Origin of the sequence: Empedobacter sp. UBA5924 (genome assembly GCF_002431085.1) — a bacterium.
Classification (GTDB): Bacteria; Bacteroidota; Bacteroidia; order Flavobacteriales; family Weeksellaceae; genus Empedobacter; species Empedobacter falsenii_B.
Map to the genome: position 1 here is coordinate 1 of NZ_DJDM01000015.1, position 57,671 is coordinate 57,671.

The 57,671-nt window shown below is 31.7% G+C and carries 61 protein-coding genes, 1 tRNA gene, 2 pseudogenes and 1 riboswitch (1 of these 65 running past the window's edge); of the genes and pseudogenes, 29 read left to right on the forward strand and 35 right to left on the reverse strand.

Features of this window, described 5'->3' with window-relative positions:
- Positions 1 to 52: 52 nt before the first annotated feature.
- Positions 53 to 2,455: a TonB-dependent receptor gene (locus B3792_RS03450; protein WP_291068874.1), complete on the reverse strand. Its 2,403-nt coding sequence runs from the start codon at positions 2,453 to 2,455 to the stop codon at positions 53 to 55.
- Positions 2,456 to 2,754: 299 nt separating this feature from the next.
- Between B3792_RS03450 and B3792_RS03455 the strand changes: the two genes are divergently transcribed.
- The 6 genes from B3792_RS03455 (at position 2,755) to B3792_RS03480 (ending at position 6,103) form a co-directional block, all read left to right on the forward strand.
- On the forward strand, positions 2,755 to 3,519 hold the full coding sequence (locus tag B3792_RS03455) for a Rossmann-like and DUF2520 domain-containing protein (RefSeq protein WP_280035387.1): 765 nt from the start codon (positions 2,755 to 2,757) through the stop codon (positions 3,517 to 3,519).
- Complete coding sequence (locus tag B3792_RS03460) at positions 3,516 to 4,040, forward strand: KdsC family phosphatase (protein ID WP_286479257.1); 525 nt, start codon at positions 3,516 to 3,518, stop codon at positions 4,038 to 4,040. Before B3792_RS03455 ends, B3792_RS03460 begins: the two co-directional genes overlap by 4 nt.
- Before the next feature lie 11 nt (positions 4,041 to 4,051).
- Positions 4,052 to 4,636, forward strand: coding sequence for a Maf family nucleotide pyrophosphatase (locus tag B3792_RS03465; RefSeq protein WP_291068877.1), 585 nt, complete (start codon positions 4,052 to 4,054; stop codon positions 4,634 to 4,636).
- A gap of 75 nt (positions 4,637 to 4,711) precedes the next feature.
- Complete coding sequence (gene nadD, locus B3792_RS03470; protein WP_291068879.1) at positions 4,712 to 5,278, forward strand: nicotinate (nicotinamide) nucleotide adenylyltransferase; 567 nt, start codon at positions 4,712 to 4,714, stop codon at positions 5,276 to 5,278.
- Positions 5,279 to 5,309: 31 nt separating this feature from the next.
- Complete coding sequence (locus tag B3792_RS03475) at positions 5,310 to 5,666, forward strand: hypothetical protein (RefSeq protein WP_280035389.1); 357 nt, start codon at positions 5,310 to 5,312, stop codon at positions 5,664 to 5,666.
- Positions 5,663 to 6,103 carry a GNAT family N-acetyltransferase gene (locus B3792_RS03480; protein ID WP_280035390.1) on the forward strand — a complete coding sequence of 147 codons (441 nt, stop codon included), beginning with the start codon at positions 5,663 to 5,665 and terminating at the stop codon, positions 6,101 to 6,103. The genes B3792_RS03475 and B3792_RS03480 overlap by 4 nt, the downstream gene beginning before the upstream one ends.
- Here the strand turns inward: B3792_RS03480 and B3792_RS03485 are convergent.
- The 3 genes from B3792_RS03485 to pth are packed head-to-tail and all read right to left on the reverse strand — an operon-like array spanning position 6,100 to position 7,299.
- Complete coding sequence (locus B3792_RS03485; protein ID WP_280035391.1) at positions 6,100 to 6,330, reverse strand: DUF3820 family protein; 231 nt, start codon at positions 6,328 to 6,330, stop codon at positions 6,100 to 6,102. The genes B3792_RS03480 and B3792_RS03485 overlap by 4 nt on opposite strands.
- Positions 6,330 to 6,743 (reverse strand): rhodanese-like domain-containing protein, encoded by a 414-nt coding sequence (locus tag B3792_RS03490; RefSeq protein ID WP_280035392.1) that lies wholly within the window; start codon positions 6,741 to 6,743, stop codon positions 6,330 to 6,332. Before B3792_RS03490 ends, B3792_RS03485 begins: the two co-directional genes overlap by 1 nt.
- On the reverse strand, positions 6,733 to 7,299 hold the full coding sequence (gene pth / locus B3792_RS03495) for an aminoacyl-tRNA hydrolase (RefSeq protein ID WP_291068883.1): 567 nt from the start codon (positions 7,297 to 7,299) through the stop codon (positions 6,733 to 6,735). The genes B3792_RS03490 and pth overlap by 11 nt, the downstream gene beginning before the upstream one ends.
- A gap of 114 nt (positions 7,300 to 7,413) precedes the next feature.
- Between pth and B3792_RS03500 the strand changes: the two genes are divergently transcribed.
- The 3 genes from B3792_RS03500 (at position 7,414) to B3792_RS03510 (ending at position 11,097) form a co-directional block, all read left to right on the forward strand.
- Positions 7,414 to 7,929 carry a TlpA family protein disulfide reductase gene (locus tag B3792_RS03500; protein ID WP_291068885.1) on the forward strand — a complete coding sequence of 172 codons (516 nt, stop codon included), beginning with the start codon at positions 7,414 to 7,416 and terminating at the stop codon, positions 7,927 to 7,929.
- 184 nt (positions 7,930 to 8,113) lie between these two features.
- A complete protein-coding gene (gshB, locus tag B3792_RS03505; protein ID WP_291068887.1) occupies positions 8,114 to 9,094 on the forward strand; it encodes a glutathione synthase in 981 nt (326 codons plus the stop codon).
- Positions 9,091 to 11,097, forward strand: a complete 2,007-nt coding sequence (locus B3792_RS03510) for a flavohemoglobin expression-modulating QEGLA motif protein (RefSeq protein WP_291068889.1) — start codon at positions 9,091 to 9,093, stop codon at positions 11,095 to 11,097. Before gshB ends, B3792_RS03510 begins: the two co-directional genes overlap by 4 nt.
- Before the next feature lie 38 nt (positions 11,098 to 11,135).
- Here the strand turns inward: B3792_RS03510 and B3792_RS03515 are convergent, their stop codons facing one another.
- From B3792_RS03515 to B3792_RS03535, 5 genes are all read right to left on the reverse strand, one after another.
- The gene (locus tag B3792_RS03515; RefSeq protein WP_221855630.1) at positions 11,136 to 12,422 is read right to left on the reverse strand and encodes an APC family permease; all 1,287 of its coding nucleotides are present in this window, start codon (positions 12,420 to 12,422) and stop codon (positions 11,136 to 11,138) included.
- Between the two features lie 69 nt (positions 12,423 to 12,491).
- Positions 12,492 to 14,879, reverse strand: coding sequence for a TonB-dependent receptor plug domain-containing protein (locus B3792_RS03520; protein WP_291067034.1), 2,388 nt, complete (start codon positions 14,877 to 14,879; stop codon positions 12,492 to 12,494).
- 53 nt (positions 14,880 to 14,932) lie between these two features.
- Positions 14,933 to 15,036, reverse strand: a riboswitch (SAM riboswitch).
- 58 nt (positions 15,037 to 15,094) lie between these two features.
- On the reverse strand, positions 15,095 to 15,694 hold the full coding sequence (locus B3792_RS03525; RefSeq protein WP_291068892.1) for an aminotransferase class IV: 600 nt from the start codon (positions 15,692 to 15,694) through the stop codon (positions 15,095 to 15,097).
- Entirely contained in the window at positions 15,678 to 16,637 is a 960-nt protein-coding gene (locus tag B3792_RS03530) for an aminodeoxychorismate synthase component I (RefSeq protein WP_291068894.1), read from the reverse strand. Before B3792_RS03530 ends, B3792_RS03525 begins: the two co-directional genes overlap by 17 nt.
- A 15-nt stretch (positions 16,638 to 16,652) precedes the next feature.
- On the reverse strand, positions 16,653 to 17,414 hold the full coding sequence (locus tag B3792_RS03535; RefSeq protein ID WP_291068897.1) for a hypothetical protein: 762 nt from the start codon (positions 17,412 to 17,414) through the stop codon (positions 16,653 to 16,655).
- 72 nt (positions 17,415 to 17,486) lie between these two features.
- On the opposite strand from B3792_RS03535, the gene B3792_RS03540 reads away from it, so the two are divergent.
- Positions 17,487 to 18,059: a nitroreductase family protein gene (locus B3792_RS03540; protein WP_291068899.1), complete on the forward strand. Its 573-nt coding sequence runs from the start codon at positions 17,487 to 17,489 to the stop codon at positions 18,057 to 18,059.
- A 215-nt stretch (positions 18,060 to 18,274) separates the two neighbouring features.
- Here the strand turns inward: B3792_RS03540 and B3792_RS14175 are convergent.
- Together B3792_RS14175 and B3792_RS14180 are read right to left on the reverse strand one after the other, a co-directional pair.
- Positions 18,275 to 18,491 (reverse strand): annotated as a pseudogene (locus B3792_RS14175) (IS982 family transposase); the annotation flags it as partial.
- A gap of 435 nt (positions 18,492 to 18,926) precedes the next feature.
- A pseudogene (locus B3792_RS14180) lies at positions 18,927 to 19,230 on the reverse strand (IS982 family transposase); the annotation flags it as partial.
- Positions 19,231 to 19,331: 101 nt separating this feature from the next.
- On the opposite strand from B3792_RS14180, the gene B3792_RS03545 reads away from it, so the two are divergent.
- A complete protein-coding gene (locus B3792_RS03545) occupies positions 19,332 to 20,156 on the forward strand; it encodes an alpha/beta hydrolase (protein WP_291068901.1) in 825 nt (274 codons plus the stop codon).
- Positions 20,157 to 20,348: 192 nt separating this feature from the next.
- Here B3792_RS03545 and B3792_RS03550 read toward each other — a convergent pair whose 3' ends face one another.
- The 4 genes from B3792_RS03550 to B3792_RS03565 form a co-directional block, all read right to left on the reverse strand.
- Entirely contained in the window at positions 20,349 to 21,050 is a 702-nt protein-coding gene (locus tag B3792_RS03550) for an IS3 family transposase (protein ID WP_291068903.1), read from the reverse strand.
- Between the two features lie 23 nt (positions 21,051 to 21,073).
- Positions 21,074 to 21,502 carry a transposase gene (locus B3792_RS03555; RefSeq protein ID WP_291068905.1) on the reverse strand — a complete coding sequence of 143 codons (429 nt, stop codon included), beginning with the start codon at positions 21,500 to 21,502 and terminating at the stop codon, positions 21,074 to 21,076.
- Positions 21,503 to 21,589: 87 nt separating this feature from the next.
- A complete protein-coding gene (locus B3792_RS03560) occupies positions 21,590 to 22,087 on the reverse strand; it encodes a GNAT family N-acetyltransferase (RefSeq protein WP_260509600.1) in 498 nt (165 codons plus the stop codon).
- Between the two features lie 32 nt (positions 22,088 to 22,119).
- Entirely contained in the window at positions 22,120 to 22,581 is a 462-nt protein-coding gene (locus tag B3792_RS03565; protein WP_038336414.1) for a DinB family protein, read from the reverse strand.
- A 134-nt stretch (positions 22,582 to 22,715) separates the two neighbouring features.
- Between B3792_RS03565 and B3792_RS03570 the strand changes: the two genes are divergently transcribed.
- The 3 genes from B3792_RS03570 to B3792_RS03580 all read left to right on the forward strand — a co-directional run bounded on the left by B3792_RS03570 (position 22,716) and on the right by B3792_RS03580 (position 25,002).
- Entirely contained in the window at positions 22,716 to 23,816 is a 1,101-nt protein-coding gene (locus tag B3792_RS03570) for an Mrp/NBP35 family ATP-binding protein (RefSeq protein WP_114998705.1), read from the forward strand.
- A 15-nt stretch (positions 23,817 to 23,831) separates the two neighbouring features.
- A complete protein-coding gene (locus tag B3792_RS03575) occupies positions 23,832 to 24,122 on the forward strand; it encodes a NifU family protein (RefSeq protein WP_114998704.1) in 291 nt (96 codons plus the stop codon).
- 109 nt (positions 24,123 to 24,231) lie between these two features.
- Positions 24,232 to 25,002 (forward strand): DUF3108 domain-containing protein, encoded by a 771-nt coding sequence (locus B3792_RS03580; protein ID WP_291068908.1) that lies wholly within the window; start codon positions 24,232 to 24,234, stop codon positions 25,000 to 25,002.
- Between the two features lie 40 nt (positions 25,003 to 25,042).
- Here the strand turns inward: B3792_RS03580 and aat are convergent, their stop codons facing one another.
- Together aat and B3792_RS03590 are read right to left on the reverse strand one after the other, a co-directional pair.
- A complete protein-coding gene (aat, locus tag B3792_RS03585) occupies positions 25,043 to 25,675 on the reverse strand; it encodes a leucyl/phenylalanyl-tRNA--protein transferase (protein WP_180905391.1) in 633 nt (210 codons plus the stop codon).
- Between the two features lie 84 nt (positions 25,676 to 25,759).
- Positions 25,760 to 26,131 carry a DUF3127 domain-containing protein gene (locus B3792_RS03590; protein ID WP_180905392.1) on the reverse strand — a complete coding sequence of 124 codons (372 nt, stop codon included), beginning with the start codon at positions 26,129 to 26,131 and terminating at the stop codon, positions 25,760 to 25,762.
- Between the two features lie 117 nt (positions 26,132 to 26,248).
- On the opposite strand from B3792_RS03590, the gene B3792_RS03595 reads away from it, so the two are divergent.
- Together B3792_RS03595 and B3792_RS03600 are read left to right on the forward strand one after the other, a co-directional pair.
- Positions 26,249 to 26,330, forward strand: a tRNA-Leu gene (locus B3792_RS03595).
- Positions 26,331 to 26,676: 346 nt separating this feature from the next.
- The gene (locus tag B3792_RS03600) at positions 26,677 to 26,880 is read left to right on the forward strand and encodes a CsbD family protein (protein WP_038336421.1); all 204 of its coding nucleotides are present in this window, start codon (positions 26,677 to 26,679) and stop codon (positions 26,878 to 26,880) included.
- A 45-nt stretch (positions 26,881 to 26,925) separates the two neighbouring features.
- Here B3792_RS03600 and B3792_RS03605 read toward each other — a convergent pair whose 3' ends face one another.
- The 14 genes from B3792_RS03605 to B3792_RS03670 all read right to left on the reverse strand — a co-directional run bounded on the left by B3792_RS03605 (position 26,926) and on the right by B3792_RS03670 (position 41,112).
- Positions 26,926 to 28,050, reverse strand: coding sequence for a GNAT family N-acetyltransferase (locus B3792_RS03605; protein WP_291068912.1), 1,125 nt, complete (start codon positions 28,048 to 28,050; stop codon positions 26,926 to 26,928).
- 46 nt (positions 28,051 to 28,096) lie between these two features.
- Positions 28,097 to 28,618, reverse strand: a complete 522-nt coding sequence (locus B3792_RS03610) for a DUF4833 domain-containing protein (RefSeq protein ID WP_286474850.1) — start codon at positions 28,616 to 28,618, stop codon at positions 28,097 to 28,099.
- Between the two features lie 47 nt (positions 28,619 to 28,665).
- On the reverse strand, positions 28,666 to 29,268 hold the full coding sequence (locus B3792_RS03615; RefSeq protein WP_291068915.1) for a hypothetical protein: 603 nt from the start codon (positions 29,266 to 29,268) through the stop codon (positions 28,666 to 28,668).
- A gap of 3 nt (positions 29,269 to 29,271) precedes the next feature.
- Positions 29,272 to 29,910 (reverse strand): VTT domain-containing protein, encoded by a 639-nt coding sequence (locus B3792_RS03620; protein ID WP_114998694.1) that lies wholly within the window; start codon positions 29,908 to 29,910, stop codon positions 29,272 to 29,274.
- Positions 29,911 to 29,960: 50 nt separating this feature from the next.
- Entirely contained in the window at positions 29,961 to 30,632 is a 672-nt protein-coding gene (locus B3792_RS03625) for a DedA family protein (RefSeq protein ID WP_180905395.1), read from the reverse strand.
- 9 nt (positions 30,633 to 30,641) lie between these two features.
- Positions 30,642 to 31,007, reverse strand: coding sequence for a YraN family protein (locus B3792_RS03630; RefSeq protein ID WP_114998692.1), 366 nt, complete (start codon positions 31,005 to 31,007; stop codon positions 30,642 to 30,644).
- 9 nt (positions 31,008 to 31,016) lie between these two features.
- On the reverse strand, positions 31,017 to 31,652 hold the full coding sequence (gene upp / locus B3792_RS03635; protein ID WP_180905396.1) for a uracil phosphoribosyltransferase: 636 nt from the start codon (positions 31,650 to 31,652) through the stop codon (positions 31,017 to 31,019).
- On the reverse strand, positions 31,639 to 32,595 hold the full coding sequence (locus B3792_RS03640; protein ID WP_291047815.1) for a S66 peptidase family protein: 957 nt from the start codon (positions 32,593 to 32,595) through the stop codon (positions 31,639 to 31,641). Before B3792_RS03640 ends, upp begins: the two co-directional genes overlap by 14 nt.
- Before the next feature lie 81 nt (positions 32,596 to 32,676).
- Positions 32,677 to 35,193, reverse strand: coding sequence for a TonB-dependent receptor (locus B3792_RS03645; RefSeq protein WP_291047817.1), 2,517 nt, complete (start codon positions 35,191 to 35,193; stop codon positions 32,677 to 32,679).
- Between the two features lie 465 nt (positions 35,194 to 35,658).
- Positions 35,659 to 36,522, reverse strand: a complete 864-nt coding sequence (gene nadC, locus B3792_RS03650) for a carboxylating nicotinate-nucleotide diphosphorylase (protein WP_291047819.1) — start codon at positions 36,520 to 36,522, stop codon at positions 35,659 to 35,661.
- Positions 36,522 to 37,412 carry a hypothetical protein gene (locus B3792_RS03655; protein WP_291053071.1) on the reverse strand — a complete coding sequence of 297 codons (891 nt, stop codon included), beginning with the start codon at positions 37,410 to 37,412 and terminating at the stop codon, positions 36,522 to 36,524. The genes nadC and B3792_RS03655 overlap by 1 nt, the downstream gene beginning before the upstream one ends.
- The gene (nadB, locus tag B3792_RS03660) at positions 37,412 to 38,977 is read right to left on the reverse strand and encodes an L-aspartate oxidase (protein ID WP_291068917.1); all 1,566 of its coding nucleotides are present in this window, start codon (positions 38,975 to 38,977) and stop codon (positions 37,412 to 37,414) included. Before nadB ends, B3792_RS03655 begins: the two co-directional genes overlap by 1 nt.
- Complete coding sequence (gene nadA, locus B3792_RS03665) at positions 38,977 to 39,981, reverse strand: quinolinate synthase NadA (protein ID WP_291068919.1); 1,005 nt, start codon at positions 39,979 to 39,981, stop codon at positions 38,977 to 38,979. Before nadA ends, nadB begins: the two co-directional genes overlap by 1 nt.
- A gap of 12 nt (positions 39,982 to 39,993) precedes the next feature.
- Entirely contained in the window at positions 39,994 to 41,112 is a 1,119-nt protein-coding gene (locus B3792_RS03670) for a C1 family peptidase (protein WP_291068921.1), read from the reverse strand.
- Positions 41,113 to 41,238: 126 nt separating this feature from the next.
- Here B3792_RS03670 and B3792_RS03675 point away from each other — a divergent pair, with 126 nt between their 5' ends.
- On the forward strand, positions 41,239 to 41,703 hold the full coding sequence (locus B3792_RS03675) for a hypothetical protein (protein WP_286495705.1): 465 nt from the start codon (positions 41,239 to 41,241) through the stop codon (positions 41,701 to 41,703).
- 159 nt (positions 41,704 to 41,862) lie between these two features.
- Positions 41,863 to 43,218 carry an orotate phosphoribosyltransferase gene (locus tag B3792_RS03680; protein WP_286495706.1) on the forward strand — a complete coding sequence of 452 codons (1,356 nt, stop codon included), beginning with the start codon at positions 41,863 to 41,865 and terminating at the stop codon, positions 43,216 to 43,218.
- 73 nt (positions 43,219 to 43,291) lie between these two features.
- Here B3792_RS03680 and B3792_RS03685 read toward each other — a convergent pair whose 3' ends face one another.
- Complete coding sequence (locus B3792_RS03685; RefSeq protein WP_291068923.1) at positions 43,292 to 44,743, reverse strand: M20/M25/M40 family metallo-hydrolase; 1,452 nt, start codon at positions 44,741 to 44,743, stop codon at positions 43,292 to 43,294.
- A 94-nt stretch (positions 44,744 to 44,837) separates the two neighbouring features.
- A complete protein-coding gene (trmB, locus tag B3792_RS03690; protein WP_219033815.1) occupies positions 44,838 to 45,515 on the reverse strand; it encodes a tRNA (guanosine(46)-N7)-methyltransferase TrmB in 678 nt (225 codons plus the stop codon).
- A gap of 135 nt (positions 45,516 to 45,650) precedes the next feature.
- Between trmB and B3792_RS03695 the strand changes: the two genes are divergently transcribed.
- Together B3792_RS03695 and B3792_RS03700 are read left to right on the forward strand one after the other, a co-directional pair.
- Positions 45,651 to 46,064 carry a hypothetical protein gene (locus tag B3792_RS03695; protein ID WP_125349592.1) on the forward strand — a complete coding sequence of 138 codons (414 nt, stop codon included), beginning with the start codon at positions 45,651 to 45,653 and terminating at the stop codon, positions 46,062 to 46,064.
- Between the two features lie 180 nt (positions 46,065 to 46,244).
- Positions 46,245 to 46,718 (forward strand): DUF6702 family protein, encoded by a 474-nt coding sequence (locus B3792_RS03700; RefSeq protein WP_291053057.1) that lies wholly within the window; start codon positions 46,245 to 46,247, stop codon positions 46,716 to 46,718.
- A gap of 48 nt (positions 46,719 to 46,766) precedes the next feature.
- Here B3792_RS03700 and B3792_RS03705 read toward each other — a convergent pair whose 3' ends face one another.
- Positions 46,767 to 48,023 carry a D-alanyl-D-alanine carboxypeptidase/D-alanyl-D-alanine-endopeptidase gene (locus B3792_RS03705; RefSeq protein WP_291068925.1) on the reverse strand — a complete coding sequence of 419 codons (1,257 nt, stop codon included), beginning with the start codon at positions 48,021 to 48,023 and terminating at the stop codon, positions 46,767 to 46,769.
- Complete coding sequence (locus B3792_RS03710; protein WP_291053048.1) at positions 48,023 to 48,925, reverse strand: mechanosensitive ion channel family protein; 903 nt, start codon at positions 48,923 to 48,925, stop codon at positions 48,023 to 48,025. Before B3792_RS03710 ends, B3792_RS03705 begins: the two co-directional genes overlap by 1 nt.
- Before the next feature lie 178 nt (positions 48,926 to 49,103).
- Here B3792_RS03710 and B3792_RS03715 point away from each other — a divergent pair, with 178 nt between their 5' ends.
- The 9 genes from B3792_RS03715 to B3792_RS03755 form a co-directional block, all read left to right on the forward strand.
- The gene (locus B3792_RS03715) at positions 49,104 to 50,405 is read left to right on the forward strand and encodes an OmpA family protein (RefSeq protein WP_291053045.1); all 1,302 of its coding nucleotides are present in this window, start codon (positions 49,104 to 49,106) and stop codon (positions 50,403 to 50,405) included.
- 111 nt (positions 50,406 to 50,516) lie between these two features.
- Complete coding sequence (gene tgt, locus B3792_RS03720; RefSeq protein WP_291068927.1) at positions 50,517 to 51,647, forward strand: tRNA guanosine(34) transglycosylase Tgt; 1,131 nt, start codon at positions 50,517 to 50,519, stop codon at positions 51,645 to 51,647.
- A gap of 1 nt (position 51,648) precedes the next feature.
- Positions 51,649 to 52,743 (forward strand): LptF/LptG family permease, encoded by a 1,095-nt coding sequence (locus tag B3792_RS03725; protein ID WP_114998662.1) that lies wholly within the window; start codon positions 51,649 to 51,651, stop codon positions 52,741 to 52,743.
- A gap of 179 nt (positions 52,744 to 52,922) precedes the next feature.
- The gene (locus B3792_RS03730; RefSeq protein WP_038337129.1) at positions 52,923 to 54,173 is read left to right on the forward strand and encodes a T9SS type A sorting domain-containing protein; all 1,251 of its coding nucleotides are present in this window, start codon (positions 52,923 to 52,925) and stop codon (positions 54,171 to 54,173) included.
- Positions 54,174 to 54,327: 154 nt separating this feature from the next.
- Positions 54,328 to 56,250, forward strand: coding sequence for a threonine--tRNA ligase (thrS, locus tag B3792_RS03735; RefSeq protein ID WP_038337131.1), 1,923 nt, complete (start codon positions 54,328 to 54,330; stop codon positions 56,248 to 56,250).
- Positions 56,251 to 56,309: 59 nt separating this feature from the next.
- A complete protein-coding gene (infC, locus tag B3792_RS03740; RefSeq protein ID WP_236688239.1) occupies positions 56,310 to 56,819 on the forward strand; it encodes a translation initiation factor IF-3 in 510 nt (169 codons plus the stop codon).
- A gap of 59 nt (positions 56,820 to 56,878) precedes the next feature.
- Complete coding sequence (gene rpmI, locus B3792_RS03745; protein WP_038337133.1) at positions 56,879 to 57,076, forward strand: 50S ribosomal protein L35; 198 nt, start codon at positions 56,879 to 56,881, stop codon at positions 57,074 to 57,076.
- Positions 57,077 to 57,171: 95 nt separating this feature from the next.
- Positions 57,172 to 57,516, forward strand: a complete 345-nt coding sequence (rplT, locus tag B3792_RS03750) for a 50S ribosomal protein L20 (RefSeq protein WP_038337134.1) — start codon at positions 57,172 to 57,174, stop codon at positions 57,514 to 57,516.
- A 131-nt stretch (positions 57,517 to 57,647) separates the two neighbouring features.
- On the forward strand, positions 57,648 to 57,671 hold the beginning of the coding sequence (locus tag B3792_RS03755; RefSeq protein ID WP_291063538.1) for a phosphatase PAP2 family protein. It continues 642 nt past the right edge of the window; only the first 24 of its 666 coding nucleotides appear in the window; its start codon is at positions 57,648 to 57,650; its stop codon lies off the right edge, out of view.

Consider the following 57,671-nt stretch of genomic DNA (forward strand, 5'->3'; position numbering starts at 1 on the left):
CACAGTTAGTAAGATACTACCTAAGAATATTTAAATGAAGAATGTTTTTAATTTATTGTAATCCTATTCCACCACCATTTTGCTCAGTTTTATTCTGTTGAGCTTCGGCTCTTGATTTTACCTTACCACCGAAGTTGTAATTAAATCCTAAATAAAATGTTCTTGATTCCCATTTGAATTTTGCAAAACCTTCGTATGGATTATCCATATTAACACGTGCTTTCATTGTATTGAAAATATCATTTACACGAGCTGAAAATGATGCTTTTCCTTGCATAAAACTATATTTTATTCCTAAGTCCATACGCCACATATCTAACATTTCTCCTTGTAAAAATTTATTTTTACCTCTGAAGAATCCAAATTGTTGTAAACTTAATTGTTTTGTTAATGTATAAGTATTATTCATTCTCAATGACAATGTATTCGCTGTAATTTTCTTAACAACAGGATTATTATTTTCATCCTCTATAACACTTTGCATTTCTGATGAAGTAAAATCTCCGGCAAGATAAGTACTCATCCATTTAGTTAATTTATAGTTCCAACTTGCTTCAACTCCATAACTATTCACTTTATCATAATTCATATTATATTGTATAAAAGCTGATTCTACTTCTGGATCTTTTTTGAAAGTCTGAATAATATTATCAGTTACATGACGGTAAAATAAATTTCCTGAAATTGATCCTTTTTTCAATTGTTTCAAATACCCTAATTCAATTGAGTTTGTATATTCTGGATTAAGTTCTGGATTACCTTTACTTGACATTAAAGCTGTCGTAAACTGAGGTACAGGTGTTAACTGATACATTCCTGGACGATCAATTCTTCTACTATAGTTAAATGATAATTGATCCTTTTCTGTCAAATCATATGTTAAGAAAGCAGATGGAAATAAATCTGTATAATCTTTTTTCAAAGTTCCAGAGTTATTAGGCGCAAATAACCAATTTCCATCATCCTCTACACGTTCTAATCTCAATCCTATTTGAGCTCCGAATTTGTTGAATTTTTGTTTATAATTCGCGTAACCCGAATAGAATTTACGCTCAAATTCAAAATCAACATTTGGATTAAAGTTTACAGCATTTTCAGTAATTATATCTGTAGATCTTAAAATATTATCATTCGTTTCTCTTCTGAATTGTAAACCTGTTTCTAATTTTCCAGCATCTTTTATTTGATTCGTATAATCTAAATTGATTCGAGTATTCGTTGTTTTATCATTTCGATATTCTTGATAGAACTTACTTTTTGGGTATGTGTTGGTGTAATCTCTATCATCATCTTCTTTACTTGTCGAATAAAATGCATCCAAAATAATATTATGATCTTCTTTTTTGAAATCATGTTTGAAGTTTAAACTATAATCCGAACTTTTTGAATCTGACCAAATATCATTTCTATTCAAATCATTTTTTACACCTTGTAAAATATTTGTATTAATTAACGCATTATGATCTCCATTCCATTGATTTGTATAAACTGTCAATGCATTTTGATCATTAATAAACCAGTCAAAACCTGCTTTATAAGATAAATTTCTATTTTTATTATTCTGAATATCAAACAACTGATCTATATTATCAGAATAATTCTGACCAATACCATTTTGTTTAGATGGACGATCTGCATAATTTACATTACCAAATAAATTGAACTTTCCTACATTTACGTTTGCATTAACAGATGAATTGAAACGTGATTTTTTACCTTGCTCGTATCCAGCAATCAAACCAACATTATACCCTTTTTTCTGTCCTTTTACCAATACGATATTAATGATTCCAGATTTTCCATCAGCTTCATATTTAGCAGACGGATTTGTGATAATTTCTATACGTTGAATTTGATTAGAAGGAATTTGTTTCAGTAATTGAGCTGCAGATTGAGACGACGGCTTACCATCTACATAAACTTTTACATTTTCATTTCCTCTCAACGATAAAGCACCTGATTGTTGGTCAACATTAACTGAAGGAATATTATTCAGAACCGATGCAGCATCTGTACCAGCAGAAACTAAATCGTTCCCCACTTCTACAACACGTTTATCTATTTCATTACGATATTGTGAAGTTTGCGCACGAACAAATGCTCCTTTCAGTTCTACGGTTTCCGCTTTTTCTACTTGTAAAATGATGTTACCTAAATTTAATTCACCTCCTTTTACCTCTGCAGTTGTTACAGATTGTTGATAACCAAATTCTGTAATCACCAAACGATAATTTCCGTCTTCTAAATCTGGAATTTCAAATGTTCCGTCTGCGTTCGCATACACTTCATCGAATAATTCTTTTGAATCTGCTTTATAAATCTGAATCGCAGCCATACCAACCGCTTCATTTTTTGCATTTTCAATCTTTCCTTTCACAGGATGTTGTTCCTGCGAGAATCCGTAAATAGAGCAAACGGAGAAAAGAATAGCTAAAGTAAATTTGTTTAATTTCATAGTTAATATTTTTTAACAGTACTATGTTTTACATAATACATAATAAGAGTTGTCCGTACTTTTTCCTAATTAGACGTTTTAAAAAATGTTTTGTTACAAAATTTTTAAACTTTTTTTAAATTTTAAAGTACTATGTTTTACATAATACGTAAACCCAATTGTTGGATGATTTTACTAATAAGACGCAACAACTTCAAAAATGTTACAAGAATTTTTAATTTTTTTTTAAAATTTTTTTCCTCGGTTGAAAAACTTACATTTATCATTCAATTAATATTAATCAAAAAATTGCTAAAACATTGAGTTCAATTGTCATATTAGGTGCAGGAAATGTTGCGTTTCACTTAACTCGTGCATTAATCGAAAACACTTGCAATGTTCGACAAATTTTCAATAGAACATTAGAACATGCTAGAGAAATCGGAGAAGCAAATAGAATTTCGTATACTGATAAAATTTCTGAAATAGAAAAAGCAGACATTTATATTATTGCAAGTGCCGATTCTGGAATCGAAGAATTCTCTCATTATATTCCGTATGATGATGTTTTGGTTGTTCATACTTCTGGATCCTCTCCAATGTCTGTTCTGAAAGGCGATTACCGAAAAGGCGTTTTTTATCCATTGCAAACTTTTTCGAAAGAAAGAACAATGCGTTATGATAATATTCCATTTTTCATCGAAGCAGAAAATCCTGAAGATTTGAAAAAATTGAATGAATTAGGAAATCGTATTTCAAACGAAGTTCACGAACTAAATTTTGCAAGTAGAATGCAAGTACATATGACAGGTGTTTGGGCAAATAATTTTGTCAATCATTTATATTATATCGCTGGAAATATTTGTGAACAAAACAATGTTCCGTTCGATGTTTTGTTGCCTCTTATACAAGAAACAGCAAATAAAGTAATCGAAATGAGTCCTAAAGATGCGCAAACTGGTCCAGCAAAACGTGGAGATCAAGTCATTGTTGATCGTCATTTAGAGGCCTTACAAGATGATTCGAGATTATTACAGATTTACCAAATATTGACAGATTCAATCAAACGAGTTTACGAAAAATGATAAGTTATAAAGAAAAACTAAATAACATTAAAACCGTTATTTTAGATGTGGATGGAGTTTTGACAGATGGAAATTTAATTTTATTACCAACTGGCGAAATGGTGAGAACAATGAATACGCGCGATGGTTATGCGATGCAATTAGCCATCAAACAAGGAATACGAATTGCAGTGATTACTGGAGGAAGAGATGAAGCTGTTGTAAATCGTTTAAAATATTTAGGCTTAACTGATATCTACGTGAATAAACGTGATAAAGTAGAAGCTTTCGAAGATTTACTTTTTTCTTATGGATTAGATCCTGATGAAATAGCGTATATGGGCGATGATTATCCAGATTTAGCTGTGATGAATTTAGTTGGATTATCAGCTTGTCCTAACGATGCTTGTATGGATGTACGCAAAGCTTCAGAATATATTTCACCAGAAAACGGAGGGAAAGGTTGCGTTCGCGATCTATTAGAACAAATTTTGAAAGTTCAAAACAAATGGTATAATGCAGAAGAAGTAGCTTCTGTATAAAAGAATTTGAAATGTTATTAACAGAAAAATTAAAAGATACCAATATCATTTTGGCATCACAATCGCCAAGAAGAAAAGAACTTTTAGCTGGATTAGGATTGAAATTTTCGACAATTTCATTGGATATTGACGAAACATTTGATCGCAACGAATTCAAGAAAGAACAAATCACCGAATATCTTTCTGCTAAAAAAGCAAAAGCTTATACGGATATTCAACCAAATGATTTGATTATTACATCGGATACAACTGTTTGGGTAGATGATGAATCGTTAGAAAAAGCTTCGAATAGAGAGGAAGCGTACGAAATGATTAAAAAATTGAGTGGAAAAACACATTCTGTTTATACATCAGTTACGATTCGTTCTGTAGAGAAAGAAGTTACCTTTTCAGACGAAACACAAGTGACTATCGCAGATTTAACAGACGAAGAAATTTATTTCTACATTGACAATTACAAACCTTTCGATAAAGCGGGTGCTTACGGCGTTCAGGAATGGATTGGTTATATTGGTGTGGACAATATGAATGGAAGTTATTTCAATGTAATGGGACTTCCTACACACAAGCTATATAAAGAATTGGTAAAATTCTAAACATATCATCCAGCTTCGGCTGGATTTTTTTATTCTACAATTATCGTATTTTTGTTTTTCTAAAAAATCAATTTTATGAAAGTCGGTTTATATTTTGGATCATTCAATCCTATTCATGTCGGACATTTAATTATTGCCAATCATTTTCAACAATTCACCGATTTGGATCAGGTTTGGTTTGTGGTTTCGCCTCAAAATCCGTTGAAGAAAAAAAGTTCTTTGGCAAATGAATATGATCGATTAGAAATGGTAGAATTAGCGATAAAAGATTATCCTAATCTGCGTGCATCTAACATCGAATTTACCTTACCAAAACCGTCGTACACAATTGATACGTTAATTCATCTAAACGAAAAATTTCCTGAGCATGACTTTGCACTGATTATGGGTTCTGATAATTTGGATGGAATCTCGAAATGGAAAAATGCCGATATTTTAATGCGCGATTATCAATTTTATGTTTATCCGCGTCCTGGTTATTCGCAAGAAGAAAATTACGATAATGTCGAAATAGTTGAAGCCCCTTTGATGGAAATATCTTCTACATTTATCAGAAATGCAATCAAAGATGGAAAAAATATAAAGCCAATGTTACCTCCAAAAGTTTGGGAATATTTGGATGGAAGTAATTTGTATGGATAATTTAATTTGAAAATGATAGAATTTGAAGATTATGGATTGGGAAAATTTTATAGAATATGAATCATTAATAATTCAAAAACAATTTGCTGGAGAAATTCGATTTGGTCCAACTTTTTTCTCGCTTAATTCTAATCCAGAAATTAAAGAATTGAATAATAAAATCTTTGGAGATTGGTTTTATAAACACAATTCGATGATATATTTACAACAATGGAATTCTACTAAAAATCCAGATATAAATCTTATTTCAATAAATATATTTACACTTGAATATAAAATTGTATTAGAAAATATAAAATCTGTTTTTGGGGAAATGAGATGCAGAAATAATCAATTATATTTTGTAGATAAATACAATAAAAAAGAATATTTAATCACAGAATCATGACAAAACAAGCTACTATAAATAATTTAGACGAATTGGTTCCTTTATTTGATGCATATCGTCAATTTTATGATAAGAAATCTGATGTAAAAGCAGCAGAAGAATTTCTAAGAGCCAGAATTGTAAATGATGAATCGGTTATCTTTTTAGCCTATAATAAAGACGAAAAAGCCGTTGGTTTTGTACAATTGTTTCCTTCATTTTCATCTACTCGAATGAAACGTTTTTGGATTTTGAATGATTTATTTGTTTCGCCAGAATTTCGCGGACAAGGTTTTGCAAGAGAATTGATTGAAGAAGCAAAAAGTTTATGCCGTAAAACTGATGCTTGCGCGATGCTGTTAGAAACCAGTGTTACGAATGATATTGGAAATTCATTATATCCAAGTGCTGGATTTCAATTGCGCGATGATGCAAATTTTTATGAATGGGAAGTTTAACCAAATTGACGTTTTAATTCGTAGATAATATCTTCTAAACCATTTAGTTTTATTTCGTAAACGGTGGATAATAAAACGCCTAATTTTCCTTTCGGAAAACCACCTTTACCAACAAACCATTCCAAATAAGAAACAGGTAAATCGCACAACAATCGCCCTTCGTATTTACCGAAAGACATTTTTGTTGTGACAATTTCTTTTAATATTTCGGGACGAAATCCTTCCATTATTTTACTACAGTTCCTTTGTACGTCGACATTCCATCTTTGAAATTCTTCGCATTTTTGAAACCTTTTTCTTGCATTTTTTCTGTTGCTAATTTTGCTCTAACACCAGATTTGCAATAAATGAAATAATTCTTTTTTGTATCTAATTTCTGAATCTCTTCTTCGAAATTTGGATTTTTTACATCAATGTTTACCGCTCCAGGAACATGACCTTCAGCAAATTCTTCAGGTGTACGAACGTCTAACAAAACATTCTTTTTGTTCTTGAAATTGATTTCATTTACATTATCTAATGTCGAAGTTACTTCTTCTATTCTCGCTTCTTTTCCTTCTGAACTTGACGAATTGCTTGCACAAGAACCTAAAAAAAGTGTTCCCGCAATCATTGCAACTCCTAAAATTTTATTTACCATTATATTGATTCATTGTATTCTCTAATCCTTGAAAAACAAACGACAAAACTGCATCAGCAGCCAAATTTAATCGTTCATTCATTTTTTCATTTTCTTCTGCCGACCAATCGCCTAACACATAATCCACTTGTTTACCTTCCGAAAACTCATTTCCTACACCAAAGCGTAATCGCGCATAATTTTGTCCGCCAACTTTATTTTGAATATCCTTCAAACCATTATGTCCACCATCGCTACCTTTTCCACGCATACGAATTGTTCCGAAAGGCAAGTTCAAATCATCCGTAATGACAAAAATATTCTCTAAAGAAATATTTTCTTTTTTCATCCAAAAACGAACCGCATCTCCACTCAAATTCATGTATGTATTTGGTTTTAATAACGTAACTGGACGCGCTTTGTATTTGAATTGTGCCACTTCACCAAAATTTGATGGCGAAAATTTAGCATCAACTTTTTTAGCAACTTCTTCAACAACCTTGAAGCCAATATTATGACGAGTATTTTCGTATTGAGCACCAATATTACCAAGCCCAATAATCAGATATTTTTGCATGAAACAAAATTACATCTTTTTGCAATGATTCGAAATAAATATTTAACTTCGCTTTAAAATCTACTAAATTGGTATAGATTTTGAAAATACAAGAAATCGATAAAAAAATTTATCATGAACAAAATAATTAGCGTTTTTATATTATTTATTGGAATGAATGTGTTTGCGCAAAATATTCCGTCGGTGATGAAAACTGAGTTTCCCGCTGCTGCTTTGCAAGATAGTGTAGTTAATTTGGATGGAAATTCGGCAACCTTAGAAAAAGTTTTTTCGAATTATAAAGGAAAAATTGTTCTATTAGATTTATGGGCAACTTGGTGTGGAGATTGTATCAAAAACATGCCAGCTTTGAAATCGTTGCACGAAAAAAATCCTGATGTAACCTTTGTTTACCTTTCAATGGACAAGAATGAGGAAGCTTGGAAAAATGGTATTGAAAAATATCAAATTGAAGGTCAACACTTTTACTTAGGGAACAACTGGAAAGGCAATTTTGGCACAGGGATTGATTTAAATTGGATACCGAGATATTTGGTTCTTGATCAAAATGGAAAAATTGCAGATTACTACAGCGTAAAAGCTGATGATCCTAAAGTTCAAGAAACAATTGATCGTTTAAGAAATAAATAGTTTATAGTTTACCAACCAAATGGTGATTGAAATTGAAAAATCAATCACCATTTTCTTTTATTAATCATTAGAAATCAATATCTTTCATAGAATAAAAATAAATATTCTATAATTTTTTATAGATCATTTTTTGTATCAAACTTTTAGTTATTATTGCATTGATTTTAATACCCTTTTTATTTATATGAAAATATGCTTCGTAATGTATCCTTGGGACAAGGTTGAACCAAGTAAAGACACCACTATGCGAATTATTAAAGAATGCGTAGATCGTGGATTTGAAGTATCCTATTTAACAAAAAAAGATATCTCTATTGCCAAGGGCAAAGTTGTGGGAAACTGCAAAAAGATGATTACTACAGAAACAAATGATTGTGTTGAGTTTTATCACACGATGAAATTTGAAAGTAGTATAAAAGATTTGACCGAATTTGATATAATTTTTATGAGAGCCGATCCACCAATTGATCCGCTTTTGTTGAATATGTTAGAATTAATCGAAGATAAAGTTTTCTTCGTGAATAAAATTTCGGGATTACGTAAAGCAAATAATAAAATATACGCCGCATCTTTTGATGATGGTCTAGAAACAATTGTTCCTCAAACACTTATTACAAAAGATATTGATTTGATAAAATCGTTTGTAGAAGAAAATAATTTCGAGAAATTTATCATCAAACCTTTAGACGGAATGGGTGGTAAAGGTGTTATACTTTTCGAACGAAAAAATATTGGTAACTTAAGCTCGATTTGCGATTTTTATATCAATCATACCGGATATTCTCAGCCTATTATTTGTCAAAATTATATAGAAGGTGCAGAAAAAGGTGATGTTCGCGCTATTGTGATTAATGGTGAACCGATTGGTGCAATTATGCGTGTTCCTGCAGAAGGTGACCACCGTTCTAATATTTCGGCTGGTGGTTCTGCGATTAGACACGAAATGAGTGAACATGAGTTAGATTTATGCCGTAAAATAGGAAAACAATTAAATGAAGATGGAATTTATTTTTGTGGTATCGATTTGATTAACGGAAAAATGGTTGAGCTAAATGTAGTAAGTCCTGGAGGAATTGTTCCTCACAATAATGTAAACAATAACAACGAAATTCAGAAACAAATCGTGTCGATGTTATTGGAGAAATATAAAGAATTTAAAGCATGAAATCCATAAGTATACAGCAAATTTTAGAGAATATTGAGAACGAAATTGTATTTGAAGCTTATGCAGAAGACGAATCATTCAAAATAAAAATCGACGAATACATTCCTTACGTTTGTGCTGCCATTCATGATGGTGGACAAATGCGCGAAGATATTCGCGAAAAATGTTTATTAAGCAATTATGAACGTTGGTACGAGGAAGATCCGCATACTGCTGAGTTTGTAGAAACTTTTCCAATCTTAATTCAAGGTTGTGATTCTCGATTTGAATACGATCTAAATCGTGGTCCAGAAACTGCTGTGTACGAAGAAGCTTGGGGAAAACAGGTTTGGAAAGAGCCTTTGTCGGTTTCTCAAAAACAAAAAAGTATTGCAAAACATCACGCTTTTTATGAAGTTTTAGAAGCTTTAATCAACAAGCTTGAAACTAAATTTAAGTCATGCTTGGTTTATGATATTCATTCGTACAATTGGAAACGCTGGGATCGTCCGGTTCCTGTGTTCAACATTGGTGCGGAACGAGTTGATAACGAACGTTACGGAAATTATGTAGAAAGTTGGCGCGATGAATTGGCAAATATTGAGTTAGAAAATATTCACAATTATTCGGCGATTAACGATGTATTTTATGGACGAGGATATTTGTTAGAATTTGTTACAAATCGATTCAAAAATACGTTGGTTTTAGCGACAGAAGTTTCGAAAATTTATTGTGATGAATTAACTGGAGAATCTTTTCCGGAGATTATTAACCAAATAAAAGAAGGTTTCAAATCGGCAATTCTTAACCATGCTTATGAGTTTGTAAAAACAGAAACGACGTACAAAGTAGGTTCTAAGCAAGTAAATATTTTGCACAATGAATTAGAATCTGACTTGGTTAAAATTGATAAACAATTGTATCAATTGGTTCAGAATTTTGAATTGTTAAGTGTTATCAATCCGATCAATTTAGAATTTGAAAAGAAGAAATTTTTAGCTTCAAAATATACATACGAACCACAATTTAAATACAATCCGCTTAACATTGATCCATTCGAATTTAAACGAAAATTATCGAATATTAAAGTCGAAAAAATCAATGATATTAGTATTCAAAATATGTATGTTAATACGATTAACGCTTATTTTGATAAGGTCGATTTATTAGCCAATCTTGGTACGGATAAATTCTTATACAATTCGTTGCGTTACTTTGGCGAACCATCCAAAAAAGATATCGAAAATGCGAACTTTATCCTTTATTGTCCTGAATTTAGAATGGATAAACAAGGAAATTATACAGAGGAAGAAGTGGTTAATCTTTTTAGAAATGCTACAAATGATTATGGTTTCAAATTTGACATCGAAGTTTCGGATGATATCGCATCAAAAGCACTTGTAATCAATAGCAAGAGAAAAGTTGTGATTAAACGTGGCGTTAAGTTTGACAAACGTTTTACAAATGGTTTAATTGAGCACGAAATTGGAGTTCACATGGTGACAACCATGAATGCGTTGGATCAACCATTAAAAATCTTTAGTATTGGTTTACCTGTAAATACATTAACTCAAGAAGGTTTAGCAATTTTAAGTGAATATTATTCTGATTCTATTAATCATAGCCGATTAAGAGAACTTGGTTTACGCGTTATGGCAGTTCATATGTTAACAAGCGGAAAATCGTTCAATGAAACGTTTATGGTTTTGATGGAAGAATACAAAATGCAACCAGAAGACGCATTTTATCTGACAACTCGCGTTTATCGTGGTGGTGGTTTTACAAAAGATGCACTTTACTTGAAAGGTTTGAAAACGATTTTGAATTATGTCGATCAAGGACGTTCTTTGGATAATTTATTGATTGGAAAAACTTCAGTTGAATACATTGATACAATTGACGAATTAGTTGAACGTAAAATGATTAATAAACCAAAATATCATACCAAAATTTTCAAAAAACATCTTGAAAATCCAGAAATCAACCCTATTTTACAATATATTTTTAACGGAATAAAAGATTAAAAAATAAAAACCCACTCAAATTTGAGTGGGTTTTGTGATTAATTCTCTTTCTCAATTCTTTTATCAAAATAGAATAATACAATTCCTAATGCAATAATACCTAAACCAAATAAACTTTCTTTTGGTTTTTGCATCAAAACGAAATAACAGATATATAAACTAAATGCTAAAAATATAGCAGGCAAGATATAAAAGAATTTACTTTTGATAATAGTTAATTGATCTTGTTTGATAAAGAAAGCTGTACAAACTGCTAATGTTGCTAATATTTGTAAAACAAACGATGTATAGGTAAAAATCACTTCAAAATCTCCTGAAAAAATTAGCAAAATACTAATTGCTGTATGCACCCAAATTGCACGAACTGGAATTCTATTTTTGTTCTCTTTCGCCATAAAATTCCACAATTTATTTTCGCGCGCTGTGGCTTGCGTCAAACGAGAACCAATCCACAAATAACCGCTAATCGTCGCAATCAATTGTAAAGCAATAAAGCAACTCACCCATTTTACATTATTTCCAAGCAGATTACCGAACGAAATATTTGCAACATTTTCTTGTCCAGCCAAAGTTGCTGCTGATGCATGTTTCAAGAAAACATAATTTAGCAAAACATAAGAAATCGTGACAAAAATAACGCCTATAAATAGTGCTTTTGGTAAGTTTTGTTTTGGTTGCTCAATTTCTTCTACGATGTATGAAGCCGAATTCCAACCTGTATAAGCAAAAGTAACATAAACCAAAGACGTCGCAAATGCAGGAAGTAACAATTCATTTTTCCAAGTCGAATCAAAAACTACCGCATTTGGCTCAACTGCTGGAGCAAAATAAAAACCTAAAGCAATTAAAACAACAATAAATACAACTTTTAGAATAGTAAAAATATTCTGAAAGTTACTACTCAAATTTAGACTGAATGATTGAAAAACGGCAACAATCAAAATCATGGCTATTGCAAATTCTTTTCCTAAATCAAACCCGAAAACATTCAAGTATTTTCCCATTGCCAAAGCCGCTAAAGAAATTGGCGCTGAGAAACCAACGAATAAAGAAATCCAACTTGATAAATAACCAAAAACGGGATGAAATGTCCGAGATAAATAAATATAATCTCCTCCTGATTGTTTAAATTTTGAAGCTAATTCCGAATAAATAAATGCGCCAATCAACGCTAACAATCCTCCTATTGACCACAATAATAAGATAGAAGTTGTATTTTTTAAATCAGAAATTTGATAACCCAAACTGGTAAAAACACCTGTTCCGATCATATTCGAAATCACTAAAGCTGCTGCGGTTTTCCAACCAATTTTTGAATGCGCCATACACAAAAAAATGCCAATTGAATGTTTGAATTTACATTAAAATTGACACTTAGAATATTTTATTATTGATTAAAATTTAAAACTTGCACGCGCAAAATAATACGCTCCTGTCATCCCCATTTGAACCGGTGCATACGGAAAAACTCCATAATAAGAATTTTCGTAAACTTGTTTGTCTGGGAAAACATCAAACAAATTATTTGCACCAATTGTAAAGTTGAAATTCTTTGTGATATCATAACCAATCGATGCATCTGTCACCACTTTTCCCGTGTGTTCTTGGATACTTCCCCAAGGATATCCATCTTTTGTCACTTTTCCGAAATACGTGTTACGCACCATAAAATTGAATCCAGAAATTGCATAATTCAATCCTAAAGTTGCTTTTGTTTTTGGACTTAATGATTCGATAATATTGACTTGATCAGGACCAAAAAATTCATCTGTTGGAATTGTCAAAGCGGTTGGAAAATGATAACCGACAATCTTTGTTTCATTGATATTTCCTGATAAACTTGCATTCAATTTTCCTCGACCTAAACGAGTATCATAGGAAATTACTAAATCCAAACCTTTGGTTTCAGTATCAATTGCATTCGTAAAAATACGTGCTGTCGCAACATTATATTTTTCTAAAGCAGGATCTGTGATATCAGAAGTCAAGACAATTCGGTCATCAACTTTTATAAAATATCCATCCAATGTGATAAATAATTTTGAAGTCGGACGAAATGTTAAACCTAAACTTGCATTGATTGATTTTTCTTCTTTTAATTTATCCAAACCAATTTCTTTCGACAATTCAGACTCATTTCGAATAATTCCTTTTGTTACCAAAACTTGATCACCATTATCATTCAAGAATAAATCGGTATACGAATTACTGAAATATTTTTGTTGTAAAGAAGGTGCTCTAAATCCTGTCGAAATCGCTCCACGAACCGAATATCCTTTTGCGTATTCATATCGCATCGCTAATTTTCCGTTGATTGTACTTCCAAAATCTGAGTAATTTTCAAATCGTCCAGCTAAATCAGCCGTAAAATCTCCAAATTTCAATTCTCCATCTACATAAGCCGCAACTGAGTGACGATCACCTTTTACAACATTCAATGGAGAAAACCCTACAAAAGATTCAGATCCAGAACCTGAATAAGACGCTTCATCTCCAGCTTCAATTTTATATTGTTCAAAACGATATTCTCCTCCAAACGCTAAACTAACATTTTGATTGATTCGTTTCGAAAAATCTAAATTGACTGTATTTTGTAAAAATTGATGTTTCCCAGCGTAAAAATCGGTTGGAGAATTTAAGCCTAATGATTGATTAATTGAATTTTCTAAATCATACTTGAATGAATTTAATCCAAAAGTATTGCTCAAGTCAACTCTCCATCCATCATATGAATAACGTAATCCTGTAGAATTTGAATAATCATTTACATTAGATTTTAACGTTGCTTGAAAACCATTTGGATAAATTTTTAACGCATCTTCAGACAATTCACTTGGCAATCTTCTAAAACCAAATCCATTACCTTGGCGCAACGAAACTCCTCCAAATGAATAAAAATCTAATCGATCATTAATCGCCGTTTCAGCATTTACAAAAAATTGTTGATTCTTGATTGCCGCATCTCCAATTTGAAATCTAAAATCTTTTCTCGAAAGCCCTAAAGCAGCAATTTTAGCGTCATCCACAGCTCTTGCTACATCTGGATCATCTGCAAAATCGTACGCGAAATTATCTCCAAAAATATCTAAATTATGATCTTTCGAGCGATTTGTTTTTTTACGTTCACTTACAACAGCCGAAAAAACAATTGAACCTGATTGTCCTAATTTCGTTCCATAACTTCCGTTAAAATTATACGTTTCACCATCATTTCGAGAAGTCTGACCATACGTCAAAGATGCATCACCACCTGGTTTAGATTTCAAAACAATATTTACAACTCCCGCAATTGCATCAGAACCATATTGCGCAGCCGCACCATCACGTAAAACTTCAATTTTATCAATTGCTGAAATCGGAATTGCGCCTAAATCTGTTCCTACAGAACCATTTCCAACTGTATTTTGGTAATTCACCAACGAAGTTGTGTGACGTCGTTTTCCATTAATCAAAACCAAAACCTGATCTGGTCCCATTCCACGCAATGTCACAGGATCGATATGCTCCGTTCCATCGGCAGATGATTGACGAACAGAATTAAAAGAAGGAATAACCACATTCAAAATATCATTCACACTCAATTGAGGAGAAGACGTTTTCAATTTCTCAACATCGATAATATCGACAGGAACTGACGAATTAACCACCGTTCTTTCTGATGTACGACCACCGATTAAAATAACTTCGTTAAGATTTGTTTCCTCCTTTTCAACTTCTTGAGCAAAAAGTGTAGATGCGCAAATAAATGCGAATGAAGCAAGTAAAAATTTGTTTCTTTTCATTTTTAATTATCATAAAACTTTCAAGAAACCAACAGATAAAAGTGAAATACTTTTACTCATCTTTCCCTCTAATAGGTTGGATTTAGCACCTTAGATTATAAGTCATCTGGTTGCTAAGGTTTCACAGGGCCAATCCCTCCACCTTTCTTGATAAGTTATGCAAAGGTAATGTTAAAAAATGAAAACGCAAACAATACTCTATCAATTTAATAGAGTTATTGAATTAACAACGAAATATCCAATTCTTGGCTTTCGTCTAAATTCATCATCGCATTGATTCGTTTGAATGATTTAAAATTAACTAAATCTGAAACTTTTATATTTTTCTGAATGATTTCGCCTGATTGCAACAAAGCTTCTCTCATTGTTCCTTTCAACAAAAAACTTCGCGGCGTGATCCATTGAGAACCGTCAAAAAAAACAATATTCGAATAAATACAATCGGTAATATAATTTGATTTCACCAAGACCAAATCATCTGTTTTTGATTCTTTTAAATACTCATCAAAAAACCAACGATCTAAATATTTGTAGGAATAATCAATTTTATTTTCGATTTCAAAAAGTTGAATACTTTCAATTGGTTTGATTTGATACGATTGAAATTCTACCGATTGAATTTCGCGATCATAAACAATTCTAGCTTTATATTTTTCGTCTGTTAAGTCTGACGGAAACTTAATAATTTCATCTAATAAAATCGGATTGATTTCGGTAAAATTATCATTTCTTGTTCGATCAAATCTCGCTTGATGAAATTCTAAATTTCGAAGTTGTTTATTCACACAACAAATCGATTCAATAAATTGGAACATATACTTTTTGTATTAATTCTTCGTATTCTGCTTTCGCTTTGCTTTTTGCCGTTATTCCTCCTCCACTCTTGAAAAACAATCCGCCTTGATTATTTTCAATGAAACGAATCATCACAGCACTATCAAGATTTTCGCCATCAAAAACACCGAAAACACCTGTATAAAAATTTCGATTATACTTTTCTGCTTCTAAAATAATTTCGATGGTTTTCTTTTTTGGCGCACCACAAATAGAACCAGCAGGTAGAAGTTGATCGAAAATCGTTCCTAAATTTTGATAATAATCATCATTCAAATCACCTTTAATTTCGGAACTCACCTGTAACAATGTTGTATCATTTGTCTTCACCTCATCCATGTAGCGATAATTTATCACCTCAACATTTTCGGAAACAAGACTCAAATCATTTCTGATTAAATCGACAATTGTAGCATGTTCGGCAGCTTCTTTTTTATCATTTAAAATCAGTTGTTTTGCATTTGAAATAGAAGCATCAATAGTTCCTTTCATAGGATTTGAAAAGATTTTTTGATCTTCAATTTTCACAAAACGTTCAGGAGAAAAACAAACAAATTCGTCTTTATATTTCAATTTATATTTTGCTTCAGAAAACTGAAAAATATCATTCAAAGACAAATCTGTTTCAATTTTTGTTGGAAGCGTTAAATTCGTTAAATATGAATTTCCAAACAAAAGATTCTCATGAACATAATTGAATTTTGGCAAATATTCGTCAAAGGAAATCGGAAATTTATTGAATTTAAAATCTTTCTGAAAAGATTCTTTTTTTGGCGAATCTATTTCAAATTTTATCTCATCAGGTAATTCATTTAACGGAATTACTTCTCCATTTTCTTTTAAAAAATCGATCATAAAAAAAAAGGGAACTTTTGCAGCTCCCAATTCATTCATTTTCGTAAAAATCGAATGCTTTGCTAACATTCGATAAAATTAATATTATTCTTGATTTGTACCAAGTAGATCAATTTCTGTTTTTTCATCATCTGTCAAAATCATATCTTTTAACATAAAGTATACCATCATATAGCCAATTGGATAGGTTGCAAGAGCACCAACATAACAAGCAATAGCACCAATTGAAGCAACCAGACTAACCACAATCGCCATTAAAACCATCCACCAAAAATTCTTTTTTACAATTGCATAAGAAGTTTTCATTGCGTCAATAGCGCTCATGTTTCCGTAATGAATAAGATACGGAGCCAGATAAATGCACGCTTGTAGGAATAATAAAAATATCGTCGCCACTAAGATATATAACATACCGAAAAGTGATGAACCAATCATTAATGCTGGATTTACATTTTCGGGATCATTAAACATAAGTGGTAAAAAAGAAAAAATAATATAAGGCGACAAAACGACAAGCGAAACTCCCATAACGATAAGCGTTAAAAGGAAATAGCTTCCTATATTTTTGAAACCTCCAAAAAATTCACCCAATTCTAATGACATTTTGTTTTCTGCACGTTCTGCACCAATCATAAATCCCATTATAAGTGGATACATCACAAAAAGAAATCCGATTACAGTGAACGAAGTAAACATATAAATAATGGCTGCGACAAGAGCATAAATAACAAATGGCTGCCAATTATTTTGGAAAAGTTCTAAGGATTGATTGAAATATTTCCCGATATCAAATTGGAATTTATTGTTTTTGTAATATTCAATTTTGTTGTAGTCTAATGTTTTCATCTTAACGTTGGTTTAATTGAAATTAATGTAAATTTGCTTGATTAGTAGAATAAAATTAATATTTGTTACAACATGAATGCAAACGATTTATTATCAATCATAAAAAATAGACGCTCTATATTTCCTCCGCAATACAATCAAGAAGAAATTACGCGCGAAGAATTGAATCAAATTTTTGAGGCAGCAAATTGGGCACCATCTCATAAAAAAACAGAACCTTGGCGTTTTGTCGTTTTAGAAGGTCCTGCAAAAGACCGTTTCCGCGAATACGTAAAGCGTGTTTATGTGCAAGGAACGCCAACAGATCAATTGAGCGACAGAAAAATAAATGCATTAATTGAGAAATGTGATAAGTCGAATAAAATTGTATTAATCAATTTTATCAACACAGAAAAAAATCCTGAATGGGAAGAATTAGCTGCAACTTCTATGGCTGTTCAAAATATGTGGTTAATGGCAAGTACGCTAAACATTGGTGCATATTGGTCTTCTCCAGCAAATATTATCGCCAATGTTGATGAGTTTACAACTATGGAAGAAGGCGAAAAATGTGTTGGTGTTTTCTATATGGGAAAAATTGAAGGAGATTCTCCAGAAGCTGTTCGTCAACCAATCGAAGATAAAGTGAGATTTTTAGAGTATTAAAAACTCTTTAGAAAATAATTTGAGAAAGACTAATATTTTTAAGTGGTCTTTTTTATTTAATATTAAAATACACGTTGTGCATTTTAAATAATTTGAGTTTTTAGATTATTAATATTTCGATTTAATTATATTTTAATAATGTACTGATTCACTGTTAGTGCAGTAATTTTAGCTAGAATACTATTAATTTTCGCTGATAATCTCCCTTAAGTGCTACGATTGTAAATACTTCGCTCAATTTTACACTTAGCACTATAGGAAGATTTCGAAATAAATGATTTTCACTATCAATACCCATAAATTCAGCTGTTAAAACATGATTTATAAATCAAAAAGTTTAGGTCTTCTACGTTGATAAATTAAAAGTGTATCTGTGGATATTTTTAGTAGAACTTCTAATATTCTTTCGCAATTCGAAAGTAAGTTGTTCATTGTAAATATTTTGTATTCAAATTAATTTACTTATTTTTAATTAAATGGACAACTTTATTATTTATTAATCAAATGTATAACAGGTATAAAGCTTTAGTTAAAATACGATCTTTGAGTTTAATAATAATTTACAATTTTTAAAATATGTAGCTTTATTTATACTGGAAAATTCAGGGGGATATCCAACCCTCTCAATACTAATATTTAGAAACATAATGTTTACATTTCGATACACGAACACCGAACAAACCATACGGAACGGATATACAATGGATACAGAATGGATACAGCGCGGATACACAACCGATACAGAAAAGTGTCATTTTCGATATACACCGATACAGGAATTTAACACTTTTTAACACACTATTTATCTAAACACAATAGAAATATATGAGTTTTTAGATTTTTAATATTTCAATTAAAGTATATTTTATTAATGTACTGATTCAATGTTAGTGCAGTAATTTTAGTTAGAATACTATTAATTTGCTCTGATAATCTACGTTTTCTACGATTGTAAATACTTCGCTGAATTTTACAACTTAGCACTTAAGGGAGATTTCAAAATTAATAATTTTCACTATCAATACCCATAAATTCAGCTGTTAAGACAAGACTTATGAATCCTAAAAAAAAGAAGTTTAGGTCATCTAAATTTATAAATTAAAAGTGTATCTGTGGATAATTTTCGTAGAACTTACAATATTTTTTCGTAATTTGCAAGTAAGTTGATCATTGTAAATATTTTGAAGTTAAATGAATTTACTCTTTTTGAATCAAATGAACAACTTTATTATTTATCAATCAAAATGCACAACGGGTATAATTTAATACACTATGAAATCGATTTTTAACTATTTATTAATTATTATCTCTATTAGTTTTTTGACATCTTGCAAAAACTCTAATCCCGTTGTTTACGACGATCCAATTCCGAAACACGAAACATTTACAATTGATTCTAAAATTTTGAATGAAAAGCGAATTATTAATGTTTGGGTTCCAAAAGAATATTCGACTTCTCAAGATTCATTATACGTTTTGTATATGCCAGATGGCGGAACAAAAGAAGATTTTCCACATATTGCAAACACATTGGACAGTTTGATTATTTCGAAAAAAATTAAACCAGTTATTTTAGTTGGTATAGAAAATATACAACGTCGCAAAGATTTGAGTCCCCCAACCGAAAATGAAGAAGACAAAAAAATAGCCAATTTTGTGGGAGGTTCGAATGAATTTAGAAGTTTTATCAAGGATGAATTATTTCCTGAAATCACGAAAAAGTATCGCACTCAATCCCAAAAAGGGATTATTGGCGAATCGTTGGCTGGATTATTTATCATGGAAACTTTTCTGAAACAACCCGAAATGTTTGATTATTATATTGCAATTGATCCTTCACTTTGGTGGAACGATCAAAAAATGTTATTGAATTCAAAAAATGATTTAGCTAAATTTCCTTCAACTCCAAAAAAGTTATGGTTTGCAGGATCTGGAGCAAGTGATATTTTGCCTTATACAGATGATTTGAAGAATATTTTAACGCAAGAAAAACTTCCAAATCTACAATGGAATTATTCTCCAGAACCGAAAGAAGAACATGCTACAATTTACAGAGCAACTAAAGAAAAAGCACTGATTTGGAGTATTGGTAAATAAAATTTATCTTGTAACGTCCTGAAAAAATGATACAGGATTAGACCAATAAAATTTTATTTTAAACAGTACATATATTCGTATTTGTACTGTTTTTCTTTTTGTACGATTTTGGTATTAATTCTTGTTGTTGGTGCATTTGCATCGGCGTTAAATAATAGTTTGACAAATGCGGTCTTAACTCATTATAAATCTCTACGGTTTTTTGACCAAAATCTTTCTTGTATTCAAATCTACATTAAATTTATCAATATCATATTCCTGTTTTAAAATTCCCTTGATTCTTTCGGCTATGGCATTCTCATAAGGATCTGATTCTTGTGTCATACTACAACGGATTTTATGCTTTTTCAATAGCTTTTGATAATCATCGGAACAATATTGTAAGCCTCTGTCTGAGTGATGAATAAGACTCTTCGGGTTTTCTTTTTTCAATGCCATTTTTAGAGCATTTAAACAAGATGCTGTAGCCAAAGAATCCGACACATCAAAGCCTACGATTTTCTTAGAATAAGCATCGGTTATCAAGCTTAAATAGGCTGGGTTTTCTCTGTTCCCCAAGTAAGTTATGTCTGATACCCAAACATTATTAGGCTTTTTGTATTGATAATCTTTAATCAAATTTTTATGTTTTTTAAAACGATGATACGAATTGGTAGTTTTGTGATAACTTCTTTTAGGAATGATTAACAAATGGTTAGCCCTTAAGAAGTCAAAGAATTTGTCTCTGCCAATTCTTAAATTTTCAAGTTTCTCTTTCAAAAGAAAATACAGTTTCTTTCCACCCATTTTTGGATGAATCATTCGCAGCTCTGCTACCCAATCCACAACCTGCTGTGCATTTTGTTGCTGCTTTGCTCTTCGCTTTAAATGACGATAATAAACCTGTCGGTCCACCCCGAACAATTCACAGGAGAAACTTATGGTTTCTTTTTGTTCCCTTCGGAAAGATTCGATAGTTCGGGTGGTGAGTTTTTTCGTATATCAATTTGATATTCCTCTTCGGCAAGGTTAATCATCATATCGAAAATAATGGCTTTTTTATCAGCCACATAAGCTTGTTTCTCAAGTAAAGCCTTCTGCTTTTGCAAAAGCTTTACTTGGGCTTCAAGCTCCATGATCTTTTGTTCTGGTGACTTTGGCATATTCGAGGGTGTTTGGTTCTCCCAATCAAAGCTACCAAATTTTCTGAGCCAACTCATAACTGTACTTCGGGCTTGGATGCCATACATACGGCAAGCGCCCACAGTAGATAATTTCCCAGACTCAATTTCTTTTACAACATTCAACTTAAAAGACATACTGTAATCTCGCTGAGTACGTTTGACATAATTGCTTCTTTCTTCCATAATAACGATTTCTTTTTTGTATCGCTATTTCAGGACGGGACATAATAAACAAAAAAAACCCTCACTTCAAATGAAGTGAGGGTTTTTTTATGCGATTCGTTTTCCTAAAATAGTTAAACTTCTTTCTATTCCGTCTAAAATTGCAATATTGGGATAATTTCCCCATTCTTCGAAACCAAAATGTTTGAATAATTTCAAGCTCGGTTCATTATGCGAAAAAATAAAACCTAAAATCGTTTTGATTCCAAATTCTGCTGCTTTCGTAATGCTATATTCCAACACTTGTTTTCCTAAACCTTTTCCACGTTGCATAGCATCTAAATAAATGCTAATTTCTACAGTTGCATCATAAGCTGGTCTTCCATAAAAAGATTGAAAACTTACCCAACCTACAATGTCTTTCAATTCATTTTCTACAACCCAAAGTGGTCTTTTTTCAGGTGAATGTTCTTCGAACCATTTTGCTTTACTTTCAACTGAAACTGGTTCTGTATCGGCAGTTACTAATCGCGAAGCTATTGTCGAATTATAAATTTCTGTTATTTTTTCTAAATCGCTTCGTTTAGCATCTCTGTATGTTAACATCTAAATTTTTAAATTTTATTCTGCGTTTGATTTTAAAAAGGAATATTCTTTTTCATCGCCATCATATAGCCCAAATGCATTGCTTCGTGAATATTGTTGTACAAAATTGCATCTTCAATCGATTCTAATGTCATACCAAAACTTGTTTTATATGATCGATAATACGATAGTTTTTCCGAACGATAATCCTTGAACATCTGCATTGGTGTACTTTCCAACATTTCCTTCAATTCTGTCACATCTTCTTCCGTTACTTCCGTATTTCCAATTGTTCCTTTTTTATACTTCTGAATAAACTGAATATCGACCAACATCCTATTATCGGTTAAATAATAATGGATCAATTGTTGTGTTGCCAAAACATGAGCCGCATTCCAAAACAAATTGTTTTTATAGCCAACAGGTATATAAAGTAGTTGTTTCAGAGAGTGTTGTTCAAGCTCATCAATAATCTGTTTTCTTATATTCGTCAGATAAATAATATGCTCTTCCATAGTCAGATTTAAAGTTTAAATATACATCAAATTAAGTCTATTTATCAAATTATAAAGCAAAACAATTAAAATCACGTTTTTAGATTATTTAAAGTCTTTGATTCTTCGTAATTTTGTCGCATTAAATTTAAAAGATGGCTTACACAAGAGATCAAATATATCAAGTATTAGAAGAATTGGGTATTCGCAATTGGATGCGTAACGCTCAAGTGATGGGAAATGATATTATTTTGGATATTGTTTCTCCTTCGCCTGCAATGCACGAACGCAAGCGTTTGGAAATTGCGTTGAAAAATGCATTTAAAGAAAATTTACCTGAGTCAAATCTTAAACTTAACATTTCTGTTGAAGTTGAAGAAAAAAATCCGAACGAAATCAAAGGTTCAGAATTACCAGGTGTTAAAAATATTATCGCTGTAGCATCAGGAAAAGGTGGTGTTGGTAAATCTACTGTTTCATCAAACTTAGCAATTAGTTTAGCAAACATGGGATTCAAAGTTGGTTTATTAGATGCTGATATCTACGGACCTTCTATGCCAATTATGTTCGATTGTCAAGATGCTCGTCCATATTCTGTAGAAGTTAATGGAAAAACGAAAATAAAACCAGTAGAAGCTTACGGAATCAAGTTATTATCAATTGGATTTTTTGCTGATACAGATCAAGCAATTGTTTGGAGAGGACCGATGGCTGCAAAAGCATTGAATCAAATGATTCGTGATGCACATTGGGGAGAATTAGATTTCTTATTAATCGATTTACCTCCAGGAACAGGTGACATTCATTTATCTATCGTACAACAAGTTCCAATTACAGGAGCAGTTGTGGTTTCTACGCCTCAAAATATTGCATTAGCAGATGCTAAAAAAGGAGTTGGAATGTTCCAAATGGAAGCGATTAATGTTCCAGTTTTAGGAATTGTAGAAAATATGGCGTATTTTACACCAGAAGAATTACCTAACAACAAATATTATATCTTTGGACAAAATGGTGCAAAGAACTTAGCAGAACAAATTGGTGTTCCTTTCTTAGGCGAAATTCCAATTGTACAATCTATTCGCGAAGCTGCTGACGTTGGTCGTCCAGCTGCAATGCAAGAAGATACTGTTGTAGCTAATGTTTACAAAGAAATTGCACGTAACGCAGTACAAAGTTTAGTAGAACGTAACAATACTTTGCCTCCAACAGAAGCCGTTCGTATTACAACGATGGCAGGTTGTTCGGCAAAAAATTAAAAAAAGTAAAAGATCATGACTCCAGAAGAAAAATATTCAGAAGTTGAAAAGGCCTTAACTGAAATTAGACCATTCTTAAATTCAGATGGAGGCGATATCGAATTAGTATCTGTAGAAGATAATATTGTAAAAGTTCGCCTTACAGGTGCATGTATAGCATGTTCTGTCAACCAAATGACCTTAAAGTCTGGTGTTGAAATGACCATCAAAAAATATGTTCCAGAAATAGTTTCGGTTATCAATGTTTCAGATTTTGAAACTTCAACTGAAGCAGATCAAATATCTTCCTTAAAAGAAGAAAATTAGATTCTCATTAGATTCTCATAAATTAAAACGCCTTTATATCAATTTATAAAGGCGTTTTATTATTTTTGGCAAACAATTTGAATCTTAACCTCAAAACCAAAAATTCAAAATGAAAAAATATATTTTATTTTTTACTTTTATTGTCCTTTCATTTGCATTGCCTTTAAATGCTCAAAACAACTACAAAGTTGGCGAAAATCTAAAATTTAGAGTTCATTATTCTGGATTGAATGCAGGTTTTGCTTCCATTGATGTAAGAGAAGCTACATTGAATGGAAAAAGCCATTATCACATCATAGGAAAAGGAACTTCAACAGGTGCTGTGCGTGCTTTTTTTAAGGTAGATGATAATTACGAATCGTATATTGACAAAACAGATTTGAAACCTACAAAATTTGTTCGAAATATTGTAGAAGGAAGTTACAAACGTCATCAAATCTATTATTTTGATCATGCCAATAGAAAAGCAAAAGTTGAAAATAAACGAGATGGAAAAGTAACGACAGAAACAATTCCGTACGATGCGCAAGATTTACTTTCTGCTTTTTACAGTTTACGTAATACCAATCATGCCACTCTTAAAACAGGAGATTATTTGAACGAAAATATTTTTCTTGGTGACGAAACGCTAAAATTTCGATTGAAAGTTTTGGGACGTGAAACCTTAAAAACAAAATTCGGAAAAATTGCGGCAATCAAAATTCGTCCATACGTACAATCTGGTCGTGTTTTCAAAGAATCAGAATCGGTTACGATGTGGATTTCTGACGATGATAACTTAGTTCCGCTAAAAATAAAGGCTGGATTATTAGTTGGGTCGTTAAATGCAGATCTTAACGAGTATAGCAATCTAAAATATCCTATTACTTTTACGAAGTAAATTGAAAAAGCGAAGTTCGAAATCCGAATTTCGCTTTTTTTTATTTCTCCAAATATTCCAAAAAAACATCACTCGGAATTTCCATTGCACCCAAACTCGCTAAATGTTCGGTATAAACTTGACAATCGATCAATTTATATTTCTTGTGGTATTTTGCAACAAATTGTATAAAACCAGCTTTGGAAGCATTGCTCACTTTCGCAAACATACTTTCTCCACAAAAAACGTCGCCCATATCAATTCCATAAAAACCACCTACCAATTCGTCGTTTAGCCAAACTTCGATACTTTTTGCAATTCCCATTTCATGTAACGTACAATATGCCTCGATCATATCATTTGTAATCCAAGTTCCGTCTTGATCTTTTCTATACGCTTGCGAACAATTTGTAATCACTTCTCGAAACGCTTTATTCTCTGAATAGGTAAATGTTTGATCTCGAAAAACTTTCTTCATCGATTTCGAAACATGTAAATTTTCTGGAAATAAGACAAATCGATCTTGAGGAAACCACCAAATAATTGGATCTTCTTCATTAAACCAAGGGAAAATTCCTTTCTGATAAGCCAAAATTAAGCGTTCTGGTGAAAGATCTCCTCCAACAGCTATAATTCCCTCACTATTCACTTCATCGTAATCAGGAAAGATTAAATCAGAACTTAACCAATACATATCGTTTTGTGTATAATTTATATAAAATTAAAAAAACGTGTCCAATAAAGAACACGTTTAGTATTAATTGATGTTTTGTTTTCCTTAGAATGGTAAATCATCATCATCTCCGTTAGAAAAAGTATCTACTGGAGGCGCTGGTGCAAAATTATCGTAACCTTGAGGTGCTTGTGCAGCTGCATTTGCCATATTTTCAATTCTCCACGCTTGGATTGTATTGAAATATCTTGCTACACCTTCTGGGTTCACCCACTCGCGACCACGAATGTTGATAGAAACTTTCACTTCATCACCAGGTTTGTAAGCATTCAACACATCTGTCTTATCTTGTGTAAGCTCAATTAAAATATCTTGTGGATATTGTTCTTGCGTTGTAACAACGAATTCTCTTTTCTTGAAACTTGCAGTAATATTTTGAGTTTCAAATATTTTTTTAATTCTTCCTGTAATTTCCATTTTTGTAAAAGCTTTGTACAAATTTAGAATGTAAAAAAAGATTAAAAAAATTTTATTTCGAAATTTTGTTAGAAAGAAAACTTGTGTATATTTGCAATCCAAATCGGTGAGATTTTAGCGGGCGTGGTGGAATTGGTAGACACGCTAGACTTAGGATCTAGTGCCGCAAGGTGTGGGAGTTCGAGTCTCCCCGCCCGTACAACAAAAAAGACTTTGAAAATATTTTTCAAAGTCTTTTTTTATGATTTATTGTTTTCTAACGATTTATAATATTTTTCATAAATTTAGGTCATTATTTGGTTATAAGTTGGTTTGGTATGTATTCGAAAAGAAAAAGAAATTTGAAATCTGGAGGGAGAACTATCCCCATTTTTGAATTTATAGTGGTTGTTATTATCATCATTATTTTGATTTACTTCGCAGTATTCTAAACCAATATTCCTATATTTTATTTAACATTTTTTTATAAGTCTTTCGAAATCTATGGTTTAATATTTGTTCAACATATAGTATAAATCTATTTACAACTTATAAAACAAAAAATTATGGACAAATTAGAATTAGAAGGAAAATGGAATCGAATCAAAGGTGCTGTAAAACAAAAATATGGTGATTGGTTTGATGATGACAAAGTTTATGCTGAAGGAAAATACGATGAAGTTGTAGGTAAAATTCAGGAAAAAACAGGAAAATCTAGAGAAGAAATTGAAAGTACAATCAAAGATTGGAAAGAAGACAATCAAGATTAATTATTATTTCAATTAAAAAGGTTAGGACAAAATCCTAACCTTTTTTTATGCTTCTATATTTTTATAAAATGTTTTTCGTCGCTTGTGAACAACAGGATCAAAGTTTTTCCATAATTGTTGCACTTTTGTATTTTCCTCAAGCAAAGGGTTCGTTTCTAAAGTTTTAATCCCTCTTGCTATAAATCGATCATAAAGTTCTTTAAAAATCAAGGCATTTACACCTTTATTTTGATAATGAGGATCAATTCCTATCAAATAAAATTCGACATGATCGTTCTTTTTTTGCGCTTGCATCAAATGCCACCAACCAAATGGAAACAATTTTCCTTTCGTTTTCTGAAATGCTTTCGAAAATGAAGGCATTGTAATCGCAAAAGCAATCATTTTGTTGTTTTTATCTTTTACACACGAAATAAAATCAGGATGAATAAATTTTAGATATTTCTTTTTGTAATGTTCAACCTGAAATTTTTCTATCGGAACAAAACTTTGCAATTCTGCATACGTCACATTCAACAAATCGAACATCTCATCAACATAAGGTAACATTTCGTCAATTGTTTCAAATTTATACGTATCAATTTCGTAACGTTTTTTGAGCATTTCGCACAATTTATCCATTTGTTTTACCTTACCCAAATTAGCAATATCAATAGAATATTCTAACCATTCGGCTTTTGGTTGATAACCTAATTCTTGCAAATATGTTTGATAATATTCGTAATTATACAAACCGATTAAAGTTGCAACTTTATCAAATCCTTCTGTTAATAACCCCGCTTTATCCATATTCGAAAATCCCATCGGACCTTCTATATAACTCAGTTTATTTTTTTTAGCAATGTTTTCAACAGTTGTTAATAAAGCTTTCAGAATGTTAATATCATCTTTAAAAACTAACCAACCAAACCGAATTTTAGTCTTTCCAAGTTCTTTTACTTCGGTCCAATTAATAATCGAAACAATTCGTCCAACCACTTCTTCGCCTTTGTAAGCCAAAAAGTATTTTGCTTCTACTGTTTTAAAAATAGGATTGTTTTTATCAAAACTTGCGAGTTCATCTTTCTTTAAAGAAGGCACCCAATACGGATTATCTTTATACACTTCAAAAGGTAAATCGACAAATTTCTTCATTTCACTTGGCGTGTTCACCTCCCTTACTTCGATCATATGCTATTAAATTGCGTCTTACAAATTCTAATTTAGGAAGATTTTTTTAGAGAACAATTTTCTCTTCTACAGATTTTCCGTTTTTATCTTTTCCGTAAAATAAAATATAATCAAGCTTTACGGAGATTCCAGCCGTTCCTTTCTTCTGTTTTAAGAAAACACGATTCAATGTTATCAACTTGTTATTAACAGTTGTTTGAACAATTGGATTTTTTTGAGAATCAAGCTTAAGCGTTAATTTTTGAGTTGGATAAGATACTAATGTCAACTGAAAAACATTCCTTTCAATTTTCTTAATATCTAAACCATATGCCAATTTCTTTTGTATAGAAGTCAAGGGCTTTTTCGAACCATCTTCAGCATAAAGAATGCGATAAATATCAACTGGATTATCATCATCTAAAATCCCTTTGCTCGAAAAAAGTGCATCGTAAACAAACGTATTTTTATTGTCGTTGTGCTGAATATAGAATAGTCTATTTTCTGATTTTGGAGGAACGGGATAGCTTTGTTGTGCATTTACAACAAAAGAAAAAAGGATAGAGCAAATAATTAATAGGTTTTTCATTGATTGATATTTTTAAAAATAGAAGATAGGAATTATTTGAATGATATCTAAATCCAAATAAAAAGTTTCGAAACTTTAACTTGTACAATATTATTTCGATCAAGAAAATCTTGTGGAAAATTGATTAAATCTGAAATTGAAACGACGTTTTCATTCTGAATAAAATTATATTTACCATGACCTGTTTGATATTTAGAACTTTTATTTGAAACTTCGTGATTGATTTCAATCATTTCATCTTCTAAATCAATAGTAATTTCTGATTCTTTTTCTACAACTAACAAAACCTTTTTATTCCTGAAAAAATAAATTTCGCGCTTAGATTCCTGTAAGAGATGATTGTAAGTATTGGCAACTGGAATGGTAAAAACAAAGAATAGTATCAAAAAAATAATTCCAATAATTATGTTAGGTAAGATGAAATCTGTTACAAACAATAATTGATAAGCTATAAATAAAAAAGTAAGACTAAGAATTGCAAAAAGAATCATATTAAAAACTGAAATATAGCTTAAAAAACCAATTTTGACGCGAATAACTTCATCATTTTCGTGTTTATATTCTTTTTGAGACTCAATGATAAATAAAATAATTGGTAAAAAGATTATCCACAAAAGTAAGATGATGAAAATCGAATTTTCTGTACTCATTTTTTATTTTTTTATTTTCTCTTTGACGAATTCTACAATAATTGGAACCAAAGAAAACACAATAATTGCCATTACGACAATTTCGAAATTGTTTTTGATAAATGGAATTGTTCCAAGGAAATAGCCAGCCAATGTAATCCCGAAAACCCAAATTGTTCCTCCGATAAAATTATATTTGATAAATGTGCCATAATGCATTTTAGAAATCCCTGCAACGAAAGGTGCAAGCGTTCTTACAATCGGAACAAAACGTGCAATTACAATGGTTTTTGAACCATATTTTGTAAAGAAATCTTCGGTCTTTAGTATCGCAGAATCTTTAATAATTCGTTTACCGAAAATTTTAGTTGTAACTAATTTCGTTCCTAAGGTTTTCCCAATCGTATAATTGACTGTGTCGCCTGCAATTGCCGCGATCCAAAGTAAACCTAATACAATATAAATATTGAGTTGAGCTGGAAAAGCCGCAGCTAACATCCCTGCTGCAAATAAAAGCGAATCGCCAGGTAAAAAAGGCATGACAACCAAACCTGTTTCGATAAAGATTAAGAGAAATAAAATCAAGTAAAACCAATGTTGATAATCATTCAAAATGGTTTCTAAATATTTATCGATATGTAGAATATAATCTAAAATTTCCATGATTTAAAGGTATAAAAAAACTCGACCGAAGTCGAGTTAAGTTTTTATAGTTATTCTTGTTCAGCTACCTTTTTTTTGCCGAACTTTTCTTTGATAATTTCCACTAAAATTGGAAGTACAGAAGCGATTGTTATTCCTAAAATTACTTTAGAAAAATTATTTTGAACCCATTCTATATTTCCTAAAAAGTATCCAATAAGTGTTAAACCAACAACCCATAACACGGCTCCAATCACATTATATGTAATGAAAATAGAGTATCCCATTCTCCCAATTCCTGCAACGAAAGGCGCTAAAGTTCTTACAATTGGTACAAAACGTGCAATTACAATGGTTTTTGAACCGTATTTTTCGTAGAATTCGTGCGTTTTATTGATATGTTCTTCTTGGATGAAATTTTTACCAAAAATCTTAACTTTAGTTGCTTTGTAACCAACTTTCTTTCCGATGGTATAATTCAATGTATCACCGAGTATCGCGGCCACCAAAAGAATTGCAATCATAATCCACACATTCATATCATTTGTTTCTTGTGCAGCTAACATCCCTGCCGCAAACAACAATGAATCTCCAGGTAAAAAAGGCATCACAACTACACCTGTTTCCACGAAAATGATTAAAAATAAAATTGCATACAACCACAAACCATATTCATTTGCAAACTCTGCTAAATGTTGGTCGATATGCATAATAAAGTCAAAAAGACTCATAAATACTTCCATAAAAGTTGATTAAATTTCCGAAGCATTAAATGCATTTTTGATATGATTTACGCTCCAAGATTGTTGTTTTTTTAAAAGTGCTAAAATATCAAATCTTACCTCAGAAATAAAATTATTTTTCTGAATAAAATCATCTGCGGCAAGAATTAACAATTTCTTCTTCTTTGTGTTAATAGAACTTTCTGGCTCCGCAACATAATTTGAAGTACGACTCTTAACCTCTATAATAACAATCTCATTTTCAAATTGAGCAATAATATCGATTTCGGCTTTTCTGTAAAAATAATTTCGAGCCAATATTTTGTATCCATTTTGGATTAAATAATTAACGGCAAAATCTTCTGCTTCTTTTCCGAAATCGTAACTAATACTCATTCAAAAAAATTATTTTGTTCCGTACAAACGATCTCCAGCATCACCTAAACCTGGAACGATGTATCCATTTTCATTCAATTTTTCATCCAAAGCAGCCAAGAAAATTGGAACTTCTGGATAAACATTTTGTACTGCCTCCACTCCTTCTGGACAACCAACTAAACAAGCCAAACGAACAGATTTCGCTCCTTTCTCTTTTAGAATTTCGATTGCTTTGATTGCAGAACCTCCTGTTGCTAACATTGGATCAACCAAAATCACATCGCGAGAATCTAAATCTGTTGGGAGTTTACACAAGTATTCAACTGGTTGTAATGTATCATGATCGCGGTAAAGCCCAATATGACCAACTTTAGCGGTAGGAATTAATTGATGAATTCCTTTTACCATTCCCAATCCTGCACGTAAAATTGGAACGATAACCATATCATTTCCTTTTAATTTGTAACCGATTGTTTTGGTAATTGGCGTTTCAACTTCTACTTCTTCAAGCTCGATGTTACGTGTAATTTCGTAACACATCAAACCTGAAATTTCGTCTACTAATTCACCAAATTCTTTCGTTGTTGTGTTTTTATCACGCATTTGCGTAATTTTTGCTTTTACCAACGGGTGAGAAATGACTGTTAAATTATCTTGTTTCATATATGTTTGTATAATGATGCAAAGTTACATTATTTGAAGTAACATTTAACTGAACTTTTGCACCCATTTTTAGCGCAACATTGTGTCCTGTATGTCCTGCAGGAAATCCGAAAGCGATTGGAATATTTATTTTTTTTGTAAAACTATGAATGACTTCATACGTTTTTGGATCGAATGGATGATTGTAGTTTTCAGCATTTTCTTCTTCCGTATCCATGTGCGTAAAGTTCCCTAAAATAATTGCGTTTACATGAGTAAGAATTCCGTTTCGTTTAAGATTCATCAACATTCGATCAACAGCATACCAACTCTCAAACCAATCTTCTAAAAATAAAATCTTATCCGTAGGATTTGTAATCGCAGATTCGCTCCCTAAAAGTGAATAAACAATCGAAAGATTTCCTCCTATTAATTCTCCATTTGCTTCGCCTAAATTATTGTAAGCATGTGATTGAATTTCGTAATTAATTTCATGTCCAAATAGTACTTCATAAATACTTTGATAGGATGTTGGATGATATTCGGTATTTGCTAATTTTTTTGCTGTAACCGCGTGTAAAGTTTGATATCCTAATCGATTAAAATGATTGTGAAAAACAGTGATATCAGAATAACCAATGATCCATTTTGGATTTTTAGTAAACTTCGTTAAATCAAGTTCATCAATAATTTTCACAGAACCATAACCTCCTCTAGCACACCAAATCGCTTTTATCTCATGGTCATCTAATGCCCACTGAAAATCTTCTGTTCTCATTTCATCTGTGCCTGCATATCGATAACCAAAATCATATTCGGCATAAATATTTTTCCCTAAAACTGGAACTAATTTCCAAGATTTTATGAGCTCAATTGTTTCTTCTAATTCTCCTTTGAGCATTCGCTTTGCAGGAGCTACTATTGCTATTTTATCCCCTTCTTTTAAAAAATCAGGCTGAATCATTTTACAAATTTTCATCAAAGGTAAACACAAAAAAAAGACGAACTATAAAAGTTCGTCTTTTTATTATTTATAAAATTTATCTTAGAAATTATATGTAACACCTGCATTCCAAGTTCTACCTAATCCCCAGAAGTAACCATAACCATCTTTACGAGATAAGTATTGATCATTGAATAAGTTTTTAATGTTACCTCTGAATCTAATTTTTTGAGAACCAAATTTAAATTCATAGGTTGCACCTAAATCAACAATTGCATATGGTCTTAAAGGAACATTTAAATAATCATTGCCTTTAAGTTCTGATTTTACAATATCAACTACATTTACATTTTCATATAGTCTCGCGAAATAGTTGAAATCAGTATCAAAAGATAATCCTTTAGCTACATTTACTTTCGTACCCATACCAAATGTAAATTGTGCAGCATTACCAACTTTTACACCATCTAAATTAACAGGTTTATTGTCAATAACAATTGAGCTACTATTTTGATCTTGGATTCTATAATTAGCATTACCATCATATTTCCAATCTCCATATGAAGCATATCCTCTAATAGTCCAATCTCTATTAACTTTTGTATTAAAATCTATTTCTATACCTTTATGTAATTGAGTAATTCCTGTTAATAAGAAACGTACATCTTGTTGAACAAAATCCTCACCAACATAGTATCCATTTGCTGTATAAGAATCTGCACGATTTTCCCACTTAGTATAATAAGCATTAATATTAACATTTAAGTTTCGAGTCATATATTTATATCCAGCCTCTAAACCTAAGATCTCTTCGTTATCAATTGCTGGATCGATGAAACTAACTGTATTTTGCATAAAAACATTATCTAAGAATGCTTGACGAGAATATTTACCAGCGTTAACAAAAATTTTGTTTTCTTGAGTAATATTCAATGCTATACCTCCTTTAATGTTCCATCCAGTTTTATTGCGAACTTTAGATTTTGCCTCTCCATTTTTATAAGAAACAACTCCACTAACAACATCTTTGTGGTCAGCGTTATAATTCCAACGGTCAAATTTTTGGTAAGACTGATTAGAAATAGCTCCTTGAACAAAAGCAGAGAAGATGTCATTAGAATACTCTACTTGTCCAAAACCACCTTGATAGTTAATTTTTTCCGAGTTATCGTAATTTACACGATCTTCTTTATCAGCTGAATTAAATAAAGAAGCCCATGGTTTCGCTTTATATGTATTAGTTATTAAATTGTTTGATCTATTTTTGTTATTTTCTTGACGACCATTCAATCCTAAATAATTTACAACCTGCTGGAAGTGATCACCTTCATAGAAACGCACATCTGCTCCTACGTTAAAAGCCCAACCTGTTTTTGTATCATAGTTGAAGTTTGTTACTCCTCCGTACCATAAATGATTATTAACAGAAGCTCTCAAAACCATCCCTTTAGAAGATGATGAAGATGTTCCTGAACCAATACCTCCAGCAATAGTTTTATTATATCTTTCAACCTCATTCCAGTTAATAGCCCCGTCTTGAGTAAATACATTATAGCCATCTTGAGATAAACTAAATAATCCTCTACCTAAATTACCTGTTCCTCCACCACGTCCCATAGACGCATATAAAACTGTAGATAAAGATGCATTTTCATTAATTGTCCAATCCCAGTTTAAATTTGTTACTGGTTTGTGGTAATAATTTGTTCTTAACGATAATGGTTCTCCATTGTAAAAACCATAGTTAGAATTACCTTTACGACCAGTCATATCATAACCTGGAGTGTTTACAGATCCATTTTTATTATAAGTTGTCGTTAAAGGCTTAGAGTAATTTTGATCATGCTCTTGTGGTGCTCCAAATAACATCCAGTTGAATTGGTGACGATCATTTGGTTTGTACCCAACAGACACAAAATATGATTGTCCTTCTCCTCCTGTTCCACGTGCATATTTACGATGAGCAGTCCAATAATCTAATAAAATAGAAGCTCCCCATTTACCTTTCATTCCTGTATTATACCCTACAGTCGCTTTTTGGTAAGAGTCATTTCCAGCTACATAACGAACAAATCCTCCTTGTCTTAATTCGGTTGCTTTTGTTACAATATTAACTGTTCCACCTACTGAAGAAATAGCTAATTTAGAAGAACCCAAACCACGTTGAACGTCAATAACGTTTGCAACATCAGTCATAGAAGACCAGTTTGACCAATATACATTACCATCTTCCATACCATTTATTGGCTGTCCGTTTAATAAGTAAGCTGTATTTGACTGATCGAAACCACGTAAAAACATTTTAGCATCTCCAAATCCAGAAGCTTGGTCAGCCACATAAACAGACGGAGAATTTTTCATGATTTCAGGAAATTCAACATTACCAACTGCTTTATCTTGAATTTCTTCTCTTGTGATAATTGTATTAGCAACTGGTGTTTTACGATTTTCCGCAACATCAATAACTCCTTTACCAATGATTAATGTTTCTCCTAAAGATACGTTTTCGTCCTGTTCAACCTTTGTAGAATCTGTTGGTTCAACAACTTGGGCGAAAGATAATGATGCCATTAAGGCAAAAGCTCCTACAAGTAAAAGCTTAGTTGAGTTTAACCTCATCTTTTGAAATAGTTTAAAAGTTTACTTTCGCAAAGTTCTACACTTTAAATGAGATTATTGTTAAATTATGGTAAATTTTTAAACTTTTCTTGAATAACTTAAATATTAATTATCATATCAATAAAATCCCCCCTTAAAAACAAACAATAAACTAAATTACATGAAAAAAAATTGAAGATTTTTAAATATTTTTAAACATTTAATCAAAATTTAACATAATAAAAACATTAAAAATTAACATTTTTTTCTTGTTTTAGATTGTTATTTTTCATTTTAAAAAGAGAAAAGTAATTAAAATTTCACTATTTAGAATCAGTATTAATAAAATATTATCCAATAACTTTTTTATTTATAAGCTGATACTAATAAATTTTCAAAATAAATTATTCAAATACAATATAGCTAACGTTAAAATCTATTATTTAGTATTCTTACTACAACAAAAAAATTAAAATGTTAAAGAAATCAAGCCTTAACAGCTTTTAAACTCAAGTCAAAGTTGGGAGCGGAATGAATAATCGCACCAGAAGAAATAAAATCAACACCCGTTTCGGCAATTGCTCGAACAGATTCTTTTGTAATTCCGCCCGAAGCTTCCGTTTTTATTCGCCCATTTATATATTGAACCGCTTCTTTCATCGTTTCAAGATCAAAATTATCCAACATAATAAAATCTACATTTGCATCCAAAGCTTCTTTTACCTCATCCATATTACGCGTTTCCACTTCTATTTTTAAATGTAAATGATGTTTTGACAAATAATCTTTGGTTTGCGCAACCGCTTTTGTAATATTTCCACAAAAATCGACATGATTATCTTTTAACATCACCATATCGTATAAACCAAAACGATGATTCTCTGCTCCTCCAATTTTAACTGCCCATTTTTCGATCATTCGGAAATTAGGTGTTGTTTTTCGTGTATCCAAAATTTTGGCATTTGTACCGCTTACCAATTCCATCATTTCGTGCGCATAAGTTGCAATTCCAGACATTCTCTGCATACAATTCAACGCTAATCGTTCGCAAGTTAAAATTGATTGTGAAGATCCTTTTACTTTGAAAGCAACATCTCCAAATTGTACTTTATCGCCATCATTTATATATTGTTCTATTTTTAAAGATGGATCAAACGTATCAAAAATAATTTTCGCTAATTCAATTCCAGCAATTATTCCGTTATCTTTCACTTTCAGTTCCGCTTCTTGAATTGCATCATACGGAACCGACGCTAACGTTGAATGGTCGCCATCGCCAACGTCTTCTAAAAAAGCTTGACGAATAAAAAGTTGTAATTTTTCTTGTGTGATATATGGAGGAAAATTCATTATCTATATGTTAAGGATGCAAATTTTGATTGATTAAATTCTTTCTTGGTTTTGTATTCGTAATACTCGGCCCAAGTACCATTTTCTTCGCGCACAACCGTAATCAACACTTGTACTGAAGGATCATTTTCGAAGAAATTTTTGATCTGAAGTTTATATTCTTTGTCATCAATTTTACCTTTTGTAATATCTATTGCTCCAGATTTGAAAGCCGCATCAAAAGCGGTTGCATAAGGATCGATAGAAGCCATTTCGAAAAGATTAGAAAACTTTCCTAAATAATATTCCCGACTTCCGTTATTACCAAAAGTTGTTAAATTAAATTCTTTATCAATTCTTACTTCAATCGTTTCTTCATCAGTTTTTAAAGTAAACAATACACGATTTTCCGAAGGGAACTTCTCAAAATCATTATTTTTTTCTGCCGATTCGTAACGTAAAGGCATTGTATATTTCATTGCAACTGCTTTTCCATCAACTCCTTTTGCAGGAGTTATTTTTAGATTAGCTCGCTCCATTTTATTATTCAACAAAACTAAACTAGACAATGCTACACTATTAAAAATTGGATTCGAACCATCAGTCGAGACATCTCCAAAATTACCATCTTCATTAATTTTAAAACCTAATTTAGATTGAGCAGTTTCGATATGAAGATAATCAGCAATATTAGAAAAGAATGAAATTTGAGTTTGAATATCTTGATTCAAATTTTTGTTCATACATGCTTGTAGCTCGCTATTTTCTTTTAAATTTTCACAACCAAAATACACAACCGCTTTCTTGGCTTCTTTACCAGAAGTCAAACTTACGTTTTGTTTTTCTTTCGAATTTTGAGCAAAAGAAAAACTCATTGCAAAACATGTAACGAACAGATATAACTTCTTCATTAATTAAAATCTTTGTTGTAAAAAGTTCCTCGATTTTCTTTTTGATTGATACTTTGCTCAATGATTAAATGTGCGACATCAACCAAATTTCGAAGTTCTAAAATTTTAGGTGAAACAATCGTAAAATAATAAATTTCGTTGACCATTATCTCAATTTCATTGATACGATTTTGTGCAATTTGCAAACGATTATCGCTTCGTACAATTCCGACCAATTCGCTCATCATCGCTTGTAATTGTTTGCGTAAATAAGAAATCAATACTAATTCTTCTTGCACTTTCATGCCTTCTTCGTTCCATTCTGGAAACTCAAAATTATAAATCGAAAATTGATTATCATTTAATAAATCGACCGTTTTTAACGCTGCACGATGACCAAAAACCATCGCTTCTAACAACGAATTCGAAGCCAAACGATTTGCACCATGTAAACCCGTATTAGAACATTCGCCAACCGCAAACAAATTCTCGATAGATGTTTTTCCTTCTAAATCGACGTCTATTCCACCGCACAAATAATGCGAAGCTGGAACAACCGGAACCAATTCGGTAAACATATCGTAACCTTCGGATTTACATTTTTCGTAAATATTCGGGAAATGCTCCAAGAATTTTTCTTTCTCTAAATGTCGACAATCAATATAAACATAATCATCTCCACGCAATTTCATTTCGTTGTCAATCGCACGCGCCACAATATCACGCGAAGCCAATTCTTCACGTTCATCATATTTATGCATAAACAATTCGCCATCTTTTGTACGCAATTTTGCTCCAAAACCACGAACTGCTTCCGAAATCAGAAACAATTGCCCATCAAACTCACTGTAAAAAGCTGTTGGATGAAACTGAATAAATTGCATTCCCGAAACGGTTGCTTTCGCACGTCGAGCCAACCCAATTCCGTCACCAGTTGCAATAATAGGATTCGTTGTATTTTTATAAACATGACCAACTCCGCCAGTTGCTAACAAAGTTACTTTGGCTAAATGTTGCTCAACTTTATCGGTATTCAAATCTAAAATATATGCACCAAAACATGTTATTTTATCTGTATTATCTTGACGAAGATGATGTTCTGTAATTAAATCAACTACGAAATGATGTGTTAGCATTTTGATATTTGGGTAAGATTTTATTGCTTCGAGCATTGCACGTTCAATTTCCCAACCCGTAATATCTTTGTGATGAACGATTCGGTTTTCGGTATGACCTCCTTCTCGACCTAAATCATAAATCCCCTCATGATTTTTATCGAAACGAACACCCCAATCAATAATTTCATTGATGCGTTCTGGCGCTTCTTTTACGACAACCTCAACCGCTTCTAACTTACACAAACCATCTCCTGCACGAAGTGTATCTTCGATATGTTTTTCAAAACTATCCTTTTCGAAATCACTTACCACAGCAACTCCACCTTGTGCATATTTTGTATTTGTTTCGTCTTCGTTTGCTTTTGTTACAATTGTAATTTTTGCATCGGGATAACGAATCGCAATTTTCAGCGCATAAGAAAGTCCGGCAATTCCAGAACCAATTACTAAAACATCTTGAATCGCCATTATTTTATTTTTTCAGATAATTCTAACATACGATTAATCGAAGCCAACGCTTTTACACGTAAATCTTCTTCGATTTGTATTTCTGGCAATTCATATTTCATACATAAGTACAACTTTTCTAAAGTAGAAAGTTTCATGTAAAAACATTCAGAACAATTACACGATTCATCTTGAACCAAAGCTGGAATTAATGTTTTATTCGGAGCAAGTTTTTGCATTTCGTGTAAAATTCCTTCTTCCGTTGCAACAATAAATTCTTGCGCATCATTTTCTACCACATAATCTAACAAACGAGAAGTAGAACCAATAAAATGTGCAAACTTCAATAGATCTTCTTGCGCTTCTGGATGCGCAATTAATTTTGCATTTGGATGATCAGCCATTTGCTGCGCTATTCTTTCCAATGAAAACGCTTCGTGTACGATACAAGCGCCGTCCCACAAAATCATTTTGCGATTACAAACTTGATTTAAGTATCGACCTAAATTACGATCTGGTGCAAAAATAATTTCTTGATCTTCTGGCAACGAATTAATAATCGCTTCCGCATTCGAAGAAGTGACAATAATATCTGATTCTGCTTTAACACCCGCATCACAATTGATATAACTTACCACAATTGCATTTGGATGTTGCTCACGCAAACCACGCAAACCTTCTGCCGAACAAGAATCTGCCAAAGAACAACCTGCTTTTGTATCGGGTAAAACAACTTTTTTAGACGGATTCAGAATCTTTGCGGCTTCCGCCATAAAATGAACACCACAAAAAACAATCATATCAGCTTCAGTTTTTGCAGCTGCACGCGCCAATTGTAACGAATCGCCTAAATAATCTGCTAAATCCTGAATTTCTCCAGATTGATAATAATGCGCTAAAATCACCGCATTTTTCTCTTTGCGTAATTTATTGATTTCCGCAATCAAATCGGTTCCTTTTGGGATTTCTACATCCAAATAACCTTTATAATCTAACTTTTCAATCGCTTGTTCTAATGTATTCATTTGTGAGTGGTTTTATTTTATACCTAATTGCTTTTTCACTTCTTTTGACAACGCATCTTTGTGCACTGTAAAAGCAATTGATTTCATTCTGAAAAATGGTTTCGACATATAAATATGTCCATTATTTCCTAAATCTGTTGTTCCCCAAGAATTTTTGACATCATAATATTGATTTCCCAATTGATCTTTCAAAATTCCCGTAATATGCATTAAATGATCATCTTCTGTCGAATAATCTTCAAAACCTTTTTGACGCTCATCAGCCGTCACCCATTTTTCAGGTAAAATCTGAACAAAATAATCTGATTCTAAACCTTCTGAAGGCCAAATTGCCATTCCATACTTTTTAGAAAATGTTTTTTCAGAAACATCTGTATCAAAAGCTGCTGTATATCCTTTATATAACGCTTCGTCCAAGACTTTCATGTATTCATCTAACGGTAAATTATAATATGAACCATTTGAAAAATTATCTGGCACTTGTAAAATAAATTGTGAATAATATGGCGCTTGCTGAAAAGATGTTAATGTGACATAATCATCTGGATTAATTTTCAAAAATTTTGCAAATTCTTGTGGCGTATATTCTTTTCCTTCGAATTTGAATTTTGTCGGAGGAACACCTAATTTATCATTCAATTTTTGATCAAATTTTGATTTCCAATCTGCTGTTAAATATTTTTTAGGATTTTTTACAATCGAATCTAATCCAACTTTCAAATCCTTTACCAACATTTCGTGGTTATGCTTCACATCTGTTCCATTCGCAAAACCTGCATAAACTTCGTTTGGAACTAATCCATTTTTACGAACCGAATTTAAAACATCATGCGACAAACCTCCTTGACTAAACTGTGCTTTTCCTTGACGGTAAACATAATTGTATGCTTTTTCTGGATAAGTATATCGTACATTGTACATTTCCGACAAATCGACATCTTTTCCTGTCAATCGTTTTACTTCTGATTCTAAAAAAGAAGTTGTAGAAAATGACCAACAAGTTCCCGTTTTTCCTTGCGAAATAATTGGAAGCGCAGTGTTGTTAACTAATTCTGTAAATTTGAAAGGCGTTTCTTGTGCCGAAACCAACATACTTACAAAAGCAATGCTGGCAACTATATATTTTTTCATTTGTGTTTTGTATAGATTTCAAAAGTAAAGTTATTTTATGAAGTTTTATTATAAAATGTAGAACGAAAACTTCTTTTCTGAATTACATAAAAATTATATTTTTACGTAAATATTTAATTCTTATAAATGAAAGAATATATTAGTAGAAAATATAATAGTTTTTATAATGTGCTTATTATAATTGTTTTAAACATATTAATTCTATTTACTTCAGTAATTATTTTCACTTATTTAGACGAAATAATTGCAAAAAATAAATATGATGTCTTGATTTTTTGTATTTCATTTATACTAATTTTATGTGTTTTTATTCGGATTAATTATCAGATTAATGAAATAGTGTTAGATAATAACATTAACCAACTTACAATTAAAAAGGTATTTTCAAAAAAAACATTTAATCTTAATGAAGTTCAAGAAATTAATCAATTTGTACTTCCATATTTAAATTATATCAAAATAAATAACAAAAAGTTCTTTTTTATATCAAGAGCTATTGATCCTTTTGGTGATAATTTTACATTTAATAGCGAAGAAGATTTAGAAAACATAAGATGCACTATTGATTCAATAAAAAATAACATTAATTAAAAATTTTCATTTATTTTAAATACATAATATTTCACTTTTAGAACAAATTATAAATCAAATTAGTATAAATATTCAATTTTTATACATCTAAAAATTAATTTCCCTTAAAATGCCATAAATGACTCAAAAACCTATTAACTTTGCTCAAACATTACACAGATGCAACCAAGAGAAGATTTTTTATTGAAAGCTTACGAGCTGGGAATTATAAAATTTGGAAATTTTACTTTAAAAAGTGGTATAGAATCTCCTTTCTATGTCGATTTAAGACCTTTAGCTTCGAGTCCACAATTACTAAAAACTTTAGCAAATAACTTATTAGATTTAGTTGAAGATGTAGAATACGACTTGATTTGTGGTGTGCCTTATGCAGCTTTGCCAATGGCGACTACAATGAGTTTAACATCGAATATTCCTTTGATTATCAAACGTAAAGAAAACAAAGGTTACGGTACTAAACGTATGGTAGAAGGTGTTTTTACGGAAGGACAATCTTGTCTTTTGGTCGAAGATGTAATTACTTCTGGACAATCTTTATTAGAAACAATTGATCAAGTTGAGCGCGAAGGTTTACGTGTAAAAGATTTGGTGGTTGTTTTAGATCGTGCGCAAGGTGGATCTGAAAAATTGAAAGAACAAGGTTACAATGTGAAAACGTTATTTACAATTCACGAGGTAATCGATATTTTACATAAATATCACCGTTTAAGTGATGATGAAGCGAAAAAAATCAAAGACTTTTTAGCTCTACCTCCAGAAGCGGTTCCTGCAAAACAACGTATTGCATTGGAAAACAAAAAAATTGTACATCCAGTTGGAAAACGTTTGGTTGAATTAGCATTGAAAAAACAATCTAACTTAATTGCTTCTGCAGATTTAATTACTTCTGAAGAAATTACAGATTTCGCTAAAAAGGTTGGTGATCATATTGTTGCGTTAAAATTACATTCAGATATTATTCAAGATTTTTCGGATAACTTAATTGTTGAGTTGAAAAAAATCGCACGTGAAAAAGAATTCTTATTATTCGAAGATCGCAAGTTTGGAGATATTGGAAATACGCAAGAATTACAATTTAAGAAATCGATTTACAAAATTTCTGATTGGGCAGATTTAGTAACTGTTCATCCAATTGGAGGTTTAGAATCATTAAAAGTTTTCGAAAATACCGGAGTTATCACAATTGTTGAAATGTCTTCGAAAGGAACATTGACTGATGATTATTACTTTACAAAAGCAATTAATGTTTCGGAACAATCTGGAAATGTTTTAGGAGCTGTTGCACAACGCCAAATTCCTGATAACTTGTTATTGTTTACGCCTGGTGTTAATATTTCTTCGACTGGAGATAGCAAAGGACAACAGTATAATACGCCAGAATTAGTTTTCAAAAATTACCACACAGACTTTATGATTGTTGGTCGTGGAATTTACAAAGCTGCTGATGTAAAAACTGCGGCAAAAGAATACCAAACGTTAGGTTGGGTTTCTTACCTACAAAGTTTGAATGACTAAGATTTAGATAAATTTCAAAAATATAAAAGCAAGCTATTTCAGCTTGCTTTTTGTTTTTTATTTGGTAAGAAATCTACTTCAATATAAATTTATGCGAAACACTATTTCCATTATCATCTTGAATTGTTGCGACATAAAATCCTGCTGATAAGTTAGAAAGATTTACACTTCCATTAGAATTTTCAGTATTTATCGTTTTAATCATTCGTCCTGTTGCATCAATAATTTTAATCGAAATTTGAGACTCAAAATTTAATTGATAATTCAATGTTTTGTTTGAAATATAAATTTTAGATGAATTTCTATCAACATCATTTGTCCCTAAAGTTGATGTTTTAGCAGCTTCAACCACATATTCGATTCCTAATTTTGTAAACTTCGTAGCATGCGTAGAGGTTTTCCCAAGAGTTGCATATGTATCATTTACAGAATGAATGTATGGATTGCTATCTTGCATTTTAGCCTCGAAAGGTAAAGTTGCCGCAAAACCATTATCCGACCAACTAAAATGATCTGAACATCCGTATCCACATTGTGAAGTATCATACGTGAATTGATGTAAACCAGTTTTGTTGTATTCGTCCATCAATTGCATCAAAAACGAATTGAGATTTGCATCACAATAAGCATCCGTCATCAAAATAACATCTTTCGTAGAACCTTTGTAATTCGTCATATCAAATTGTACATAACCTATTACATTTTTATTCTCCGAAGCGTATTTCTGCGCAATTTCTTTCGATCCTACTAAACCTATTTCTTCTGCTGCGTAAGCCATAATTTCGGTAGTTCGTTGCGGTTTGAAATTATTTTTTAACAACACACGCAAAACTTCGGTGATTGTTGCAATTCCAGATGCATTATCATCTGCTCCTGGTGCAAAAGTTTGATTTGCATTCCAACCAACAGTCGAATCGGCATGACCTCCAATAATCACAAATTCATCTTTCTTTTCAATTCCATTAAAAGTCAAAATCAACGACTTCATTGGCGTATTCACATGATCAACGATTCTTACAAATACGTCAGTTCGTCCTGCATCAGCAATCATTTTCACCCAAACTTCTTTCAATTTAAGAACCGCATTATTTGCTTCTTGTCGTGTATGATAACGCGTTTTGAAATCTTCTAACATCAAAATTGTTTTCTCAATTTTTTTGACATCAACATCATTCAATGCCGTAGTTATAAAAGCTTGTTCTGATATTGTATAATTGAAAGGTGCTTTTTTCTGAGATGGCTTTTCTTGAAGTGATTCTAGTGCATCTTCTTTCGAATTTCTAAAAATATAACCATGTCCATGCGCAAATTTTCCATGTAAACTTTCAGCAATTTCTGGATGAAAATAAATAGCAGAAAAATTATTTTTTGAAGAAATTATTTCAATAGAATCCGCATGATTTTTTTGTAAAAAAGCGGCATTCTCAGTCTCCATTGTCGCAAAAATGAAGTTTTCTCTGGTTTGCGCAAAAGAATAAAGCCCATTCAATAAAAATGTGGTAAGTAGTAAAAGTTTAGTTTTCATAAAAAATCATATTAGTGTAAAACAAATATATGATTAATAATGATTTATCGTATTTATCAAAACAAAAAAATCCATCTTTCGATGGATTTTTTTATTAATATTTTAATTGAAATTTTATATAGGTAATCTTTTTACCTTCTTCCAAAAATTTCGATTCATAATATGTTTGTACAGCTGTTACAATTTCTGGAATATCTGAATGATCTGGGTGATAAACATCGTGTGTAGAACGAATAACTTCGTGTCCTTCGATGTGAATAACACCATGTGTATATCCGTGTAAAAATTCAGAGTCCGTTTTTAAATTAACTGTTCCTTCAGGTTTTAAGATGGTATTGTAACGTCTCAAAAATTCAGGATCTGTTAAACGATGTTTTGTTCTTCTGTATTTGATTTGTGGATCTGGGAAAGTAATCCAAATTTCGCTCACTTCATTTTCTGCAAAAAGATGATCGATAATTTCGATTTGAGTTCGAAGAAATCCAGCATTTTCAATTCCTTCATCCAAACAAGTCTTAGCACCACGCCAAAATCTTGATCCTTTAATATCTACTCCGATAAAATTACGATCCTTGTCACGACGCGCCATTGCAACTGTATATTCTCCTTTTCCGCACCCAAGTTCTAACACAATTGGTTTGTCGTTCTTGAAAAATTCTTTGTTCCAATTTCCTTTTAATGCAAACTCGTTAATTGCCTCTTCTCGTGTTGGTTGAACAACATTCTGAAAAGTTTTATTTTCGTTAAATCTTCTGATTTTATCTTTTCCCATTTCGGATATATTTTGCGCGAAATTACGAGATTTTGATTAATCTAAAAAACTGTTCTGAAAACACATAAATATCATCAAATAGTATTTATGTAAAAAGGTTTGTTATTTTTGTATTGAAAAACTAAAATTAGAAAAATGGATTTTATCAAACAATTTCATAGTGGCTGGGCTTATCTTGTGATTTTGATGGGCGTTATCTTTGTGATTTCAACATTAATTTATGCGATTTCTAAAAAAGATACAAACGCAACAATAAAAAAAATCGGGTTATTTACAACCATTACTTTTCACGTTCAATTATTACTTGGATTAGTCTACTATATTATGATGTTTTCTGCTTTGGAACCATCAGGAATAATGAAAGATTCTGGCTTGAGATTAACTTTTGTTGAACACCCTATGATGATGATTGCAGGTGTTGTTTTTATGACAATTGCGAATGCAAAATTGAAACGATCTACAACTGTACCAATGAGCGTTGCAGTCTTTGCAATTATTGGTTTAGTTTGTATTTTAAGTAGAATTCCTTACCATGTTTGGTTTGCTTAAAAATTTAGAATAAATTCATAGAAAAGAGTATTAAGTTATTAATACTCTTTTTATATTTTTATGTGATTTATAATTTTTTTATTCTAATTTCGTTATTAACAAGTCGCTAAAGCTTTCTTTTAAATTTTAAGAATCTTTGGCACTCGATTTGAAATAGACTTGTACAAACTAAGAAATAAAATGAAATATATAAAATATCTATTCTCTTTGCTTTTGGTTTTAGTAACTTTTAACCTAAACGCTCAAGATTTTCATACAGCAAATATCAAGGTTGATTACGAACAAGAAACCGGAACTTTAAATATCACTGCACGTTCATTTACCAATCAGTTGGAAAAAGCCGTTGGTGCAGATGTTTCGAACAAATCTAACTTCGAAAACAAGTTGAAAGCGTATGTAAATAGTAAAGTTGATGTAAAAGTAAATGGTAAAGCTTTGGGAACTTCTTATTATGGTTATCAGGTAAATGATAAATCGACACGAGTTTTTTTTAAGTTTGATAAAATTTCTAATATCAACTCGATAGAACTAAAAGTGGCTTTGTTGACAGATATTTTTAATGATCAGCAAAACATTGTAACTTTTGATGTCAAAAATAAAAAAGACACAAAAGTATTAACAGGAAATAACGACACCGTAAAGATGTCTTTCTAATAAAGCAAAAGCCTTCCGAAATCGGAAGGCTTTTTATTTCAAATATGCTTAATAATTATCTCTAATAATTCGTAATAACTTTTCGTTCTCATTTCGAATCCAAGATAAATCTTTGATCGAATTATTATTCATCAAACTAAAAATTAACGTTCTTCCAGATTTCGTTTTCAAATAACCACTCAACGTTACATTATTGTTCAACGTTCCTGTTTTGGCATAAATATAAGGTTGCGCCGAATCTTTGTATCTATTTTTGATTGTTCCCGTTTTACCACCGATTGGGAAAATAGAAAACAAACGTTGCTCAGGAAATTCGTTATACATTTTCCCTAAAACCTGTGCAAAACTTTGTGGTGTAAACAAATTATAACGCGATAATCCCGAACCGTCAAACCACTCTGGTTGTTGTTTCAAATCATTCAACAAATATCTTTTCGAAAAGGTAATCGTTTCAGAAGCGCTCAGTTTTCCTGGTAAAGTACTCGAAGCTAAAATCAATAAATGTTCTGCCAAAAAATTATCGCTATTTTCCATCATTTCGCGGTAAACATCATCTGATTTCTGACTATAAAACACTTTCGGATTATTGACCATTGGCGTTTTGACCATATCAACAGGTTTACCCAAAATTTGCGACAACGATTTTTCTATTACCGTTTCATTCACAATAAAAGGAACTTTTTCTGTTCGTTTTTTATTGCTGATATAAAATTTATTGTCATAGAAATTCCTCGGCTCTGGCATTTCTCTAATTTCTGTTAATTCTTCAAAATATGTTGGAAATGTTTTGATTGAACTTCCATTTTTCGAAATTGAAACTAAATTTTCATGAATCGGAAACTGACTTCTTTCTGGCGCATAATCTTTTCTAAAATCGTCCCAAGTCCAACCTGGTAAAAAAGATTCTTCGTCGAAATTATTCCAATGAAAAACAATTTTAGAACCATTACTTTTCAAGAAATCTAACGCTCGTGTATTTTTATATTTTGGATGCAAAAAAGTTGGATCTCCAGTTCCTTCGATATGCAATTCGTCACCAATCAACTGATATTTGAATGCAGGAATCGAATCATTTAACATTTTCATCGCTGTATACAACGTAAAAATTTTGGTGTTAGAAGCTGGAATAAAAAATTTGTTTCCGTTATAATTATAAATTTCTTCTTTCGTAATTGGATCATATAAATAAAATCCCGTGAATTGAGTGGAATAGAAATCAGAATTGAGATATTTCTCAATTAATTCGGTCTGCGCAAAAAGATGCGCAGACAAAAAAATTGATAATATGGTAAGTAAATACTTCATTAATCTTTGTTCTCGAAAGGAATTGTTGACGAGTTCGATTCGTTTTTAATAATCATTTCTGTATGTGGATAAGGCATCGAGATATTGTTGTCGTCTAACGCATATTTTACCGCGCGATACAATTGCCAATAAGCTGTCCAATAATCGCTATTTTTCACATAACAACGCACAGCCAAATTCACAGAACTTGCAGCAAATTCTAGAATCTCAACCGTTTTAGATTGTGTATCATCAACCAATTCATTTTTCTCTAAAACATTCAACAAAACTTCGCGCGCTTTGTCAAAATCATCATCATAAGAAATACCAACATTTACATCTAATCGGCGATATTCTTTTACAGAATAATTGGTAATTGGATTGTTAAATAAATTCCCATTTGGCAAAGTTATGATCTGTCCTTTTGCAGTTGCAATTACTGTATTTAGTAAATTTATCGACTCTACACTTCCTTCATTTCCTTGCGATACGATATAATCTCCAACTTTGAAAGGTTTGAAAAGAATAATTAAAATTCCTGCTGCAAAATTTGATAAAGAACCTTGCAAAGCTAAACCAACTGTTAAACCAACACCTCCTAAAGCTGCAACAAAACCAGAAGCATTAAAACCTAATCGCCCTACAACAAAAGTTAATACAATAGCTTTGAATAATATATTAAGAATTGGAATTAAAAACGTGCGAATTGATAAATCGACATTTCGTGCAACCATTCTTTTTTCGATTAACTTGACAAGTTTACCTGTTACCCAAAAACCAATTATTAAGGTTAATAAAGCAGAAACTAAGCTCCATCCAACTTCAGAACCCTTCGTTAATAACCATTGTGTAAAGTTTTCTAAATCCTTAAATGGTGTTGTTATTACATCTTGCAAACTATCTACTTTGTCTTGCTCTTGCATAATTATTCTTTTTTATTAGTAATTCAGTTGATAAAATTAGTTCCAATCTAACATCTTTTCAAAAAAATAGAAAAATTATCATTTTTTTTAACTAATTTTAATAAATATGAATATTGGTACAATATTCGTTAAGAACAAATTACAACTTAAAAAAGGCTATAATTAAAAATTAAAATCTATGAACATTATTGAATTAGTAAAAGGGTATATTACCCCAGATTTGATCTCGAAAACTTCATCAGAATTAGGTGAAAATGAATCGGGAATTTCTAAAGCAATCAATGCATTTATTCCTATTCTTTTAGGAGGTGTTTTAGAAAAAAAGAATTCTACTACAGGCTTATTTCATACCATCAAATCTTTTGGTGCATCTCGTGGATTAGCAAATATTTCGACAGAACAAGAAACGCCAGACACGATCAAAGAATTAATCAATGTTATTTTTGGTTCGAATGCGCAACCAATCGTTTCTAAAATTGCTGAATATGCAGGGATTTCGACAGGTTCATCTTCAAAATTATTAGACTTAACAGCTTTAACAACCTTTGGATCCATTGGAAAAGAAGCCGAATTTAACAATGTAACAGAAGCTGATTTCTTTTCATCTTTAGGAGGAATTAAAGATAAAATTTTAGGATTAATTCCAACTGGTTTAGGACTTGGAGCTTTAGGTGTAGGAACAATGTTTAATGATGCGCCTAAAATCACTGAAACAATAGATCTTGCAAAAGATCATGTAACTGAAACTATTACAGAAACAAGAAAAGTAGTTGATGTAGAACCGGAAGAAAAACCTTATGTAGCGCCAGTTGATGCTTACGCAGAAACTCATAACAACAATGGTGGCGGAGGTTTTTGGAAATGGTTAATTCCATTGATCCTACTTGCTTTAGCAGCCTTTTTCTTATTAAAAAAATGTAATAAAGACGAAGAAAAAACAGTTGTTACAGAAGAAACTGAAATTGTAGTTGATTCATTGAATACTGATTCTCTAAACGCTGCGCCAAAAGAATTATCTGATATTGATTTAGATGGTGTTGCTTTGAAAGGATACGCAAATGGATTAGAAGATCAAATTATCAAATTTATCAAAGCGCCAGATTTTGCAACAATGACAGAAGATCAATTGAAAGAAAAATGGTTCAACTTTGATAATGTCAACTTCGTTTTTGGTAAAACAGATCAATTAGAGCCAGGTTCTGAGGTTCAATTAGATAATGTTGCTGCAATTTTGAAAAAATATCCAACTGCAAAAATCAAACTTGGAGCATACACAGATAAAGTTGGTGATGATGCGAAAAACAAAGTAATCTCTCAAAAAAGAGCAGATTACTTAAAAGCTGAATTAACAAAACGTGGTGTTGGTGCGCAAGTTATTGCTGCCGAAGGTTACGGAGAAGAATTTGCAAAAGTAGCTGAAACAGCTTCTGACTCAGAAAGAGCTTCTGATCGCAAAATGTCATTACGTTTCACAAAATAATCATTTCATAAAATTTCCAAATAAGGGTAAAGGCTACTTTATCCTTATTTTTTTGTTATTTTTTTCGAAACCAACTCGCAACAAGCTAAACAATTAATATCTTTGCACACTATGAAATTTTCAATCGATAAAAAAGACGAATTTTCTAAGGCAAGAGCTGGTGTTGTAGAAACCGATCATGGTAAAATCGAAACACCTATTTTTATGCCAGTTGGTACGGTTGGTACAGTAAAATCTGTTCACCAACGTGAATTAGAAGAAGATATTAAAGCCCAAATCATTCTTGGAAATACTTATCATTTGTATTTGCGTCCAGGAACTGATATTTTGCACAGAGCGGGCGGATTACATAAATTCATGAATTGGCAAAAACCAATTTTAACGGATTCAGGAGGGTTCCAAGTGTATTCTTTGTCGACAAGTCGCAAAAAATCTGAAGAAGGTGTGCGTTTTAAATCGCATATCGATGGTTCTTACCATATGTTTACACCAGAGAAATCAATGGAAATCCAACGTTACATCGGAGCAGATATTTTTATGGCTTTTGATGAATTAACAGGAATTCCTGCAAAATATCATGATGCGAAACGTGCCATGCATGTTACACATCGTTGGTTGGAGCGTTGTAGAACTTGGTTAAACAATAATCCTGAATATTACGATCACAAACAAACGCTGTTCCCAATTGTACAAGGAAACGATTTTAAAGATTTACGTCAAGAATCAGCAAAATATATTGCGGATTTCGGTGCAGAAGGAAATGCTATTGGTGGATTATCTGTTGGTGAACCAGAACCTGTGATGTACGAAATGACGGATATCGTAACAGAAATTCTTCCACAAGACAAACCTCGTTATTTAATGGGAGTTGGAACACCTTGGAATATCATCGAATGTATTGCTTTAGGAGTTGATATGTTCGACTGTGTTATGCCAACTCGTAATGCGCGTAACGCCATGTTGTTCACGTGGAATGGTGTTATGAATATGAAAAATGCAAAATGGAAAGATTGTTTTGAACCATTAGACGAAAACGGGACTAGCTATGTGGATAGTTATTACACAAAAGCCTATGTTCGTCATTTGTTCAATGCCAACGAAGCTTTAGGAAAACAAATTGCATCTGTTCATAACCTTGCGTTTTATTTAGATTTGGTAAGAGTTGCAAGACAGCATATCTTAGCAGGAGATTTCGCTCAATGGAAAGAACAAATTGTTCCACAATTAAAACAACGTCTGTAGTTTGAAAATAATTGATAAATACATCATCCGAAACTTTATCGGAACCTTTATCTTCATGGTTTTGATTTTGTCTACTATCGCTGTTATTGTCGATCTTAGTCAAAAATTAGGACGTATTAATGATAGTGGTTCTACAGCTTTTTCGGCTTTAACCCAATTTTACCCTTATTGGTCTATTTGGATTATCAACACCTTTTTACCAATTGCCGTTTTTATCACTGTGATTTATTTTACATCACGACTTACGATGCAAACCGAAATTGTAGGTGTGCTTTCGGGTGGTATTAGTTTTTATCGATTTACACTTCCATATATTTGGGTTGCTATATTTTTAGCTGTTTCTGCTTTGGTAGTAGGAAATGTGGTTTTGCCTTGGGCAAATATCAAAAAAAATAAATACCAATACACCCATTTATTGAGTAATAACGACAAGGAAGAATATTATAAACGACAACGTATCGGTTCGCAAATTTCTCCTGATGAGTTTGTTTTTGTAGATAGTTATGACAGAACAGAAAAATTAGGAAGTTCTTTTATGTATCAAAAATTTGATTCGACTGAGTTGAAAAAACAAATCATCGCTTCAAGTTTTAATTGGAATGATAAAGATTCTACTTATGCATTAATGAGTGTTTACACACGCGAAATTAACAAGGATAAAACCGAAAAGTTAAATTACGAAGCCAATACAAATTTGAAGTTACCAGCTTCTCCTGATGAAATTTTACCAGAAGAATATGTTGCTGAAACAATGAATACCTTCGAATTAAATGAATTTATTCAGAAACAAAAAGCAAAAGGTTCTGCCAATGTAAATACATACGAAAATGAATTAAATAACCGTTTGAGCGTACCATTTTCAACTATTATTTTGACACTTTTAGCTTTATCGCTTTCATCTAAAAAACGTCGTGGAGGAATCGGAATCAATCTTGCAGTTGGTATTTCGTTAGCGTTTGTCTACATTTTCTTCTCGCAAACAACGTCTACGTTTTCCGAAAAAGGATATGTTTCGCCACTTGTCGCCTCATGGATACCAAACATCGTCTTCGGATTACTAACTTTGTTTTTATATTTCAGACGAGCACGTTCATAAAATATTTCAAAATCCAGTTTCGAAAAGAACTGGATTTTTTATTTGACATTAAACCAATTATATTTTTAATTAAAAGAAATAAAATTTTTTATTCAATTGATAATAATTAACTTTAAGACATTCTAAATTAATCCCTTAGATTTAAAAAAAGTTGAAGTGTAAAACTAAAATCAATTGATATGAAAAAAAATTTACTCCTTTTATTTTTAATCCTTTCGGTTTCTATTTTTTCACAAGAAACATTAAATACAATGTTTTATAATGTGTTCAAATTTCCGAATTCACTTCCTCAAAATCGTCAATTGATCTTAAGAGATATTTTAGACGAATACAAACCAGATTTATTTATGATTTGTGAATTAGTAACAGAAAATGGCGCTGATTTAATCTTAAATACATCTTTGCAAAATCAACCGGATAAATTTGCTCGCGCACTTTTTGTAGCTGACACAACAAAATTAGATGATCCGTTACAAACAATGGTTTTTTATAACACACGCAAATTAACGTTAGTTAATCAACAGAAAATTCCCACAGTTTATCGTGACATCAATCAATATTCTTTTCAATTAAATATTACTTCAAACGATCCTATTCATTTAGAAGTTTTTGTTGCACATCTAAAATCGAGTACAGGACCTGCAAATCGTCAAATGCGTTTGGAAATGGTGCAAGAAGTTACAAAATCTTTGAAAAAATTAACACAACCTAATACGTATGTACTTTTTGCTGGAGATTTTAATTTTTATAATTCATCAGAACCAGCATATCAAGAAATTATCAATCCAGCGAATGCTATTTTGATGATAGATCCACTCAATGCGCCTGGAAGTTGGCAAGATAATCCAGCTTTTAGTTATTTGCATACACAAAGTACGCGCGTTTCTAACGTAGGTTTTGGAAGCGGAACTAATGCAGGAGCAAGTGGCGGTTTGGATGATCGTTTTGATTTTATTATGATGAGCGAAAATTTCAAAAATAGTACACGTTTTTCTTTTATAAACGATAGTTACAAAGCGTACGGAAATAATGGAGATTGCTTGAATAAAGATGTTAAAGATCCTGATTGTACAGGTATCTACTCGCAAACTTTACGAACTAATTTGTATAATATGAGCGATCATTTACCTATTGTCATGCAATTTAAAATTCATGAGAGTTTAAGTACAAAATCAATTGAATCAAAACCATTTATCTGGTTGCAATCAGCAAATATTACGAATGATAAAATTATAATTGGAGTTGATAAAACTCAATTAAATGCTCAAAATAATATACTTTTTATTTACAATTCAGTTGGACAAATTGTACAATCGGTTCGCATAAATAATCAGTCAAATATAACGATTGACTGTCAAGGCTTAGCGGCTGGAATGTATTATATTAAAACAAAAGAATCGAACGAAGTTTTAAAGTTTATAAAGAAATAATTCGATATTAATTTTATCGAAAACAAGATAATTTCATTCAAAACAATAATTCAACTGTTTACTTAATATTTTAGCTAAAATCAACTCTTTAAAAATTTCGTCAACTTGCAGAAAATTCGTAATTTTGCATCTTAGTACAAATTCTAAAAGTAAGATGATAAACATTTCTCTTCCAGATGGAAGTGTAAAACAGTATGAGAGTGGCGTAACTCCTATGGACGTGGCGCTAAGCATTAGTGAAGGTTTAGCACGTAATGTAATTTCGGCTATAGTAAACGATCAACAAGTTGAAACAACAACCCCAATCACCACAGATGCAACGATCAAATTGTTAACCTGGAATGATGAAATGGGTAAAAAAGCTTTTTGGCATTCATCTGCTCACTTATTAGCGCAAGCTATTTTAGAGTTTTATCCAAATGCGAAATTAACAATTGGACCTGCGATTGACAAAGGTTTTTATTACGATGTTGATTTTGGTGAGGATAAATTTACAGAGGCTGATTTTGCGAAAGTAGAAAAAGCAATGTTAGAGAATGCAAAGAAAAAAGCTGAATTCAAATTATATTCAGTTTCGAAAGCAGAAGCATTAGAAACGTATAAAGACAATGAATACAAAACAGAATTAATCTCTAACTTAAATGATGGAGATATTACATTCTGTACACACGATAATTTTACAGATTTATGTCGTGGTGGACACATTCCAAACACTGGAATTGTGAAAGCTGCAAAAATCTTGAATGTTGCTGGAGCTTATTGGCGTGGAGACGAGAAAAACAAAATGTTGACTCGTGTTTATGGTATTACATTTCCAAAACAAAAAGATTTAACAGAATATCTTGAGTTATTAGAAGAAGCAAAAAAACGTGATCACCGTAAATTAGGTAAAGAATTAGGTTTATTTGCTTTCTCAGAAAAAGTTGGTGCAGGTTTACCACTTTGGTTACCAAAAGGAGCTGCTTTGAGAAGAAAATTAGAAAACTTCTTATTGAAAGAGCAACAAAAAATGGGTTACGAAATGGTAATTTCTCCGCACATTGGTCAAAAAGAATTGTATGTAACTTCTGGTCACTATGCAAAATATGGTGCAGATAGTTTTCAGCCAATTAAAACACCAAACGAAGGAGAAGAATTCTTGTTAAAACCAATGAACTGTCCGCATCACTGTGAGATTTACAAAACTTCTCAATGGTCATACCGCGATTTACCAAAACGTTATGCAGAGTTTGGTACAGTTTACCGTTACGAACAATCAGGAGAATTGCACGGTTTAACTCGTGTTCGTGGATTTACTCAAGATGATGCTCACTTATTCTGTACACCAGATCAATTATTAGAAGAATTCAAAAAAGTAATTGATTTAGTATTATATGTATTTACAAATCTTGGATTTGACAATTATTCGGCTCAAATCTCATTAAGAGATCCAGAGAATAAAGAAAAATACATCGGATCTGATGAAAACTGGGAAAAAGCTGAACAAGCAATTATCACAGCATCAGCAGAAAAAGGTTTACCAACAGTTGTAGAATATGGCGAAGCTGCATTCTATGGACCTAAGTTAGACTTTATGGTGAAAGATGCATTAGGACGTCAATGGCAGTTAGGAACAATCCAAGTGGATTATAATTTACCAGAACGTTTTGATTTAACTTACACTGGAGCAGACAACGAAAAACACAGACCAGTAATGATTCACCGCGCGCCATTTGGCTCTATGGAACGTTTCATTGCCATTTTGTTAGAAAATACAGCAGGTAATTTACCACTTTGGTTAACACCAGATTTATTCACAATTTTACCAATTAGTGAAAAATATGTGGAATATGGAGAAAAAGTATTAAATTTGCTGGCCGAAGAAGAAATTAACGGACTGATTGACAGTAGAAACGAGAAAACTGGTAAAAAAATCCGTGATGCCGAAATCGGTAAAATTCCTTTCATGTTAATCATCGGTGAAAAAGAAGCAGAAAACGGTACAGTTTCTGTAAGAAGACACGGAGAAGGTGATTTAGGAGAGATGACGATTCAAGCGTTTATCGACTTCATGAAAGAACAAATCAAATTAAAATAATTTAAAACAGAATAACTATCGCAATTAGAAGAAAAGGCGGCAGAGGTCCAGCCAGAGTAATTAAGGAAGATCAACACAAGATCAATGATAAGATTGACGCGAAAGAAGTACGCGTTGTTGGAGAAGGTATAGAACCTGGTGTATATCCAATAGCTAAAGCTTTAGAACTTGCAGAAGAACAAGGTTTAGATTTGGTAATGATCAGTGAAAAAGCCATTCCACCTGTTTGTCGTGTCGTAGAGTACAAAAAATTCTTATACGAACAAAAGAAAAAAGAAAAAGAGCTTAAAGCTAAACAGCAGAAAGTTGTCGTAAAAGAAATTCGTTTCGGTCCTCAAACAGATGATCATGATTACGAATTCAAAAGACGTCACGCAAGATCTTTCTTAGAAGAAGGTTCAAAATTGAAAGCATATGTTTTCTTCAAAGGACGTTCTATTATCTTTAAAGATCAAGGAGAAATCTTATTGTTACGTTTAGCTCAAGAATTGGAAGATGTTGGAAAAGTAGAACAAATGCCAAAACTTGAAGGTAAAAGAATGATTATGATGATGGGACCTAAGAAATAATTAGGTTCTTATCATCTTACAAAAAATAAAAAACGTTTTAATTTTAAATATTTGTAATCATGCCAAAATTAAAAACAAAATCTGGAGCGAAAAAACGTTTCAAATTAACAGGAACAGGTAAAATTAAAAGAAAACACGCTTTTAAAAGCCACATCCTAACAAAAAAAGAGACTAAACAAAAGAGAAATTTAACTCAAACTGGTTTAGTTGATCAAGCTGATGTTCATTCAGTAAAACAACAATTAAGATTAAAATAAGAACGTGTTCTTATTTGGTTTATTAATTCATTATTAACCCTGTCGATGGGCCTTAAAGCAGAGCAATCTCGCCCACTACAAAAAAATTAAAAATTATGCCAAGATCAGTAAACGCAGTTGCGTCAAGAGCTAGAAGAAAAAGAGTTTTAAAACTTGCAAAAGGATATTACGGAAGAAGAAAAAACGTTTGGACTGTTGCTAAAAATGCAGTAGAAAAAGGTTTAGTATACGCTTACCGCGATAGACGTCAAAAGAAAAGAAATTTCCGTGCGTTATGGATTCAAAGAATTAACGCTGGAGCAAGATTACACGGATTGTCTTACTCTAAATTTATGGGAGCTATCCACAAAGCTGGAATTGAATTAAATCGTAAAGTTTTAGCTGACTTAGCGATGAACAATCCAGAAGCTTTCAAAGCAATCGTAGAAAAAGTAAAATAATTTTTTTAAACAATATTAAAACGTTTTAAAACTTGGCTATTTAGTCAAGTTTTTTTTTGCTTAAATTTGAATGAATGTCATTCTAAACTTGTTTTAGAATCTCATCATAAATATTATTTAAAAACCCTCAAATGAATCAACAAAAAGATTTATTT

Excerpts from the sequence above, each read along its gene's own strand:
- thrS (WP_038337131.1), top strand. The coding sequence starts at position 54,328 with ATGATAAACATTTCTCTTCCAGATGGAAGTGTAAAACAGTATGAGAGT.
- tgt (WP_291068927.1), top strand. The coding sequence starts at position 50,517 with ATGAAATTTTCAATCGATAAAAAAGACGAATTTTCTAAGGCAAGAGCT.
- B3792_RS03590 (WP_180905392.1), bottom strand. The coding sequence starts at position 26,131 with ATGGAAATTACAGGAAGAATTAAAAAAATATTTGAAACTCAAAATATT.
- B3792_RS03625 (WP_180905395.1), bottom strand. The coding sequence starts at position 30,632 with ATGGAAGTATTTATGAGTCTTTTTGACTTTATTATGCATATCGACCAA.
- upp (WP_180905396.1), bottom strand. The coding sequence starts at position 31,652 with ATGAAACAAGATAATTTAACAGTCATTTCTCACCCGTTGGTAAAAGCA.
- B3792_RS03515 (WP_221855630.1), bottom strand. The coding sequence starts at position 12,422 with ATGGCGCATTCAAAAATTGGTTGGAAAACCGCAGCAGCTTTAGTGATT.
- B3792_RS03460 (WP_286479257.1), top strand. The coding sequence starts at position 3,516 with ATGATAAGTTATAAAGAAAAACTAAATAACATTAAAACCGTTATTTTA.
- B3792_RS03610 (WP_286474850.1), bottom strand. The coding sequence starts at position 28,618 with ATGAAAAACCTATTAATTATTTGCTCTATCCTTTTTTCTTTTGTTGTA.
- pth (WP_291068883.1), bottom strand. The coding sequence starts at position 7,299 with ATGCAAAAATATCTGATTATTGGGCTTGGTAATATTGGTGCTCAATAC.
- B3792_RS03525 (WP_291068892.1), bottom strand. The coding sequence starts at position 15,694 with ATGTTCCAATTTATTGAATCGATTTGTTGTGTGAATAAACAACTTCGA.
- B3792_RS03605 (WP_291068912.1), bottom strand. The coding sequence starts at position 28,050 with ATGATCGAAGTAAGGGAGGTGAACACGCCAAGTGAAATGAAGAAATTT.
- nadD (WP_291068879.1), top strand. The coding sequence starts at position 4,712 with ATGAAAGTCGGTTTATATTTTGGATCATTCAATCCTATTCATGTCGGA.
- B3792_RS03615 (WP_291068915.1), bottom strand. The coding sequence starts at position 29,268 with ATGAGTACAGAAAATTCGATTTTCATCATCTTACTTTTGTGGATAATC.
- B3792_RS03510 (WP_291068889.1), top strand. The coding sequence starts at position 9,091 with ATGAAATCCATAAGTATACAGCAAATTTTAGAGAATATTGAGAACGAA.
- B3792_RS03680 (WP_286495706.1), top strand. The coding sequence starts at position 41,863 with ATGCAACCAAGAGAAGATTTTTTATTGAAAGCTTACGAGCTGGGAATT.
- B3792_RS03710 (WP_291053048.1), bottom strand. The coding sequence starts at position 48,925 with ATGCAAGAGCAAGACAAAGTAGATAGTTTGCAAGATGTAATAACAACA.
- B3792_RS03480 (WP_280035390.1), top strand. The coding sequence starts at position 5,663 with ATGACAAAACAAGCTACTATAAATAATTTAGACGAATTGGTTCCTTTA.
- B3792_RS03555 (WP_291068905.1), bottom strand. The coding sequence starts at position 21,502 with ATGGAAGAAAGAAGCAATTATGTCAAACGTACTCAGCGAGATTACAGT.
- B3792_RS03630 (WP_114998692.1), bottom strand. The coding sequence starts at position 31,007 with ATGAGTATTAGTTACGATTTCGGAAAAGAAGCAGAAGATTTTGCCGTT.
- B3792_RS03655 (WP_291053071.1), bottom strand. The coding sequence starts at position 37,412 with ATGAAGAAGTTATATCTGTTCGTTACATGTTTTGCAATGAGTTTTTCT.
- trmB (WP_219033815.1), bottom strand. The coding sequence starts at position 45,515 with ATGGGAAAAGATAAAATCAGAAGATTTAACGAAAATAAAACTTTTCAG.
- B3792_RS03675 (WP_286495705.1), top strand. The coding sequence starts at position 41,239 with ATGAAAGAATATATTAGTAGAAAATATAATAGTTTTTATAATGTGCTT.
- gshB (WP_291068887.1), top strand. The coding sequence starts at position 8,114 with ATGAAAATATGCTTCGTAATGTATCCTTGGGACAAGGTTGAACCAAGT.
- rplT (WP_038337134.1), top strand. The coding sequence starts at position 57,172 with ATGCCAAGATCAGTAAACGCAGTTGCGTCAAGAGCTAGAAGAAAAAGA.
- B3792_RS03575 (WP_114998704.1), top strand. The coding sequence starts at position 23,832 with ATGACTCCAGAAGAAAAATATTCAGAAGTTGAAAAGGCCTTAACTGAA.
- B3792_RS03545 (WP_291068901.1), top strand. The coding sequence starts at position 19,332 with ATGAAATCGATTTTTAACTATTTATTAATTATTATCTCTATTAGTTTT.
- B3792_RS03500 (WP_291068885.1), top strand. The coding sequence starts at position 7,414 with ATGAACAAAATAATTAGCGTTTTTATATTATTTATTGGAATGAATGTG.
- rpmI (WP_038337133.1), top strand. The coding sequence starts at position 56,879 with ATGCCAAAATTAAAAACAAAATCTGGAGCGAAAAAACGTTTCAAATTA.
- B3792_RS03670 (WP_291068921.1), bottom strand. The coding sequence starts at position 41,112 with ATGAAAAAATATATAGTTGCCAGCATTGCTTTTGTAAGTATGTTGGTT.
- B3792_RS03465 (WP_291068877.1), top strand. The coding sequence starts at position 4,052 with ATGTTATTAACAGAAAAATTAAAAGATACCAATATCATTTTGGCATCA.
- B3792_RS03560 (WP_260509600.1), bottom strand. The coding sequence starts at position 22,087 with ATGTTAACATACAGAGATGCTAAACGAAGCGATTTAGAAAAAATAACA.
- B3792_RS03715 (WP_291053045.1), top strand. The coding sequence starts at position 49,104 with ATGAACATTATTGAATTAGTAAAAGGGTATATTACCCCAGATTTGATC.
- B3792_RS03695 (WP_125349592.1), top strand. The coding sequence starts at position 45,651 with ATGGATTTTATCAAACAATTTCATAGTGGCTGGGCTTATCTTGTGATT.
- aat (WP_180905391.1), bottom strand. The coding sequence starts at position 25,675 with ATGTATTGGTTAAGTTCTGATTTAATCTTTCCTGATTACGATGAAGTG.
- nadA (WP_291068919.1), bottom strand. The coding sequence starts at position 39,981 with ATGAATACATTAGAACAAGCGATTGAAAAGTTAGATTATAAAGGTTAT.
- nadC (WP_291047819.1), bottom strand. The coding sequence starts at position 36,522 with ATGAATTTTCCTCCATATATCACACAAGAAAAATTACAACTTTTTATT.
- B3792_RS03565 (WP_038336414.1), bottom strand. The coding sequence starts at position 22,581 with ATGGAAGAGCATATTATTTATCTGACGAATATAAGAAAACAGATTATT.
- B3792_RS03485 (WP_280035391.1), bottom strand. The coding sequence starts at position 6,330 with ATGGAAGGATTTCGTCCCGAAATATTAAAAGAAATTGTCACAACAAAA.
- B3792_RS03530 (WP_291068894.1), bottom strand. The coding sequence starts at position 16,637 with ATGTTAGCAAAGCATTCGATTTTTACGAAAATGAATGAATTGGGAGCT.
- B3792_RS03580 (WP_291068908.1), top strand. The coding sequence starts at position 24,232 with ATGAAAAAATATATTTTATTTTTTACTTTTATTGTCCTTTCATTTGCA.
- B3792_RS03520 (WP_291067034.1), bottom strand. The coding sequence starts at position 14,879 with ATGAAAAGAAACAAATTTTTACTTGCTTCATTCGCATTTATTTGCGCA.
- B3792_RS03475 (WP_280035389.1), top strand. The coding sequence starts at position 5,310 with ATGGATTGGGAAAATTTTATAGAATATGAATCATTAATAATTCAAAAA.
- B3792_RS03535 (WP_291068897.1), bottom strand. The coding sequence starts at position 17,414 with ATGAAAACATTAGACTACAACAAAATTGAATATTACAAAAACAATAAA.
- nadB (WP_291068917.1), bottom strand. The coding sequence starts at position 38,977 with ATGGCGATTCAAGATGTTTTAGTAATTGGTTCTGGAATTGCCGGACTT.
- B3792_RS03700 (WP_291053057.1), top strand. The coding sequence starts at position 46,245 with ATGAAATATATAAAATATCTATTCTCTTTGCTTTTGGTTTTAGTAACT.
- B3792_RS03730 (WP_038337129.1), top strand. The coding sequence starts at position 52,923 with ATGAAAAAAAATTTACTCCTTTTATTTTTAATCCTTTCGGTTTCTATT.
- B3792_RS03685 (WP_291068923.1), bottom strand. The coding sequence starts at position 44,743 with ATGAAAACTAAACTTTTACTACTTACCACATTTTTATTGAATGGGCTT.
- B3792_RS03450 (WP_291068874.1), bottom strand. The coding sequence starts at position 2,455 with ATGAAATTAAACAAATTTACTTTAGCTATTCTTTTCTCCGTTTGCTCT.
- B3792_RS03570 (WP_114998705.1), top strand. The coding sequence starts at position 22,716 with ATGGCTTACACAAGAGATCAAATATATCAAGTATTAGAAGAATTGGGT.
- B3792_RS03600 (WP_038336421.1), top strand. The coding sequence starts at position 26,677 with ATGGACAAATTAGAATTAGAAGGAAAATGGAATCGAATCAAAGGTGCT.
- B3792_RS03540 (WP_291068899.1), top strand. The coding sequence starts at position 17,487 with ATGAATGCAAACGATTTATTATCAATCATAAAAAATAGACGCTCTATA.
- B3792_RS03705 (WP_291068925.1), bottom strand. The coding sequence starts at position 48,023 with ATGAAGTATTTACTTACCATATTATCAATTTTTTTGTCTGCGCATCTT.
- B3792_RS03645 (WP_291047817.1), bottom strand. The coding sequence starts at position 35,193 with ATGAGGTTAAACTCAACTAAGCTTTTACTTGTAGGAGCTTTTGCCTTA.
- B3792_RS03640 (WP_291047815.1), bottom strand. The coding sequence starts at position 32,595 with ATGATTCAGCCTGATTTTTTAAAAGAAGGGGATAAAATAGCAATAGTA.
- B3792_RS03620 (WP_114998694.1), bottom strand. The coding sequence starts at position 29,910 with ATGGAAATTTTAGATTATATTCTACATATCGATAAATATTTAGAAACC.
- B3792_RS03490 (WP_280035392.1), bottom strand. The coding sequence starts at position 6,743 with ATGGTAAATAAAATTTTAGGAGTTGCAATGATTGCGGGAACACTTTTT.